The organism is Pseudomonas sp. P106(2024) (genome assembly GCF_057480815.1).
In genome coordinates, this window is record NZ_JBLIYU010000019.1 from 57,672 (window position 1) to 99,641 (window position 41,970).

The 41,970-nt window shown below is 67.4% G+C and carries 28 protein-coding genes (1 of these 28 cut by a window edge); 11 read left to right on the top strand and 17 right to left on the bottom strand.

Translation table 11 applies throughout. The features are described 5' to 3' along the window. From AC25M7_RS22870 to mqo, 3 genes are all read right to left on the bottom strand, one after another. Window positions 1–10,928: the 5' portion of a filamentous haemagglutinin family protein gene (locus AC25M7_RS22870; protein WP_486971499.1), read on the bottom strand. 1,558 nt of this gene lie to the left of the window's left edge; the window shows 10,928 of its 12,486 coding nt (coding positions 1–10,928); it begins with the start codon at window positions 10,926–10,928; its stop codon lies beyond the left edge, outside the window. Window positions 10,929–11,134: 206 nt separating this feature from the next. Next, window positions 11,135–12,283, bottom strand: coding sequence for a substrate-binding domain-containing protein (locus tag AC25M7_RS22875; protein WP_186597509.1), 1,149 nt, complete (start codon window positions 12,281–12,283; stop codon window positions 11,135–11,137). Between the two features lie 350 nt (window positions 12,284–12,633). Further along, window positions 12,634–14,208, bottom strand: a complete 1,575-nt coding sequence (mqo, locus tag AC25M7_RS22880; RefSeq protein ID WP_028688752.1) for a malate dehydrogenase (quinone) — start codon at window positions 14,206–14,208, stop codon at window positions 12,634–12,636. 213 nt (window positions 14,209–14,421) lie between these two features. Here mqo and aroQ point away from each other — a divergent pair, with 213 nt between their 5' ends. Next, complete coding sequence (gene aroQ, locus AC25M7_RS22885; protein WP_486971500.1) at window positions 14,422–14,871, top strand: type II 3-dehydroquinate dehydratase; 450 nt, start codon at window positions 14,422–14,424, stop codon at window positions 14,869–14,871. After that, window positions 14,868–15,713, top strand: a complete 846-nt coding sequence (locus AC25M7_RS22890; RefSeq protein ID WP_028688750.1) for a shikimate dehydrogenase — start codon at window positions 14,868–14,870, stop codon at window positions 15,711–15,713. Before aroQ ends, AC25M7_RS22890 begins: the two co-directional genes overlap by 4 nt. 52 nt (window positions 15,714–15,765) lie before the next feature. Here the strand turns inward: AC25M7_RS22890 and AC25M7_RS22895 are convergent, their stop codons facing one another. From AC25M7_RS22895 to AC25M7_RS22910, 4 genes are read right to left on the bottom strand one after another with little or no spacing between them, the layout of a single operon-like run. Beyond that, a complete protein-coding gene (locus AC25M7_RS22895; RefSeq protein ID WP_028688749.1) occupies window positions 15,766–16,500 on the bottom strand; it encodes an amino acid ABC transporter ATP-binding protein in 735 nt (244 codons plus the stop codon). Continuing rightward, on the bottom strand, window positions 16,487–17,134 hold the full coding sequence (locus AC25M7_RS22900; RefSeq protein WP_028688748.1) for an amino acid ABC transporter permease: 648 nt from the start codon (window positions 17,132–17,134) through the stop codon (window positions 16,487–16,489). Before AC25M7_RS22900 ends, AC25M7_RS22895 begins: the two co-directional genes overlap by 14 nt. Further along, the gene (locus AC25M7_RS22905; RefSeq protein WP_028688747.1) at window positions 17,135–17,800 is read right to left on the bottom strand and encodes an amino acid ABC transporter permease; all 666 of its coding nucleotides are present in this window, start codon (window positions 17,798–17,800) and stop codon (window positions 17,135–17,137) included. Between the two features lie 11 nt (window positions 17,801–17,811). Then, on the bottom strand, window positions 17,812–18,597 hold the full coding sequence (locus AC25M7_RS22910; protein ID WP_028688746.1) for a transporter substrate-binding domain-containing protein: 786 nt from the start codon (window positions 18,595–18,597) through the stop codon (window positions 17,812–17,814). A 261-nt stretch (window positions 18,598–18,858) separates the two neighbouring features. Between AC25M7_RS22910 and AC25M7_RS22915 the strand changes: the two genes are divergently transcribed. Then, entirely contained in the window at window positions 18,859–19,557 is a 699-nt protein-coding gene (locus AC25M7_RS22915; RefSeq protein ID WP_028688745.1) for a FadR/GntR family transcriptional regulator, read from the top strand. 6 nt (window positions 19,558–19,563) lie between these two features. Here the strand turns inward: AC25M7_RS22915 and AC25M7_RS22920 are convergent, their stop codons facing one another. Continuing rightward, on the bottom strand, window positions 19,564–20,226 hold the full coding sequence (locus AC25M7_RS22920) for a TetR/AcrR family transcriptional regulator (protein WP_028688744.1): 663 nt from the start codon (window positions 20,224–20,226) through the stop codon (window positions 19,564–19,566). 105 nt (window positions 20,227–20,331) lie between these two features. Beyond that, complete coding sequence (gene quiC / locus AC25M7_RS22925) at window positions 20,332–22,239, bottom strand: 3-dehydroshikimate dehydratase QuiC (protein WP_486971501.1); 1,908 nt, start codon at window positions 22,237–22,239, stop codon at window positions 20,332–20,334. 409 nt (window positions 22,240–22,648) lie between these two features. Between quiC and AC25M7_RS22930 the strand changes: the two genes are divergently transcribed. After that, complete coding sequence (locus AC25M7_RS22930) at window positions 22,649–24,022, top strand: MFS transporter (protein ID WP_207852411.1); 1,374 nt, start codon at window positions 22,649–22,651, stop codon at window positions 24,020–24,022. Window positions 24,023–24,146: 124 nt separating this feature from the next. On the opposite strand, the gene AC25M7_RS22935 is transcribed toward AC25M7_RS22930, so the two are convergent. Then, complete coding sequence (locus tag AC25M7_RS22935; protein ID WP_247283220.1) at window positions 24,147–25,490, bottom strand: OprD family porin; 1,344 nt, start codon at window positions 25,488–25,490, stop codon at window positions 24,147–24,149. Window positions 25,491–25,770: 280 nt separating this feature from the next. On the opposite strand from AC25M7_RS22935, the gene AC25M7_RS22940 reads away from it, so the two are divergent. Then, on the top strand, window positions 25,771–26,094 hold the full coding sequence (locus tag AC25M7_RS22940; RefSeq protein ID WP_028688740.1) for a DUF2790 domain-containing protein: 324 nt from the start codon (window positions 25,771–25,773) through the stop codon (window positions 26,092–26,094). 1 nt (window position 26,095) lies between these two features. Here AC25M7_RS22940 and AC25M7_RS22945 read toward each other — a convergent pair whose 3' ends face one another. Next, complete coding sequence (locus tag AC25M7_RS22945; RefSeq protein WP_486971502.1) at window positions 26,096–27,250, bottom strand: GGDEF domain-containing protein; 1,155 nt, start codon at window positions 27,248–27,250, stop codon at window positions 26,096–26,098. Between the two features lie 120 nt (window positions 27,251–27,370). Then, a complete protein-coding gene (locus AC25M7_RS22950) occupies window positions 27,371–28,255 on the bottom strand; it encodes a LysR substrate-binding domain-containing protein (protein ID WP_069015812.1) in 885 nt (294 codons plus the stop codon). A gap of 104 nt (window positions 28,256–28,359) precedes the next feature. On the opposite strand from AC25M7_RS22950, the gene AC25M7_RS22955 reads away from it, so the two are divergent. The 5 genes from AC25M7_RS22955 to AC25M7_RS22975 all read left to right on the top strand — a co-directional run bounded on the left by AC25M7_RS22955 (window position 28,360) and on the right by AC25M7_RS22975 (window position 33,951). Continuing rightward, window positions 28,360–29,316, top strand: coding sequence for a DMT family transporter (locus AC25M7_RS22955; RefSeq protein ID WP_486971503.1), 957 nt, complete (start codon window positions 28,360–28,362; stop codon window positions 29,314–29,316). 124 nt (window positions 29,317–29,440) lie between these two features. Then, complete coding sequence (yghU, locus tag AC25M7_RS22960) at window positions 29,441–30,277, top strand: glutathione-dependent disulfide-bond oxidoreductase (protein ID WP_062363434.1); 837 nt, start codon at window positions 29,441–29,443, stop codon at window positions 30,275–30,277. A gap of 203 nt (window positions 30,278–30,480) precedes the next feature. Further along, a complete protein-coding gene (locus tag AC25M7_RS22965; RefSeq protein ID WP_028688735.1) occupies window positions 30,481–32,184 on the top strand; it encodes an amidase in 1,704 nt (567 codons plus the stop codon). 141 nt (window positions 32,185–32,325) lie between these two features. Beyond that, on the top strand, window positions 32,326–33,021 hold the full coding sequence (locus AC25M7_RS22970; RefSeq protein WP_062363432.1) for a helix-turn-helix transcriptional regulator: 696 nt from the start codon (window positions 32,326–32,328) through the stop codon (window positions 33,019–33,021). 15 nt (window positions 33,022–33,036) lie between these two features. Next, a complete protein-coding gene (locus AC25M7_RS22975) occupies window positions 33,037–33,951 on the top strand; it encodes a pyridoxal-phosphate dependent enzyme (protein WP_486971504.1) in 915 nt (304 codons plus the stop codon). Window positions 33,952–34,174: 223 nt separating this feature from the next. On the opposite strand, the gene AC25M7_RS22980 is transcribed toward AC25M7_RS22975, so the two are convergent. From AC25M7_RS22980 to AC25M7_RS23000, 5 genes are all read right to left on the bottom strand, one after another. Next, entirely contained in the window at window positions 34,175–35,587 is a 1,413-nt protein-coding gene (locus tag AC25M7_RS22980; protein ID WP_062363426.1) for a DOPA decarboxylase, read from the bottom strand. An 81-nt stretch (window positions 35,588–35,668) separates the two neighbouring features. After that, the gene (locus AC25M7_RS22985; protein WP_028688731.1) at window positions 35,669–36,613 is read right to left on the bottom strand and encodes a LysR family transcriptional regulator; all 945 of its coding nucleotides are present in this window, start codon (window positions 36,611–36,613) and stop codon (window positions 35,669–35,671) included. A gap of 87 nt (window positions 36,614–36,700) precedes the next feature. Further along, window positions 36,701–37,411: a YebC/PmpR family DNA-binding transcriptional regulator gene (locus AC25M7_RS22990; RefSeq protein WP_028688730.1), complete on the bottom strand. Its 711-nt coding sequence runs from the start codon at window positions 37,409–37,411 to the stop codon at window positions 36,701–36,703. 105 nt (window positions 37,412–37,516) lie between these two features. Beyond that, window positions 37,517–38,908 carry an FAD-dependent oxidoreductase gene (locus AC25M7_RS22995; RefSeq protein ID WP_486971505.1) on the bottom strand — a complete coding sequence of 464 codons (1,392 nt, stop codon included), beginning with the start codon at window positions 38,906–38,908 and terminating at the stop codon, window positions 37,517–37,519. 14 nt (window positions 38,909–38,922) lie between these two features. Beyond that, entirely contained in the window at window positions 38,923–40,239 is a 1,317-nt protein-coding gene (locus AC25M7_RS23000; protein WP_028688728.1) for an MFS transporter, read from the bottom strand. A gap of 245 nt (window positions 40,240–40,484) precedes the next feature. On the opposite strand from AC25M7_RS23000, the gene AC25M7_RS23005 reads away from it, so the two are divergent. Continuing rightward, window positions 40,485–41,354 carry a LysR substrate-binding domain-containing protein gene (locus AC25M7_RS23005; protein WP_062363416.1) on the top strand — a complete coding sequence of 290 codons (870 nt, stop codon included), beginning with the start codon at window positions 40,485–40,487 and terminating at the stop codon, window positions 41,352–41,354. Window positions 41,355–41,970 lie beyond the last annotated feature (616 nt).

The following is a 41,970-nucleotide window of genomic DNA, read 5'->3' on the forward strand; positions in this document are numbered from 1 at the left end:
CCCTGGTACAGCTTGAGCCCGGTCTGCTGGTATTCAATGATTTCGCCGGTGTTCAAGCCGAGGATGTCGCCCGCCAGGGCATAGAAACGCGCAGGCGCCTGCGGCCGCTGCCCGGCCCTGTAGGTGTTGAGCCCATAGGTGAACAACGGCGCCGTATCCAGGCTGACGGCAACGTCCCCGCTCAGGTTGCCGGCCCGGTACACGAACGCGAAGTCCTGGCCCAGCATGGCAGGTCGCTGCGGCGTGGCGATGGCTGAGGTGTCGGTGCCGGCCTGGCTGATCACATAGCCACCGGCATAGATCGACTCGCCCGCGATCAGTTGCAGGGCGCTGCGCGCAGACGGCGCGGTCATCAGCGAGTACGCCGACGTCGCGACGCCCCGCTCGCTGGCCGAACTGCCGTAGTACAAGCTGCCGTTGGCCGCCAACACGCGCAGGGCCGTCGGGTAGAACAGCCGCCCACCGTAGAGCGGCAGGTTGCGCCCGGGTCGGGTGTCGTCGAGGTTGACCGGCGTGACATTGCCGCCCAGGGCCAGCAAGTCAACGGCGGTGGTCTCGCGCCACAGCGAGAACCAGCTGCTGCCCTGCCCGGCATAGCGCATACCGTTGTCGCCGAGGAAGCCGGTCATGTTGAACTGCGGCACCCGACCTGGGTCGCCCACGCCTTGCACGACCAGGTCGCCGCGGCTGTCCAGGCGCACGGCGGCATCGCCCGGCATCAGCGTCAGGCCACCCAGCGCCGCCGCCTTGGTCGAGGTGAAAGGGTCGTAGGCACGCGACTCGCTGCTGTCGTTGAAGGCGAAGCTGCTGCCATAGACCTGCCTGACCACGCCGATACTGCCCGCCTGCACATTCAGGGCGCCGCGCAGGTTGACCAGCGTGCCGCCCAGGTCGGGGGTGACGCGCGCCATTTCCAGGGCACTGGAATCTGGGTTGATGGCGCCGGCCACACGCAGGTTCAGGTCGCCGCCTCCGGTCTGCACCAGGCGGCCGTCCTCGGTCATCCGGCCACTGCCGCCGACCACCAGGTTCAGGCCCTGGCTGCGCTCGGCCTCGACGCCCGCGGTGTTGCTGCTCTGCAGCAGGCCCGCCGAACCGTCCACGCCGACATCCAGGTTGCCGCCGCCCAGGGTGCCGATGCCGGTGAAGCCCACCAGCCAGGGCTCGGCCACCGTGGCCTGGGGCTGCTGGGCGAAGGTGCCGAAGTTGACCCACCAGGCCGCCGGGGTATCGGCGCTGGGCTGTCCCTGGCGCCACAACCAGTTGCCCACCGCGGCCGACGCCACTTGAGGCCTGGCGAGGGCACTGCCGGTCCTGGTCGCCACCAGGTTGCCCGTCAGGTCGCCGCCGGCGGCGATGCGCAGGTTGCCGCCCTGCTCCGGATACCAGGCGCGGTACAGGCTGTCGGTCAACGCTTCATAGGCCGTGCCGGCGCCGCCCAGCACGCTGCCGTCGGCCAGCCGGCCACGGGCGACCTGGTGCGGATCACTGCCGTCGCGCCATAGCGACGGCGCCTGGGTGCCGGCGGTGTAGACGCCGAACAGCGAGTCCATGCGCCAGTCGCCGGCGCTGAGCAGGTCCAGATCGCCGGTGCCTGTACGCAGCACGCTGAACATCAGGGTCTGCGGCGTGACCTCGATACGCTCGGGCTCGCTCGGCGCATCAACCTCCACGCACCAGCCGGGGATTGAGCACAGGTCCATGTCGGCTTCCGCCACCGGGGTGCCGGGCTCCATGCCATAGGTGTTGTCCGGCCCCCAGACCCAGATCTTCTTGCCGCCCACTGTCTGGTCCACGCACCAGCCGGCGATGTCGCACAGCACCAAGTCCTCGGGCGCCACCGGGGTACCCGGCTCCATGCCATAGGTGTTGTCGGGGCCCCAGACCTTGATGGTCTTCACTGCCGGCTCGCACCAGCCGGCGATCTCGCACAGCGCCAGGTCCTCGGGCGCCACCGGAGTACCTGGCTCCATACCGTAGGTGTTGTCCGGCCCCCAGACCATGCCGGTGCCGGTATCCCCGCCGCCGCTGCGTTTCTGCTGCGCCATGTAGTGCAGGTCGGCCAGGCGCAACACGCCGGCCTCGGTGTCGGGGCGGGTGATGCGGCTGTCGGCGGCATCCAGGTCGGCGCCGGCCACCAGGCGCATCGACCAGGACTGCGAACCTTGCGCCAGCATCTGCGCCAGCGCCCAGTTGCGCCCCTGCTGGCCATTGACCGCGGGCCGCAACTCGATCAGGTCGACGCCCTCGGCCAGCTTGACGTCGGTGCCGGCCGGCAGCCGCGAGCCCACGGCCAGGCCCAGCACGCCGCGCAGGGTCAGACCGCTGCTGGGCAGGGCAACGCCCTTGCTCCAGGTGCCGCCCTGCACCGCCACGCTGACCGGCAGGCGGCTGCCCGCATCCAGACGCGTGCCAACGGCCAGGGTGACCGGCTCGCGCAACAAGGTGCCGGCGGCATACAACAGGTTGCCGCCGGCATCGCGCACCGGGGCCTCGAGCACCGTGCCCGCAGGCAGGGTCAAGGGCGCCGACAGGCTCAAGGCACTGGGCAGGCGCTGGTTGGCCGGCAAGGTGGTGGCGGCGAACGGCAGGTCGAAGTTGAGCAGGCTGCCTTCGGGGAACCGCGTGCCCTCGGCCAGTTCGACGCCGCTGCGCGGGATCACCAGGTCGCTGTCGAAGGGCTGCTTGCCGGGCACCAGCAACCAGCCCTTGCCGTCCGTGCGTGTGTCGTCGGTGGCCAGGTCCACCGGCATGAAGCCGTCGCTGATGCTGCCGTACACCTCCAGGTTGCCCCCGGCGCGCAGCACCAGGTTGCCCACCTCGCCTGAACCGTAGACCGAGGTCTGCGCGGTCAGCGGATTGAGGCTGGCGTAGCGATGGCCGGACAGGTCCAGGTCGCCCTGCACCACCAGGTCGGTGCGGGCATCGGCCGTGGCGATCTCCACGCCCGGCCGCAGGTGCAGGGCCTGGACGTAGCGGGTGTTGTTGAGCCCGGCCAGACGCACCTCGAGCAGATCGCGATTGCCCAGCAGGTGGTTGATGAACTGCACGCTCAGGTCGTGCTTGCGGTTCAGGTAATCCTGGTCGATGACCTGGACCGGCCGACCACTGACCGAAGTGCCGCCCGGCGCCGCGTCGGTATAACGCTGGTTGCCGACCACCGCGATGGAACGGGCACCGAGAATGTCCACAGGGCCGCGCACGTCGATGGCGATATCACCCGCGGTATCGCTGCCCTGGCGCGGGGCGATCAGCTCCAGGGTGCCCCGTGGGCGGCCATCGCCCTGCCCGGCGGCGGTGCCGTGGCGCAGGTCGATGCGCGCGCCGCTGGCCAGGGTCAGCTGGCCCTGGCCACTGTTGAGTTCGACCACGGCGCGGTTCGGCGCGTCGATGATCGCGCCGTAGCTGTCGACCCGCAGCCCACTGCCGTGGGCATCGAGCAGCGCCCCAGCGCCGAGGGCAAGGCCACGTCCGGCGGCCAGGCGGATGCTGCCGACTTGCTCGCCGCTGGCATCGACATGGCCCTCGATCCTGAGCTGGCCATTGTCCAGCGACACGTTGATCTGCCGTGCCTTGAGCTCATCGCCGATCACCAGGTCGCCCTGCTTGATCTGGAAGCTGCGCGCGCCGAACACTTCGTCGCGGTTCAGGCGCTGGTTGAGGCCGGCGAAATCGTCTAGGTGCCGGGCACGGATATCGACCGCGCCACCCGCGTAGGGGACCCGCGTGCCGGCGGCATCATACTGGCCGCTGGCAGCCCCAAGAATCCGGCCGAGCAGCTCGATGCCCCCGCCCTGCTCACCCAGGGCGATGGCGCTCAGGCGACCGGCGCGGTTGTTGCGGGCACTGAGGTCGATCAACGCGCCGGCGGCCTGGTGAATGTTGCCGAACTGACTGCCGAGCACCAGCTCGCCACCCCAGCTGTACTGGGTCACATCATTGAAGGTCAGGGTGCGCCCGGCCAGGTCCACCCGCGCGGCGTCGCCCAGGCGCAGGTCGTCCACGGCCTGCAGGGTCAGGCGGCCACTGGGCAGGCTGAAGGTGCCGTCGACCAGCAGTTGCCGCGCCTTGAGGCTCAACTCGGCCCCCAGTGCCTCGCGGCCGCTGGCCAGCGTACCCGTAGCGCCTTGCACACGCAGGGTGCCGCCGGCCTCGATGCGGTTGAGCGAACCCGCGGTGCCGGTCCACAACGGCGTGTCCACCAGCAGGTCGCCACCGCTATAGGCGAAGCCGCCGTCGGCCTGGTAGTCGCCACGGCGGTGATGAACCAGCAGGCTGCCCTTGTGGTTGGCCGTCACCTGGTGGCTGGCGTGCAGTTCCACACGGCTGAAGCCCAAGGTCTGGCGCGCCATGTCGGCGCTGCCGTCGGGCTGGCTGTTGGCACCATAGCCGAATTCCAGGTCCTTGACGCGGATGGCCAGCACGCCATCGCCACTGCCGGCCCCACCCGCGATCGGCGCACCCGCGACGTTACGGGCACCGCTCCAGATCAAGCGTTCGGTGCGGATGGTCGCCTGGTCGCCGGCCAAGCCACTGCCATGGATGGCCGGCACGCCGAGGACCAAGGCCTGCAGACGGTTCTTGCCGGTGACCGGGTCGTAGGTGTCGAGCGCGGTGGTACCGAAGAAATTCAGCGAGTCGGACGCCGCCAGCGTCAGGGTCTGCAGAGCAGGCACGCCATCGGCCGGGCTGCCCTGCAGCAGGCGGTCGAGCACCTGCTGGTAGAGGGTCAGGCCCTGACCCAGGACACCATTGGCCAGGGCCTGGGCCAGCGCCTCGGCGCTGCCGACGTTGATCCGACCGACCGACAGGCCCAGGTGACGGGTGCCGAAGGCCACGCCATCATCGAGGCTGAAGGTCTTGTCGGTGGCGGCGAACAACGAGCCTTCCGAGTACAGCCGGGTGCTGCCCTGGCAATCGCCGGCGCTGCAGCCGCCAATGAGAATGGAACCCGGCGCCCCGCTGGTGGTGAGTGGCGAAGACAGCACCTCCAGCCGACCATTGGACACCGCCAGCAAGGCGCGGCCATTGCTGTTGATGAAGTAGCCGTCATCGGCACCGAAGGGCACCGCGCCACGGCCAAGGGTGACGAGACCGGCCCCCTGCTCGACGACGATACCGCCGTGCGGATCGTTGCTGGTCAGGAACACTTCGCCGGCCCGCAGCTCGGCCCCCGAACGCACCCAGATATCGCGGGTGCCTTCGAGGAAGGTCATCTGGTTGCCGCCCTGGCCGTAGAGCACATTGGCCCGCCCGCCCAGGGTCAGCCGGGGTGCCTGCAAGGCATTGAGCTCGCGTGCCGACAGCACCGCGATGTTGTCGCCGATGGCCTGGCCGCTGCCGCCATCGGCGACGATCTCCAGGCCCCGGGCGCCGAACACCGCCGCGCTGCCGGCATGACCGCCCTGGGCGGCGGCGAAGTTCACCCGCCCGGCGACACGCAAGGTACTGGCGGCGTCATTGTTGGTCTGCACCCGCAGGTTCAGCCACTTGCCATCGGCCTCGATCGCCGCGCGCGGCACGCCCTTGGCCACGGCATCGGCGCGCACGAAGTCGGCGTAGGCCATTTCGTTGTACTGCGAATAGCGTCGCAGCACGTCAGCTGCGGTCAGGATCACCTGGCTCGGCAGCGCCTGGCGGATACCGGTGTTGGCCACCGACAGGCTGCCCGTGGTGGTCCATGAACCGTTGCGCATCGCCTGGCTGCCAGAGCGTCCCACGGCCGTGGCCAGGCCATTGAGCTCGACCCTGAACGCGCCCGGCAGCAGGGCGTAGCTGGCCGGCAGCAAGGTGTAGGTGCCGGCCGCCAGGCCTGGAATGCTGCCATCCAGGGTAATCTGCTGGCCGATCCCCGGCGCCGTCACGCCGGCCTCGCCGGTAACCGGTGCATAGGGGCCGGAGAAGCTTGGCACGATGGCATAGACCGGGTTGCTGTCCAGGGTGGGCAGGACCAGACGCCCCTCGCCATCGAACTGCATCAGCGGGTGGTAGCGGGCATCGGTGGAGCCGCCACGTCCGGAGACGAATCCGGCCCCGGTCAACATGCCGCCCCCGGCCAGGTCGATCAGGGCGTCCTGGCGAACATCGATCGATTTGCCGTTGAGCGACACCCCATAAAGGCTGTCGCCTGCCGCCCCCACCAGCTTCACCGCCTCGCCACCGAACAGGTAGCTCAAGCCGTCCACCGTTGCGCCATAGGGCATGACCAGCCCGGCCGCGCTGACCGAGGTGATGCTGCCCGGCAGCAGGGTCACGGACTGGGTGCCCCCCGTTTCCTGCCCCAGCGACAACCCGCCCAGCGGCGCCCGCAGCACGCCGCCCTGCTCCACCTTGCCGGCGATCAGCGCCAGTCGGCCGAATACCGAGAACGGTTGCTCGGGCGTGCCCTGGCCGGCCCTGCCAATGCGCAGGGTGGCGTTGGCGCCCGTCTCGATCTGGCCGAAGGCACCGGTGGTCGGGTAGATCTGCGCGGCGAGCAGCTCCAGGTCGGCATTGCCGCGCAGCAAGGTGCGGTCGGTGCCCTCGCCGACCTTGCCCAGCACGCGCAGGTCGCCCTGGCTGCGCAGGCTGCCCAGGGCAAAGCCACGCCGATCGAAATCCAACGTGCCGCCCGTAGCCAAGGCCAGGCTGCCATGGGCGCCCAGGGTCAGCGCATCGCGCAGGTCCAGCAGCTGCGCGTCGACCTGCAACAGCGCCGCGCTGTCCTGGGTTGACAGGCCGCCCTTGAGGGTCGGTCGGGTCGCCTGCTCAGCGCTGCGGTGGTTGCTGCCCGCGAGCCGCACATAGGGCGCCTGCAGGTGAACACGGGCGTCGCCTGCGCTCCTCTGGGCCAGCACCAGCGAACCGGTGTACAGCTGCAGGCTGCGGGCCATCTGCAGATCAATGTCGCCATCGAACGCCACCACGCCGTCGCTGAGCAGCGACAGGCTGTCGAAGCCCCCAGCAGCGATCCTGGCGACGTCGAGGCGCCCCTGGCCATAGCGCAACGGTCCGCTCTCAAGGCCAGCAGCGCCCTGGGCAAGGGTCAGCTCGCGGGGTGCCTTGACCCCGTCGACCAAGCTGGCATTGAGGTACAGACCGGTGTCCAACGCCACCTCCAGGCTGCCGCCCGCAGCGCCACGACCACCGGAAGCGGCACTGAAGCTGCCGTTCAGGCGCAACCCATGGCTCGACGCCAGGCTGATGCGCCCGCCGTTGCTGGCCACGGCCACCGGCCCCTGGCCACGGATATCCAGCGTGGCCTGGGCGCCATCGGCGCGCAGGCGGGCGCCTTCGGCCATGTCCAGGAACAGGTAGGCGCCGTTGCTGGTGCCCAGGTTGTGGTCGATCTGCCCGCCGATGACGATGCTGCCGCCGTCATCGACCCGGCCATAGCGGCGCCCCTGCAGGTCAACGGCCGTGACCGCCCGACCGGACACATCGATCAGGGCCTGGTCGCCGAGGCGGATGGAGCGCTGGTGCGCGCCTTCGGATACACCGGAATCCATGGCCGGCAGCCACGGCTGCAGCAGACTGACACTGCCGCCCCAGGCATTGAGGGTGCCGTTCAGGGTCAATTGCGCGGTGCTGCCCAGGCTGATGGACTGCAACGGGTCGACACTGATCGTCGCGCCGCGCCCGACCTCGAGCAACGCTGCTTCGCGCACGGTCTGGGCGAAACGGGTATCGCCCGCCGCCAGGGCCAGGCTGGCGCCGGCACGCGACTCCAGGGTGCCGGCCACGGCGTTCTGCACGAGCGGCGGCGCCAGCCAGACCTGCGCCTGACCACTGACCGGCTGGCTGGCGTCAAGCCGCTCCACAGGCCGGGTGACATCGATACGACTGCCGGCGGCCACGCTCAGGCTGTGATTGCCGGTGATGGCGTAGTGGGCGAAGCCGCGGCTGAAGAAATCCTCGGCCAGATGCACGCTGGCCTTGCCATCGGCGGCGGCGCCAATGCTCACCCGGTCGGCGGCCACGGTCAGGGTGCCCGCACCACTGCTGCCGTAACCGCGCAGCTCACCATCGAGGCGCATCCGGCCGATCCCGGCGCTGTTCAGCACGCTGCTCTGCAAGGTCAGGTTGCCGCCACTGCCGCCGAGCAGGCGGTTGGCTTCGCGGCGCACCACCCCACCGGATACGTCCAGCACGCTGCCGCTGTCCAACAGCACATCACCGCTGCTACGCAGGCTCAGACTGCCGCCGTTGCGCCAGGCCCGCTCGCCGGGACTCACACCTTCACTGCGCAAGCCGCTGACATCCAAGCGTACGCCGGCGGCCACGCCGACCTGCGCGCGCAGCCCTGTCGGGGTAACAAGCGGCAGGTCCTGCAGGCTGGCGAGGACCCGCTGCCTGAGCACATCGCCCAGGACCATCTGCCCGCCTCTGGCGGTCAAGTCGGCATTGACCTGCACCTGCGGGGCATAGAGCGTCAGGCTGCCACCGTCGGCCAGACGCAGGGCATCATCGACCTGGATACGCTGCTGAGCGGCGACCGTAAGGCCGCCCAGGGCCGAGCCGTTGAGCCAGTCGCTGTCGAGCAGCAGTTGCCCGCGACGCTTGTCGTCCAGCGGTGCCTGCAGGCCGATATCGGCGCTCTGCCCGCCCGCCCCTTGCCGCACCAGCACCTGCTGCATGACCGGGGTCAGGCTCATGCCCAGCGCCTTGGCATCGGAGAGATAGCCGGGCACCTGCTGGCCGATCACCAGCTGCGCGCCCTGGGCTCGGGCGCTGTGGACCTGGCTATAGCCGTCGCCTCCGCGCACCGGCGCCTGGACCTGGCGCTCGTCCTGCCAGGTCTGGCCGACCAGCTGGCCATCGAGCACCGCGCTGTGGGTCGCCACCACCAGGCTGCCGGCATCGCGCCCCACGGTGTAGCCCTGCTCGAAGCGCTGCCCAGGGGCGATCAGCGGATTGTAGAAGGTGCGGGTCTGGTCCCAGCGTGCGCTGTGCGCCTGGTAGCCTTTGTACAGGCCGGTGTAGAGCAGGTCGCCCGGGGCCCGCGACAGTTCGTACAGGCGTCCGTCCTCACCACGCAACCAGCTCTGGCGGACGTAGCCGTCCTGCACCGCCAGGGTGCCACCGGACAGGTTGATCTCGGCGCCGGCACGGGTCACCAGGTCCTGGCCGGTGAAGGTCACCGTGCCGCCCTGGGCCATCCACTCGCCGACACTGTGGTTGCGGGTGCCGAGGTAGCCGCCGACCTCAAGCAGGCCACCGGCGGTGTACCAACGATCGCTGGCGTAGCCGTTGACGCCCTTCTCGACATGCACCAGTTCCCGTACATCCACCCACACATCGCTGTTGATCAGGCCGCCCTTGTCACGGTTGCCGGCCGCGTCGCGCTGCTCGTTACCTTGCACGTTGATCTTGATCACGTTGCTTTCCATCGCCACCTTGACCCCGAGGGCCCCGGCCACATCGATGCGCGCGCCCTCGTCCACCAGGCTGCGCAGCCCGGCGCTGACCGCCACCTGGCCGCCGGTGGCCAGGGTCAGGGCGCCTTCCTGGAAATGCACGGTGCCGCCACTGACCACCTCCACCCGCGACTGCTCGGGGCGGTCGATGACCTTGCTCAAGTTGTCGAAGCGGCCCGTGGCATTGTTGCCGCTGACACCATCCACCACCTGCCGCGAGGCCTCCCGCTGGCTGTCGAGGGCCTGGCTGTCGTCGAGCAGCACGGCGGTGACGCTGCCCTTGCCGAAGCTGACCGTGCCGTTGGCGTCACTGGCCGAATTGAGCAGGTGTATGCTGCCCCGCCGGTCCACCGCGGTGCTGGCCAGGGCCACGCCGTCCTGGCGCACGGCATGGCCGGTCAAGGTGATGTCGCCGCCCGCGGCCTGGATCAAGCCAGCGTTGGCCACGCTGCCGGCACTGCTGCCGGCCTTCAGGCTGCTGGCGACCTCGTTGCCACGGGTGGTGGAGAAGGCGTTGGCCTGGGTGCCCTTGCCCCGGCGGATATAGAAGGCGTCACCGGCGGCCAGGGTGGCCTGGCCCTGGGGCGTGATGATCTGGCCTTCGTTGCTCACCTCGCTGCCCAGCAACAGCACGTAGCCGCCCCCTTCGGTGGAGCTGGCCGGCGCGCGGGTTTGCAGCTGCGCGCCGCGCTCGACCTGGAGCTTGCCGGCGGCCTCGGTGAAGGTGGCCTGGCTGGCGTTGTTGTCGACATAAAGCCCACGCTCGCGGAACTGCTCGTCGCTGACCTGCGCTGCCGCCGCCACCAGGTTGCGCACGTTGACCTGGCTGCTGCCGTTGAACACCACGCCATTGCGGTTGACCAGCATCACCGTGCCCTGGGCCTCGATCTGGCCCTGGATCTGGCTCGGCCGGGCATTGGGGTCGTTGACCCGGTTGAGCACCGCCCACTGCGCCTGCTGATCGAACTTGACCGTGGTGTCGCGGCCGACGTTGAAGGTCTCCCAGTTGAGGATCGCCTTGTCGGCGGTCTGCTCGATCAGCACCTGCGTCCTGCCGCCCACCTGGCTCTGCTGCGGCGCCTTGGCATTCTGCCAGCCCTTGGTCAACGGGTTCTCGTCGACCTTCAGGCCGCCCTCGCCCAGGCCGTTGGGCACGGTCTGCGGCTGCACCTGCGCGAGGGTACGCCCGGCGGCCTGGGCGGCCTGCTGCGCGGCGATGGCGGCCACGGTGTTGTTGAGGTTGCCCACCGACCGCTGGAACTGCTGGTTCAGGCGCTGCTGCTGTGCCAGCGGCGGTGGCGCGCCGGGCAGTTGCACGGTGCCGCCGACGCCGCCCCCGCTGGCGGGCGCAGCGCCCTTGGCCGCAAACCAGGCCGAGCTGAACGGCTGCGCGGCGTGGGCCGTGCCCGCCAGCATCAGCAGCGCGATGGCCTGGGCCAGGGGCTTGAGCAGCATGGGCTCATGGCCGACAGGCTGGCCACGGCGCTGGACGACGGTGGCTGGAGAGTCTGGCTGGTGCTGGCCGCGCGACATCGCAGGGTTCCTTGTGCTGGGTCATGGAAGGCAGTTCGGTGCGGCCGTGATGCCGCTTTGCCATAAGGCAGTCGGCCCGGGCCCGGACCGAAGTTTTGTCATGCAAAGTTCATCTGCCTGGGTTACGCGCACACGCGAAAACCGACGGTGCCGTACCGGCCACCGTCGGTTGTCCGCCCGTTGCGGGCTTGGGCTTTCGCGTGCGCTTACAGTCGGCCGATGCCGTTGCAGACCGAAGCGTTGGCGATGTCGGTGCCTTCGTTGTAGCCGTTGTCCAGGAACACCTTCTTGATCTCGGCGGCGTAGGCGGCCGGCAGGCTGACGAAGGAGTGCTGGGCGATGGTGGCGGCCTTGGTGCCGGAGTACAGGTCGTTCAGGAAGCTGCGCACGGCGGTGGCGTCAGCCGCGGTCTGGTAGCACTGGCCGACCAGCAGGTTGGTGTAGCCGACGATCGGATAGCCCGAGGTCGGAACGATGCCACCGGCGTTGAAGATCGGCACCCACTTGCTTGGGTCGGCGCGATCGGCCGCGGAGCTAGGGGCGACGGCGGTGCCCAGGGCGGTACGGGCGTTGGCGGCGGTCGGCAGCGGCGCGGTGCCGGCGGCCATGGCGTTCTTGCTGACACGGGCGACCACGGCGTTGTTGCCGGTGGCGACATAGTCAGGGCTGACGTAGCCGATGGTGCCATCGGTGGCGTTGACCGCGTTGACCACATCGGCGCTGCCGGCAACGGCTTGCCAGGTGGCCGGCTCGCTGCCGACGTTGGCGGTGGTGAAGGTGCTGCTGACCACGAAGGACGATGGGCAGGAGTCAGCCAGGAAGCGCGACAGCAACTCGGTGGTGCCGCTGCTGCCGGAACGGTAGATCACCTTGATCGGGGTGGTGTCGGCGCTGCCCAGCAGCTGGCCCCAGGTGGTGGTGGTGCCGGAGAACACGGCGCACAGCTGGGCGCCGGTCAGTTGCAGGTTGGTCACGCCCGACTTCTTGTAAGGGATGGCGACAGAAGTGCCCACGGACGGGATCTGTACCAGTTTGCCCCAGGTGGCGGCCTTGGCGCTGTTGTAGGTCGACAGCTCCGAGGCGCTCAGCACCGAATCGCTGCCGGCGAAGTCGACGTTGGTGCCGGCCGGCTGGTTGATCGAGGCCGGTGCGTTGGTCAGGAACGCCGTCTTGCCACCGCCGCTGCCCACGCCGGTGTAGCTGAAGTCGGCCGGCAGCAGGCGTGGCAGGGTCGAGGTGCCGTTGTAGAGGTTTTCCGGCAGGGTGGCGCCGCCACCGACAACAGCAGCCATGGATTGGGCCGAAGCCAGGGTAGCAGCCACCAGGGAGGCGGCGATCACAGTACGCTTAAACATGAAGCAATCTCCTATCGTCGTGTTCGTACGTTGAGTGGGTCGCGCATTGCTGTGGCCACAGGCCGCATCCCCTGATCCAGAGGGGTTGGAGGCTGGGCCACGAAGGCAACATTCGCAGCTTGTGGTGACAGGCAAAGGAAAAAACATCGGGAGTTCGGCAGGGAAAAGCTCGGGTGTCGGCGGGCGGTTTCCGGGCCTGCGGCAGGCTGGCCAGGAGCCGGGGCAGGCAGTACGGGAGGGATCGAACCGGAGGATGGCAGCTCAGGTACTCGGGAGCTTGGCCGGGGGAGAAAAAAACATTGCGCCAGTGCCGGCCACTTCACAGTGGCCGGCTGGTCATGGGCGGGTCTTCAGGGCGCGGCGACCTCGCTGGGCGTCGCCAGTTGCAGAACCTCGCTGGTGTAGGCCCACGCTTGCTGGACCTTGTCCGGGTGCTCGTTCAGGCGGATGCCGTAGGACGGGATGATCTGCTTGATCTTCGCCTGCCACTCGGGCGTGGCCACCTTGTCCTTGAACACCTTGCTCAGCAGGTCGAGCATGATCGGCGGCGCGGTCGAGGCGCCCGGCGAGGCGCCGAGCAGCCCGGCAATGCTGCCATCCTTGGACGTCACCACTTCGGTGCCCAGCTTCAGCACTCCGCCCTGGTTCTGGTCTTTCTTGATGATCTGCACCCGCTGGCCGGCCTGCCACAGGCGCCAGTCTGCCTTCTTGGCCTCGGGGAAGTAGGTCTGCAGCGCAGCGAAACGGTCATCGTCGGACTGCATCAGCTGGCCGATCAGGTACTGCACCAGGTCGAACTCGCGCACCCCGACCCGCACCATCGGCCAGGTGTTGTGCAGCGACATGCTGGCGAACAGATCAAGCAGCGAACCTTCCTTGAGGAACTTGGTGGAGAAGGTGGCGAACGGCCCGAACAGGATCATGCGCTTGCCGTCGAGCACACGGGTGTCCAGGTGCGGCACCGACATCGGCGGCGCACCGGTGGCGGCGATGCCGTAGGCCTTGGCCATGTGGCGCTGGGCGATGGCAGGGTTGTCGGTGACCAGGAACGAGCCGCCCACCGGGAAGCCGGCATAGTCCTTGGCCTCGTCGATGCCGGACTTCTGCAGCAGCGGCAGCGCCGCGCCGCCGGCGCCGATGAACAGGAACTTGGCATCGGTGGCCGAGGTGCTGCCGTCCTTTAGGTTCTTGTACTCGACGTGCCAGCTGCCGTCGTCGTTGCGGGTGATGTTCTCCACTTCGCTGGACAGCTTGAGGTCGAAGTTGGGCCGGGTCTGCAGGTAGCCCACGTACTGGCGGGTGATCTCGCCGAAGTTGACGTCGGTGCCGATGGGCGTCCAGGTGACGGCGAGCTTCTGGTTGGGGTCGCGCCCCTCCATCATCAGCGGCACCCACTTGGCGATCTGCGCGTGGTCCTCGGAGTACTGCATGGGCTTGAACAGCGGGCTGGCCTGCAGCGCTTCGTAGCGTTTCTTGAGGAAGCGGATGTTGTCGTCCCCCCAGACGAAGCTCATGTGCGGCGTGGTGTTGATGAATGAGCGCGGGTTCTTCAGCACACCCTGCTTGACCTGCCAGGCGAGGAACTGACGGGTGACCTGGAACGACTCGTTGATCTCCACCGCCTTGCTGATGTCGATCTTGCCGTCCTTCTCCGGCGTGTAGTTGAGCTCGGCCAGCGCCGAGTGGCCGGTGCCGGCGTTGTTCCAGCCGTTGGAGCTTTCCTCGGCGACCTTGTCCAGGCGCTCGACCATCTCCATCGACCAGCCCGGCTCCAGCTCGTTGAGCCAGACCGCCAGCGTGGAACTCATGATGCCGCCGCCCACCAGCAGCACATCGACCCGCTTGCTGTCGGCGGCGTGGGCGTGGAGGCCCAGGGCCAGGACCAGTGTCGCGACTGCCCACCTGGGCGTTTTGCTGATGTTCATGTGCGCTCCCTTGTTGGTCATTGCGTGCACCTGCGCGATCAAGCTTAGCCGACTGGATTGCTCGGGCATGGCCGCGGTGTTTTTAATGCCTTTGGCGGATCTGTCGCGGGCCAGGTCCGATAATCGCCCGCTTTCAATCGATGATGATTTGACGAAACTAACCAGGTAGTACAATTATCGAGACATCCAAAAACAACAAAGTGATACCCCGTCATGACACCCCGAATCCTCGTGCTCAACGGCCCCAACCTCAATCTGCTGGGCACCAGCGAACCCACCCAGTACGGACATGAAACCCTTGCCGACCTGGCCCGGCTCTGCGCCGCCAGCGCCGCTGAACTGGGCCTGGAACTGGAGTTTCGCCAGACCAACCACGAAGGCGAGCTACTCGACTGGATCCATACCGCCCGTGGCCGTTGCCACGGCATCCTGATCAACCCTGCCGCCTGGACCCACACCTCGGTGGCCATCCGCGACGCCCTGGTGGCCAGCGAGCTTCCGGTGATCGAGGTGCACCTGTCCAACGTGCACAAGCGCGAGCCGTTCCGTCACCTGTCGTTCGTCTCCAGCATCGCCGTGGGGGTGATCTGCGGCCTCGGCAGCCAGGGCTACCGCATGGCCCTGGGCTACTTCGGCGAACACCTGCGCGAGCACGCGGCATGAGCGGCACAGGCATCCTTGCCGGCCTCATTGGCCGTGGCATCCAGGCCTCGCGCACACCGGCGCTGCACGAGCGTGAAGGCGACGCCCAGGCGCTGCGCTACCTGTACCGGCTGATCGACGCCGACCAGCTGGGCCTGGACGACAGCGCCCTGCCCGCCCTGCTCGATGCCGCCGAGCGCACCGGGTTCACCGGGCTCAATATCACCTTCCCGTTCAAGCAGGCGATCCTGCCGCTGCTCGACGCGCTGTCGGACGAAGCGCGTGGCATTGGCGCGGTGAACACCGTGGTGCTGCGCGAGGGCCGGCGGGTTGGCCACAACACCGACTGCCTGGGCTTCGCCGAAGGCTTGCGGCGCGGCCTGCCCGGCGTCGCGCGGCGTCAGGTGGTACAGCTGGGCGCGGGCGGCGCGGGCGCGGCGGTGGCCCATGCGCTGTTGGCCGAAGGCGTCGAGCGCTTGCAGCTGTTCGAGGTCGACCAGGCCCGCGCCCGGGCACTGGTGGACAATCTCACCCAGCGTTTCGGCGTCGGTCGCGCCGTGCTCGGCGAGGACTTGGCCAGCGCGGTGGCCGACGCCGATGGCCTGGTCAACACCACACCCGTGGGCATGGCCAAGCTGCCCGGCACCCCCTTGCCTCCCGCGCTGCTGCACCCACGGCTGTGGGTGGCGGAGATCATCTACTTCCCCCTGGAGACCGAACTGCTGCGCCATGCCCGGGCCCTGGGCTGCCGCACCCTGGACGGTGGCACCATGGCAGTGTTCCAGGCGGTCAAGGCGTTCGAGCTGTTCAGCGGGCGCCCGGCCGATGCCGAGCGCATGCAGGCACACTTCGCCAGCTTCTAGCAAGCCCGCGCGTGCGCAATCCGGGCTGCCGCGCGACGAAGCGATGCAGCCCTCAGGCCCCCGCCACCGCACCGATGAAGTTGGCCAATTCCGCCGTGCGCGGTGCGGCAAACACGTCGCGCGGGTGGCCGGTCTCGTGCACCTTGCCCTGGTGCATGAACACCAGCTTGTCGCCCACCTCGCGGGCGAAGCGCATCTCGTGGGTGACCATGACCAAGGTCATGCCCTCCTTCGCCAGCTGGCGCACCACGCCCAGCACCTCGTTGACCAGTTCCGGGTCCAGTGCCGAGGTGATCTCGTCGCACAGCAGCACCTTGGGTGACATGGCCAGCGCCCGGGCGATGGCCACCCGCTGCTGCTGCCCACCGGAAAGGCGGTCAGGGTAGGCGTCGATCTTGTCGCCCAGCCCTACCCGCTCGAGCATCCGCTCGGCCAACTGGCGTGCCTCGGCCCTGCCGGTCTTCTTCACCACCTGGGGCGCGAGCATCACGTTCTCGCCCACGGTCAGGTGCGGGAACAGGTTGAACTGCTGGAACACCATGCCGACCTTCTGGCGCAGCGCGCGCAGGTCGGCACGGCCGGCATCGAGGTATTCGCCATCCACCTCGATCACCCCGTCGCTGATCGACTCCAGGCCATTGAGGGTGCGCAGGAAGGTGCTCTTGCCCGATCCGCTGCGGCCGATGATGGCCACCACCTCACCCTCCTCGATGCTCAGGTCGACCCCCTTGAGCACGTGGTTGTCGCCGTAGTACTTGTGCAGCGCGGACACTCTAAGCAGGGGCATGCAGCCTCCTTTCCAGGTAGCGGGCGCTCAGTGAGAGCGGGTAGCAGAGGATGAAGTAGCCCACGGCCACCAGGCCGTAGATCAGGAATGGCTCGAAAGTGGCGTTGGCCAGCATGCCGCCGGTCTTGGTCAGCTCGGTGAAACCGATGATCGAGGTGACCGCCGTGCCCTTGACCACCTGCACCGAGAAGCCCACGGTGGGGGCTATGGCGATGCGCAACGCCTGGGGCAGGACCACATGGCGCAACTGCTCCAGGCGGCCCATGGCCAGGCTGGCGGAGGCCTCCCACTGGCCCCGCGGGATCGCCTCCACGCAGCCGCGCCAGATCTCGGCGAGAAAGGCGCTGGTGAACAAGGTCAGGGCGATGGCCGCGGCCATCCACGCCGACACGTCGATGCCGAACAAGGCGATGCCGAAGAACACCATGAACAGCTGCATCAACAGCGGCGTGCCCTGGAACAGCTCGATGAACGCACGGGCGGCGCCGCGCAGCAGTGGCCGGTCACTGATCCGCGCCACCAGCAGCAATAGCCCACCGACGCTGCCGCAAGCGAACGCCACCAACGACAGCAGCAAAGTCCACTGCAACCCGGTCATGAGGTTGCGCACGATATCCCACAAGGTGAAGTCCATTCAGCGTCTCCCCATCAGCAGGCGCTGGCCGATCCAGGCCAGCAGCTGGCGCACGACGATGGCCATCAGCAGGTACAGCAGCGTGGTCAACAGGTAGGTCTCGAAGGCGCGAAAATTGCGCGACTGGATGAAATTGGCGGCGAACGACAGCTCTTCGGTGGCGATCTGCGAACACACCGCCGAGCCGAGCATGACGATCACGATCTGGCTCGTCAGCGCCGGCCACACCTTGGCCAGGGCCGGTTGCAACACCACGTGGCGAAACGCCTCGAAACGGCTCAGGGCCAGCGCGGCCGCGGCTTCGAGCTGGCCCTTGGGGATCGCCTGGATACCGGCGCGGATGATCTCGGTCGAGTAGGCGCCCAGGTTGATCACCATCGCCAGCACCGCTGCCTGCCATTCGCTCAGGCGCACGCCCAGCGCCGGCAGGCCGAAGAAGATGAAGAACAGCTGGACGATGAACGGCGTGTTGCGGATCAGCTCCACGTACAGCCCGAACAGCGCGTCGAACGGCCGCAGGCGCCAGGCCCGGGTCACCGCGCCGAGCACGCCGATGGCGACCCCGAGCACGGTGCCGACCAGGGTCAGCTCCAGGGTGAACAGCATGCCCCGCAGCAACAGGTCGCCCTGCGCCAGCACCGGGGCGAAGTCGAATTGATAGGCCATCGCTCAAGCGCTCAGAGATCGGCCGGCAGCGGCTGCTTGAGCCACTTCTCGGCGTTGCGGTTCAGGCTGCCGTCGGTCCTGGCGGCGTCGAGGGTGGCATTGACCTTCTGCAACAGCGCCGGCTCGTTCTTGGCCAGGCCCACGTAGACCGGCGAGTCCTTGAGCTTGACCTTGAGCACCGGCACCTTGGCCGGGTTCTTTGCGGCGATGGCGGCCATCACCACGCTGCCGCTGGCGATCAGCTCGACCTGCCCGGACAGGTAGGCGGCGATGGTCGAGTTGTTGTCCTCGAAACGCTTGATGATCGCGCCCTTGGGCGCCACGGCGCTCAGTTCCATGTCCTCGATGGCGCCGCGGGTGACGCTGATGGTCTTGCCGGCCAGGGCTTCGATCGCGTCGACCGGTGCCTCGGCCGGGCCGAACACCGCCAGGTAGAACGGCGCATAGGGGCGCGAGAAGTCGATCACCGCGGCGCGCTCAGGGTTCTTGCCCAGGCTCGAGATCACCAGGTCGACCTTGCCGGTGGTGAGGAACGGGATGCGGTTGGTGCTGTTGACCGGGGTCAGGGCCAGCTTGACGCCAAGCTTGTCGGCCAGCAGTTGCGCGGTGTCGATGTCCAGGCCGCGAGGCTTGAGGTCCGGGCCGACCGAACCGAACGGCGGGAAGTCCTGGGGCACGGCCACCTTGAGCACGCCGCGGGCGGTGATGTCAGCCAGCGCGTCGGCCTGGGCCAGGGGCATTGCCAGAGGGGTGGCGCAGAACAGGGTGGCCAGGAACAGGGAGCGGAACGTCTTCATCGAAAGGCCTCGCAGGAGTCCGGAAAGGGGCTGCGGTGCCAGTGCACGGGCCATGCCAGTCTTGGGCAAAACACCTGCGAGCGGCGTGGCGCAAGGCGCCGATCAGGTCTTACTGGTCTGAACAGTTGCGACCTCGAAGCATCCCGTGCCCCGCTTTCGCGCAACGGCCGCAGGGCCTGCGCCAGGACGAGGCAAGGCTTGCCACGCCGTGCCGATTGCCCGTAAAAGGGAGGCCATCGCCCTCAGACCGGTCTGAACAGCATGCTCGCCACCGCCACGCGCCCCGTCCCGGAAATCGCCCTGCAGGCCATCCGCCAACTGATCGAGCAGGACGGCTACCAGCCTGGCGACGCCCTGCCTTCGCAGCGCGACCTGGCCGAACGCCTGGGCGTGAGCCGGGCGTCGCTGCGCGAGGCCTTGTCGTCGCTCAGCGCCCTGGGACTGGTCAGCGTGCAACCGGGCAAGGGGGTGTTCGTCCTGGCTCCGGCCACTGGCCAGCCATCGCCAGGCAGCTTCGCCTGGCCCTATGCCGAACAGGTCTCGGCCGCCGACACCTTCCAGCTGCGTTACGCCCTGGAAGGCTTCGCTGCCGGCCAGGCGGCCCTGGCGTTGACCGCCGATGACCTGGACGCGTTGCAGGCCAACGTCGAGGCAATGGCCGTGGAGTTGCGCGCCGGGCGCTTCGAGGCCGCCGCACGCCTGGACTTCGCCTTCCACCAGCAACTGCTGCAGGCCAGCGGCAACCGCGCGATGCTGCAGGTGATCACCGCCAGCCAGGATATTTTCCTGGAAAGCCAGAAACTGCCGTTCATCCGCCCCGAGCGGGCCATGGAAACCTGGCAGGAGCACCGCAAGATCCTCCGCGCCCTCGCCCGCCGCTCCCAGGCCGGCGCGCAACGGGCAATGCAGGAGCACATCCGCAACGCCGCGGCGCGCACCGGGGTGGTGTTCGCCGGTTGAGCGGGCTCAGGCCTTGATGTAGCGCATTACCGCCTCGCAGATCACCTGCTTTTGACGCTGCTTGACCTGCTCGTCGGCCAGGTCGATCTGGAAGATGTCGCCGAAGGTGTGGCGGTTCGACACCCGATAGAAGCAGAACGAGCTCATCAGCATGTGCAGGTCGATCACCTCGATCCCCGGGCGGAACACGCCCTGCTCCACGCCACGGGCGAGAATCTTGCCCAGTGCGTCGAGCACCATGCTGCTCATTTCGCGGATCACCGGCGACTGCTTGACGTACTCGCCATAGTGGATGTTCTCGGTGCAGACGATGCGCACGAAGTCGACGTTGTCGGCGTGGTGGTCGAAGGTGAATTCCACCAGGCGCTGGATCGCCTGTTCAGGCGACAGCGAGTCGAGGTCCAGGCTGTGCTCGGTCTTGCGGATGTCGCCGTAGAGCTTGACCAGGCATTCGACGTAGAGCTGCTCCTTGCTGCCGAAGTAGTAGTAGATCATGCGCTTGGAGGTGGCGGTACGCTCGGCGATGGCGTCGACCCGGGCACCGGCCAGGCCCTGCTGGACAAACTCGGTGATGGCGGCCTGGAGAATGTTCTCGCGGGTCTTTTCCGGGTTGTTCTTGCGCGATCTGCGCAGCCCTTCGACTTCAGGCTTTGCTACCGAATCACTCATACCGACTCACAGGCTCGTTATAGGAATCCGGACGATTATCCGTGAGCCGGGCGGTGCAGGGAAGCGTGGTGTTGTGAGCGGCTTGCCCCGCGATGGGACCCTGATTTACAACACCGCCGTGCGCGCCGCCCCGCTGCGCGCTTTGGCCATCGCCGCCAGGCGCACCGCGACGTTGGCCGCGCCATAGCCGGCGTAACCGCCCTTGCGCTGCAGGACCTCGAAGAAAAAGCGCCCTTCGAACGGCTCGGTGTACACATGGAACAGCTCGCCGCCCTGGGCATCGCGGTCGTACAGCACGTTGTAGTACGCCAGCTCGCTGAGGAACTCGTCATCGAACTCGAAGCGCGCCGCCAGGTCGTCGTAGTAGTTCAGCGGGATCTCCAGCAACGGCACGCCGGCCTCCTTGGCCCGGGCCACCTCAGCGAAGATGTCCTCGCAGTCAAAGGCGACATGGTGCACGCCCGAGCCGCGATAGCTGTCCAGGGCATGGGCGATGGCGGTGTTGCGGTTCTCCGAGATGTTCAACGGCAGCCGCAGGCTGGCGCAGTGACTGCGCAGGGCACGGCTCTTGACCAGGCCATAGGGGTCAGGCAGTACCACCTCGTCGTCGGCGGTGAAATCGAACACGCTCTTGTAGAACAGCACCCAGCTGTCCAGCGCCTCGGCCGGCAGCGCCAGGGCCATGTGGTCGATGCGCTTGAGCCCGCCGCTGGCCCGGGCGTTCTGATCCAGGTGGAAATCGATGTCGTAAAGGCTCGGGCCGTCGGCGTCCGGTTCCACCAGGTACAGCAGGCTGCCGTCGGGCGCGCGCACCGCCGGGATCTCGCGCTCGTTGGGGCCGACCAGGCCACGGAACGGCTGGCCACGGTAGGCGGTGGCGCGCCGCAGCGCGGCCTGGCCGTCATTCACCCGCAGCGCCGTGGCGCACAACGACGGGCCATGGGCCTCGAAAAAGTTGTGGGCGAACGAGTAAGGTTCGGCGTTGAGCACGATGTTGATATCGCCCTGGCGCAGCAGGCGAACCGCCTTGCTGCGATGTTCGCCGGCCTCGGCGAAGCCCAGGCGTTTGAGCCACCCACCCAGGCGCGCGCCGACCGCCTCGTCGACGGCGAACTCGATGAACTCCACGCCGTCGTAACGGCTTGCGCCAGGCGGCGCGAACAGCACGCCGGGCTCGACGGCGCGTGCCTCACGCTCCAGCTCAACGCGGGTCTTTTCTTCGAGGTACAGCAGCGAGCGCAAGCCGTCGGCGGCGTTCTGCCGGGTCGGTGCCGCGCGGAAACCGTCGTTGAAGACCTCCAGCGACAGCGGACCGCGGTAGCCGGTGGCCAGGATCGGCGCGAGAAAACCCGCCAGGTCCATCTCGCCCTGCCCCGGGAAGCAACGGAAATGCCGGCTCCACTCCAGCACGTCCATTGCCAGGATCGGCGCGTCGGCCATTTGCACGAAGAAGATCTTCTCGCCGGGGATATCGCGAATGCCGCTGGGTTCGCCCTTGATCGACAGGGTATGGAAGCTGTCGAGGATCACCCCCAGCGCCGGGTGGTCCGCCTGGCGCACCAGGTTCCATACCTGCTGCCAGGTGTTGACGTGGCGGCCCCAGGCCAGGGCCTCGTAGCCGATGCGCAGGCCGCGGGCGCCGGCATGCTCGGCGAGCAGGCGCAGGTCGTCCACCAGCAGTTGTTCGTCGCCCAGCGCGTCAGGCTGGACGTTGCTGCACACCAGCACCAGGTCGGTGCCCAGCTCCTGCATCAGGTCGAACTTGCGCTCGGCGCGGTCGAGGTTCTTGTGCAGACGGTCACGAGGACAGCCCTCGAAGTCGCGAAACGGCTGGAACAAGGTGATCGCCAACCCCAGGTCCGTGCACAGCTGGCGGATCTCGCGGGGGCTGCCGGCGTAGTACAGCAGGTCGTTCTCGAAGATCTCGACGCCGTCGAACCCTGCGGCGGCGATGGCTTCAAGTTTTTCCGGCAAAGTGCCGCTCAAGGAAACGGTGGCGATCGAACGGTGCATGGCGGGTGTTCCTTGTTATTGAGAGAGGCGGCTGGTCAGGCCCTGGCACGATCGATTATTCGCAGGTAAAGTCGCCCCGGCAATGAACTTTGTACGAAACAGTTAGTTTTTGTTCGATTACCGAACAAAACCCGTTCCGGCGAATTGATTCACCCACCCCCGTGAACAACCATGAACACCAGTCGCAGGCCCGCCGGCCCTTCTCGCTGCCACGCCGGTCGTTCGGCGGGCCCTGCGCTGCAACGCCCAACGTCACCACATAATAAGTTCAAGAAAACGGGTACCGACCTATGCACACCTTGCTCGCCCTGCGATCCACACCGCCGCGTTCGTCTTCTCCCTACAGCCCCGTTGCCGTGCCCTGCGCGCGCTGACCATACGGCCCCCTGACAAGAACAACGGAGACAACATGGCCCACTCAAGCTCCCAAGCCAAGAAAGCCACCGCCAGCGGATGGATCGGCTCTGCCCTCGAGTACTACGATTTCTTTATCTACGCCCAGGCCGCGGCGCTGATCTTCCCGCAGATCTTCTTCCCCTCCAGCGACCCGAAGATGGCCATCATCGCCTCGCTGGCCACCTACGGCGTGGGTTACCTGGCGCGCCCGATCGGCGCCTGCGTGCTCGGCCACTGGGGCGACACCCGCGGACGCAAGAACGTGCTACTGCTGTGCATGTTCCTGATGGGCCTGTCGACCATGGCCGTGGGCCTGCTGCCCACCTACCACGACATCGGCCTGCTGGCCCCGGCGCTGCTGGTGCTGCTGCGCTTGGTCCAGGGCTTCGCCGTGGCCGGCGAGATCTCCGGGGCCAGCTCGATGATCATGGAGCACGCGCCGTTCGGCCGCCGCGGCTACTACGCCAGCTACACCCTGCAAGGCGTGCAGGCCGGCCAGGTGATGGCGGCGGCGGTGTTCCTGCCGCTGGCCTACTTCATGCCCAGCGAGGCCTTCAACGAGTGGGGCTGGCGCATCCCGTTCCTGATGAGCGCAGTGGTGCTGATTGCCGGCTTCATCATCCGCAAGGAGGTGCACGAGACCCCGGCCTTCGTCCAGGAGGAGAAACAGGACAAGGTCGCCAAGTCGCCGATCGGCGAAGCCTTCCGTCACAGCTGGAAGCACATGGTGCTGGTGATGTTCATGGCGCTGATGAACGTGATTCCGGTGGTTGCCACCATCTTCGGCGCGGCCTACGCGGTGCAGCCGGCCTACGGCATCGGTTTCGACAAGAGCGTGTACCTGTGGATCCCGGTGGTGGGCAATATCGTCGCGGTGCTGGTGATCCCCTTCGTCGGCAACCTGTCCGACCGCATCGGCCGCCGCCCGACCATGATCGCCGGCTGCCTGGGCTCGGGCCTGCTGGCCTTCGTCTACCTGTACGCGATCAGCATCCAGAATGTGCCGCTGGCCTTCGCCGCCTCGATCCTCATGTGGGGCATGGTCTACCAGGGCTACAACGCGGTGTTCCCAAGCTTCTACCCGGAGCTGTTCCACACCCGCTACCGCGTCTCGGCCATGGCCATCGCGCAGAACATCGGCACCATGATCACCGCCATGCTGCCGGCGCTGTTCGCCGCCGTGGCGCCTCCGGGCTCGGAGCATATCTGGCTGGTGGTCGGCGGCCTGGCGTTCCTGGTCACCTGCGTATGCGCATTCGCCGCCTACCTGGCGCCGGAGACCCATCGCCTGGCCATGGAAGACCTGGGCAACCCGCAGGCACGGCCAATGGAGCGGGAGGCTTATGAAGCCAGTCGCAAAGGCAGCCTGAAAGCGTTCGGTCATTGAGGCCAACGCCCCAAGACTTTCGGTTTAAGCCCGCGGCAAAAAAAAGACGCCTCGTTCGAGGCGTCAATACATTCACCTGTAACCAAAGGAGCACAGGGGCTTCTCAAGGTGAATAGGGGGTTGATCAGAGAATCGACAGCGGGTACTCGACGATCACCCGCACCTCGTCCAGGTCCGACTCAAAGGCCGTGGCCCGGGTGGTGGCCTGGCGCACGCGCAGCGACAGGTCCTTGGCCGCGCCGGTCTGCACCACGTACTTGACCTCAATGTCACGCTCCCAGCGCTTCTGGTCGGTAAGCGGATCGCCGTTGTCGTCGCGGCGCATGTAGTAGGCGTTGGCGTTGCTGTAGTCGGCGTCGCTGCCCCGGCCGTAGCGGGTCATGAACGACAACCCCGGCACGCCGTAGGCGGCCATGTTCAGGTCGTAGCGCAGCATCCACGAGCGCTCCTTCGGCGAGTTGAAGTCGCTGTACTGGATGGAGTTGTCGAGGAAGATCGAGTCGGACTGGCGCAGGTAGTCGAAATCGTCGTCGCCGTTGTTGCGCTGGTGGGTGAGCGCGAGGGTGTGAGCGCCGTAGCGCACGCCAAGCTTGGCGCTCCAGATGTCGTTGTCGAACTGCCCCAGGCGCTGACGCCCTTCGTCCTTGGCGTTGTAGAAATTGAACCCGCCGATCAGCGCCAATTCGTCCGACAACGGCCAGGTCACGCTGGTGCCGGCGTAGTACTGGTTCCACACATCCTTCAGGCGGCTGCCGAACAGGCTCACGCTGACGTTTTCATTGATCGCGTAGTCGCCACCGCCATAGGCGATCCACGGCGAATCCACCGGGCCGCCGTAGAAGGTCACGAAGTTCTCGCGCAGGTCGCTGGACACCGGCTGGCTCATGGCGTGCAGGCGCCCGGCCTGCAGCGTCAGGCCTTGCAGGCTGGTGTTCTCCAGGGTCACCCCGCGAAAGCTTTCCGGCAGCAGCCGTGAGTCACCGGCCGCCACCACCGGGTTGACCGGGAACACATCGCCCACCCGCAGCACGGTGTCGAACAGGCGCACCTTGGCCGCGCCGCCGACCTTGCTGTATTCGTCGCGGGCCTGGCCATCACGGTCCACCGGCAGCACGTCGAACGAGCTGCGCCCGCCGTTGCGCCCGCCACCGGTGTCGAGCTTGAGACCGAGCATGGCGAAGGCATCCACGCCGACGCCCACCGTGCCCTGGGTGAAGCCGGATTCGAAGCGAGTGATGATGGCGTGGGCCCAGGCTTCGGAGTAACCGTTGTCACTGGCGTTGCCAGGGTTGTAGGTAGGGGCGTAACCGTCGCGATGGTCACGATTGAAGTAGTAATTGCGGTTGAGCACGCTCAGCCGGCTGCCCTCGATGAACCCTGCCTGCTGCGCTTGCGCGGCCGAGGCCACCGGGCCAACGCCGGCCAGGGCCAGCAGGGCGGCCAGGGAAAGTGTTGGATTGCTTGTCATCCGTTGCTCCTTCGATTGCGGCTGTTCTTGTTCTCGGGCCTTGGCGCTGGAGCGTCCCTGGTCTGGCCAGGTGCATGCGCGCCCAGCCCCGTTGGCCAAGCCTGATGCTCGCCGCCGGCGGATAACGGGAAGGTGATGGGAGGATTACAATCGTGTCATTCACGGCCGCGGGATCGGCATCCCCCGGCCACCTTTCATATCTGTAACCCGGGCGTCATGCCGCTGTCGGCTGCCCGTCGCTAGCGTGGACTGCGAAACGAACCTTTCGGAGACACGCACCATGCTACGACCGACCCTGATCGCCGCCCTGCTGGCGCTTTCCCTTTCGGCCCAGGCCACGGGTTTTTCCAGGCAAGACAGCGAGCAGTTGATTGAGGACCACCAGCAGGCCGTGGCGGCCTACGCGGCGCAACGCGCCAAGCCGATGCCGGAGATCGTCGACTATCGCTATGGCATGAAGCTCGACGTCGCCCGCCTCGTGCGCCAGTCGGGCGACCCGCGCACCTGCGAGGTGGTGCCTCGGCTGATGACCTTCGAGGACAGCCAGGGCACCCTGCGCACCGTGCGCTACTCGGTGCAGTCGCAATGCATCAACAACAAGTAGCTCAGCCGCGCAGCCCGTCCACCAGCTGCAGGCTGTTGCGCCCGCCGCGCTTGGAGGCGTACAGCAGCACATCGCCCTGCTCGATCAGGGCCGCCAGGCTGGCCGGTGGCCGGTCGAACAGGTTGGCGCCGATGCTCAGGGTCACCGCCTCCGGGGTGCGGAACGACTGTTCGGCCATGGCCTGGAACTGCCGACGCAAGGCATCGGCCAACTGCTCGATGGCCTGGCGCGAGGCATCGCCCAGCAGGATGACGAACTCGTCGCCCCCCAGGCGCGCTGCGATCGACCGCTCTGGGAGCAATGCCCGGATCATCTCGCTCAAGGCCACCAGCAGGCGGTCGCCGGCGGCGTGCCCGTGCAGGTCGTTGACCAACTTGAAGTGGTCGATGTCGATCAGCAGCAAGGCGCCCGGACGTTGCGCCGAGACCTCCTTGAGCAGGTTCGCCGCCCGTACCTCCAGGGCGCGACGGTTGTACAGCGCGGTCAACGGATCACGCGCGGCCAGGCGCTCGATGCGCTCTTCGCGGCGGTAGCGCACGGTGCCGGTCATCGACAGGGCGATCAGCATGATCGCCATGGCGCCCTCCAGCAGCGACGCCTGGATGATCTGCCCACGGAACGCCGTGAGGTCGATCAGTGTCCCTGGCAGCAGCGCCGGCAAGGTCTTGGCCAGGTAGAACAGGCCGTGCAGCAGCAGGATGTAGCGCAACTGGACCGCCCCCACGCTGAGGGACTTGCCGTGCGGGCGCAGCAACGCGCTGGCGTACAGGGTAAAGCCGGCGACCAGCAGCGAGTTGAGCACCAGGAAAGTCTTCGACCACAGCGGCCATTGCGGCAGCAGCAGCAGGCTCGCCCAAAGCAGCGGCGCCAGGTAGCAGGCCCGCGACAGGCGCGTCTCGGTGAAGCGCGAAACCCCCAGCAAAAACAACCAGTGGGCGGCGACCAGCATGCCATTGGCGAACCAGATGCCGATGAACAGATAGCCGCTGCCGCGCAGCAATGCAAGCGAGGAGCCGACGCTGATGGTGGCGAAGCTGGCGCTCCAGCACAGCAAGGAAGACTCACGTACGCTGATCCACTCCACCGCCAGGTACAAGGCGGCGACTGCGGCCAGGGCGATGGAGAGGGTCAGCAGGGTGCAAGCGTCGAACGCCATGGGTGGGTGTGGCCTGTGAATTACCGTTCAGAGCGCTGATTGTATGCGTTCGAAGGCTTTTGCACAGGCACATTTGATATCCAAATGATGGCATTCTGACGAGCAACCCATTCGCTCGCGTTATTGCTCGGAAAGAAAGCTCACCAGTTGCCGCCCATGGGAGCTCAGCGTCTCCCAACCACGCAAGCAAATGCGCAGTTCCAGGGTCGCCCAGCGCTCCTCCAGAGCCACCCGGCGCACCGCCAGTTCCTGCTCGGCGCGCACCGCGGCGGTCTCGGGCATCAGGGCGATGCCGGCGTGCTGGGCCACCAGCTGGGCGATGGCTTCGAAGCTGGGGGCACGCACCCGTACCTTCAGCGGCATGGCCAGGTTCATCGCCAGCTCCTCGACGAAACGCTGCATGGCGCGCTCGGCCGGCAGGCAGACGAAAGCAAACCCCAGCGCATCCGCCAGTCGCAGCTGGCCGCGCCCGGCCAACGGGTGATCGACCGGCACCAGCAACACCAGGCGTTCGGTGCGAAACGGCAGCGACACCAGGCCGTCATTGACCAGGTTGCCGTCGTACACGCCGATCTCGCACTCCCCGGCCAGCACCACGCGCAGCACATCGATGCTCTTGTGCTCGACCAGTTGCAGGTCCACCTCCGGGTAGTCGGCCAGGAACGGCCCGAGCACCGCCGGCAGCAAGGTGCTGTTGGTCACCGTGGAGGCCGCCAGGTGCAGGGTGATGCGCCGCTGGCCGGCAAGTTCGTCGAGGGTGTCGTGCAGCTTCTGCGCCTCGCCCAACACGCCGCGCGCCGACTCCAGCACCAGGCGCCCGGCAGGCGTCAGTTGCATGCCGTCGGCCTTGCGCAGGAACAGGGTCAAGCCACAGCGCGCCTCGAACAGGCGCAGCCGGGTGCTGGCGGCCGATACCGCCACCGGGAAGGTCGCCGCCGCCTTGCTCAGGCTGCCGGTCGCGGCAATGGCCGCGAGCAGGCGCAGGTCCGCGAGGTCGAAGTGCATCAGGGCTTCTCCAAATCAGAACGCCATGTTCGAGAAAAAGCGATTCTAGCCTGCCTGCGTTCTGCGCAGAATAAGCCACGCCCCCTAGCCGTCACGGACCTGTCATGACCCGCCTGCCCGCCCCGCTCCACCGCGCCCTCGCCAACGGCAGCCTGTATGCCGTCCTCGCGGCCCTGGGTTTCAGCTTCAAGGCCATCTTCGTCAAGCTCGCCTATGCCGCAGGCCCGGTGGACGCCATCAGCCTGCTGGCGCTGCGCATGGCCTTGTCGCTGCCGCTGTTCGCCTGGCTGGTGTGGGCCAGTCGTGGCCAGGGCGGTGCGCCGCTGAGCGCCGGCGATGGCCTGCGGGTTGCCCTGCTTGGCCTGTTCGGCTACTACCTGGCCAGCCTGTTCGACTTCTATGGGTTGCAGTTCATCAGCGCCGGCCTGGAGCGCCTGATCCTGTTCACCTACCCGACCCTGGTGCTGGTGATCCAGGCCGTCGTCCAACGCGAACGCCCCACCCTGCGCACGCTGGCGGCCATGGGCCTGTGCTACCTGGGGCTGGGCATCGCCTTCGTGCATGACATCGCCAGCGCGGGCAGCGGCAACCAGGTGCTGGTCGGCTCGCTGTGGGTGTTCGCCAGCGCGGTGACCTATGCCCTGTACTATTCCGGCACCGGGATGATGCTCAAGCGCATGAACTCGATGCGCCTGGCCGGCCTGTGCGGCAGCGCCTCGTCGCTGATGGTGCTGGCCCATTACCTGCTGGTGGCGGATGTCGCGCCGTTGCTGCAACTGCCCAGCGCGGTGTGGCTCAACGCGGCGCTGATGGCGTTGTTCTCCACGGTGCTGCCGATCTACTGGGTGGCCCTGGCGATCCAGCGCATGGGGCCTACGCACACGGCCGCGGTGGGCAACCTGGGGCCGGTGCTGACCATGCTGGCCTCGTGGCTGATCCTCAGCGAGGCGGTTTCGCTGTACCAAGTGGCCGGGCTGGTGCTGGTGCTGTTCGGCGTGTCGCGGCTCAAGCCTGCGAAGAAACCCGAGGCCCAGGCCGCAGCCCCTGCACGGTCCGCGTAGGAGCGGCCTTGCGTCGCGAAAGGGCTGGGCGACCTCCTACAAAGCGCATGTCGCGCTTGTGACCATTGGCGAATCCATGGCATAGAAGCAGTCAACCCGCATTGCGCCACCCTGGAGATTCCCCATGAGCAAGCCCTACGTTCCGCCCAAGGTCTGGACCTTCGAGGCGCCCTCCGGCGGCCAGTTCGCCAGCATCAACCGTCCGGTGGCCGGCCCCACCCACGACAAGCCGCTGCCCACCGGCAAGCACCCGCTGCAGCTGTACTCCCTGGCCACGCCCAACGGGGTCAAGGTCACCATTCTCCTGGAAGAACTGCTGGCCCTCGGCCACAGCGATGCCGAATACGACGCCTGGCTGATCCGCATCGGCGAGGGCGACCAGTTCGGCAGCGGCTTCGTGCAGGTCAATCCCAACTCGAAGATCCCCGCCCTGCTCGACCGCAGCGTCGAACCGCCGGTGCGAGTGTTCGAGTCCGGTTCGATCCTGCTGTACCTGGCGGAAAAGTTCGGCGCCTTCCTGCCCAAGGACCTGGCCGCGCGCACCGAAAGCCTCAACTGGCTGTTCTGGCAGATGGGCTCGGCGCCTTACCTGGGCGGCGGTTTCGGCCACTTCTACGTCTACGCGCCGGAAAAGTTCGAGTACGCCATCAACCGCTTCACCATGGAAGCCAAGCGCCAGCTCGATGTGCTCGACCGTCGCCTGGGCGAAAGCGCCTACCTGGGCGGCGACGCCTACAGCATCGCCGACATCGCCGTGTGGCCCTGGTACGGCCAGCTGGTGCGCGGCAACCTGTACGGCGCGGCCGAGTTCCTCGCGGTGCACGAGTACCCGAACGTGCAGCGTTGGGCCGAAGCCATCGCCCAACGCCCGGCGGTGCAGCGCGGCACCCGCGTCAACCGCACCTGGGGCGAGGAAGCCAGCCAGGTGGCGGAGCGCCACGCGGCCAGCGACCTGGAGTGATCCTGCCACCCCACACACCGCGACGCGAGCACCTCATCCGTGTTGTCTATGCCTCGAGGGGCATAGGCAACCGCGCACACCGCCCCGCCGTTCGATTGCCTGGCTGCAACCAACCATTTCCCCGCTGCATGCCTGCGCCCAGCAGGACCTTCTTGCTACACTCGCCGCCATGATTTTTCCACCTGCACAACTGTGGTGACAGCATGATCGAGGTAACCGAGGTTTCCATTGCCGAGCTGCGCGACGCGCTCGAGTCCGGCCGCACGACCGCCGTCGAGTTGGTCAAGGCCTACCTGGCGCGCATCGACGCCTACGATGGCAAGGACACCGCCACCGCACTCAATGCCGTGGTCGTGCGCAACCCTGACGCGCTCAAGGAGGCCGAAGCCTCCGACGCCCGCCGTGCCCGCGGCGAGACCCTCGGCCCACTGGACGGCATTCCCTACACCGCCAAGGACAGCTACCTGGTCAAGGGCCTGACCGCCGCCTCCGGCAGCCCGGCGTTCAAGGACCTGGTCGCCCAGCGCGATGCCTTCACCGTCGAGCGCCTGCGCGCCGGCGGCGCCATCTGCCTGGGCAAGACCAACATGCCGCCGATGGCCAACGGCGGCATGCAGCGCGGCGTCTATGGCCGCGCCGAAAGCCCGTACAACGCCGCCTACCTGACCGCGCCCTTCGCCTCCGGCTCGTCCAACGGCGCCGGCACCGCCACCGCCGCCAGCTACAGCGCCTTCGGCCTGGCCGAGGAAACCTGGTCCAGTGGCCGTGGCCCGGCCTCGAACAACGGTCTGTGCGCCTACACCCCGTCACGCGGGGTGATCTCGGTGCGCGGCAACTGGCCGCTGACACCGACCATGGACGTGGTCGTGCCCTATGCCAGGACCATGGCCGACCTGCTGGAAATCCTCGACGTGGTGGTGGCCGACGACAGCGACACCCGCGGCGACCTGTGGCGCCTGCAGCCATGGGTGCCGATTCCGGCCGCCTCGAGCGTGCGCCCCCGCTCGTACCTGGACCTGGCCGTAGGCGCCGAGTCGCTCAAAGGCAAGCGCTTCGCCGTGCCACGCATGTACATCAACGCCGACCCCGACGCAGGCACCTCGGAAAAACCCGGCATCGGCGGCCCGACCGGACAGCGCATCAACACCCGCGCCAGCGTGATCGAACTGTGGCAGCAGGCGCGCCAGGCCCTGGAAGCGGCCGGCGCCGAAGTGGTGGAGACCGACTTCCCGCTGGTGTCCAACTGCGAGGGCGATCGCCCGGGCGCGCCGACCGTGTTCACCCGCGGCATCGTCAGCAAGGAGTTCCTCCATGACGAACTGTGGGAACTGTCCGGCTGGGCCTTCGACGATTTCCTGCGCGCCAACGACGATCCCAAGCTCAACCGCCTGGCCGATGTCGACGGCCCGCAGATCTTCCCCCACGACCCGGGCACCCTGCCCAACCGTGAGGACGACCTGGCCGCCGGCATGGACGAATACGTCAACATGGCCAAGCGCGGCCTGAAGACCTGGGACCAGATCGCCACCGTGCCCGATGGCCTGCGCGGCCTGGAAGCCACCCGCAAGCTCGACCTGGAAGACTGGATGGACGCCCAGGGCCTGGACGCGGTGCTGTTCCCCACCGTGGCCGACGTCGGCCCGGCGGACGCCGATGTGAACCCGGAGTCGGCGGACATCGCCTGGAGCAACGGCATCTGGGTGGCCAACGGCAACCTGGCGATCCGTCACCTGGGCGTACCGACCGTGACCGTGCCGATGGGCGTGATGGCCGATATCGGCATGCCGGTGGGGCTGACCTTCGCCGGCAAGGCGTACAGTGACAACAATCTGTTGAAATTCGCTGCTGCCTTCGAGTCGACCGGCTCGCGCCGCATGATCCCGCCGCGTACGCCAAAGCTGGGCTGATTCGCCTGACAACGGGGCCAACTTGCTCCTGCAGCCCGCAGGAGCGGGTTGGCCCCGTTTTCATGTGGGCCAAACAACTGCACTCACCAGATTCAACTTTTTGTGTAAAATTCAACACATTATTGAATCAGGCCCCTTCCCATGCCCTCTCCCACCACCCAGCAAGAACGCCAGCTCACCCTGACTGTTCTCCAGGCCACCCTGCAGGCCTTGGGCAGTGTCGTCCCACGCAACGTCGAGATCCTCCTGCACGACCTCGAACACCCGGAGCACTCGGTGGTGGCGATCGTCAACGGCCATCTTTCCGGTCGCCGGGTCGGCAGCCCGATTCTCGCCGCCCCCGAGCAGGACCAGGGCTTCAAGGCGTTGATGCAGGCTTCGGCCGACCAGCAGGGCTGCGCGCCGGTGGTGCTGCCCGACTACCCCACCACCCTCAAGGGCCGCAGCCTGCGCAGCGCCACGGCGATCTTCCGCGACCGCGACGGCCTGCCCTTCGCCAGCCTGTGCGTGAACACCGACGTCACCGGCCTGGAGGCCGCCATGGCCTTTCTCCAGCACTTCCAGCCACTGGGCGCGACACCGGCGCCGGCCGACGAGGCGGCCGACATGACCGCGCTGATGGCCGGGATCATCCAGGATGCGCTGCAACGCAGCGGCCAGGGGCGGATGAACAAACAGGCCAAGGTCGAGGCCGTGCGCCTCATGCAGGAGCGCGGCCTGTTCATCGTCAAGGGTGGCGTGGAGAAAGCCGCCGAAGCCCTCGGCGTGACCCGCTACACCGTCTACAACTACCTGGAGCAGCTGCGCGGCGAGCCCGCCACGGCTGCCCGCGACTGAACCCCGGAGCCCATCATGCCGCTGCACATTCCTACCCCGCTGATCGAATCCCGCCCATTGTCCCTGAGCGCCGACCGCCCGGTGTGGCTCAAGCTCGAAGCCCTGCAACCGTGCGGCTCGTTCAAGCTGCGCGGCGTCGGCCATGCCTGCGAGGTCCACCATGCCCGGGGTGCCCGGCATTTCGTCTCGTCGTCCGGCGGCAATGCCGGCCTGGCGGTGGCCTATGCCGGCCGCAAGCTCGGTGTACCGGTCACCGTGGTGGTGCCCGAGACCACTACCGAACGGGCCAGGGAACTGCTGCGTCTGGAAGACGCCCGCGTGATCGTGCGCGGCAGTTCCTGGCAGGAAGCCAATGAGCACGCCCAGACCCTGGTCGGCGCGGACGACGCCTTCATCCACCCGTTCGACGATCCGCTGCTGTGGACAGGCCACGCCAGCATGATCGACGAGGTCGCCGCCGCCGGCTTCAAGCCTGACGCGGTGGTGCTTTCGGTCGGCGGCGGCGGCCTGCTCCGCGGCGTGGTTGAAGGCTTGCAGCGCAACGGCTGGCAGGATGTACCGGTGCTGGCGGTGGAGACCGATGGCGCGGCGTCGCTGCACGCCGCCATCGCCGCCGGGCACACCGTGGAACTGCCGCGCATCGCCTCGGTGGCCACTTCGCTGGGCGCCAAACGGGTCGCCGAGCAGGCGCTGGCCTGCACCCGCCAGCACCCGGTGCGCAGCCACCTGATCAGTGACCGCGAAGCCCTCGACGCCTGCGAGCGCCTGCTGCGTGATCATCGCCTGCTGGTGGAACCGGCCTGCGGCGCCGCGCTGGCCCTGCTCGAACAACCCGAGGCCGTGGCCGCCTACGGCAATGTGCTGGTGATCGTCTGCGGCGGCGCCACCGCCACGCTGGAACAGATCCGCGCCTGGCGAGCGGCCTGCTGATTCAGCTGGCATAGCTGAAACCGCGCAGCTGTCGGCAAACACGCTATCGCTATCTTCCGCTTCGGCATGGCGCCCGGCAGCTCGGGGCAGGTCAGGCCCACCCGCGCCTCCACCCAGGCCCAGGCCGACCTGCTGCTACGCAGCCTGCGCCCGGCGCCGTGGCCACTGGGCAGGACCGCCTGATCGCTATATCAATAAAGATACAGCGAGACCTGAATGGTGTTTATTCCGCCACCACCGCCTGCAAACGCGCCCACAACTGCTGCACATGTTCACGCTCGGTCGGCAACGCCCCCACCGACACCCGCACCATCCAGCGCCCGTCCAGGGTCGCCGGGGTCACGTAGGCGTCACCCGAGGCGTTGAGGCGCTCGGCCCAGCCGCGGGTGTGGGCATCCAGCGCCTCGCCCTCGAGGCCCGCCGGGCGATGGCGGATGCACAGGGTCTGCAACTGCACCGGCGCCAGCACTTCCCACTGCGGTGCCGACTCGATTTGTGCGGCCAGCCAGCGGGCGTTTTCCAGGTCGCGGCGCAGGCGTTGCTGCAGGGCCTCGACCCCTTCGCTGCGCAGCATGAACCACAGTTTCAGTGCCCGGAACCGACGCCCCAGCGGGATGCCCCAGTCGCGCAGATTCTTCACCTCGCCATCGACCGCCGACTGCAGGTAGCTGGGGTTGGTGCTCATCACCCGGATCAGGTGCTGCGGATCGCGCACGTAGTAGATCGAGCAGTCGAAGGCCACGCCCAGCCACTTGTGGGCGTTGACCACCACCGAATCGGCTAGCTCGATGCCGTCCCACATCCAGCGGCACTCCGGGAGGATCATCGCCGAACCGGCCATGGCCGAGTCCACGTGCAGCCACAGCTGGTTGGCCTGGGCGATCTCGCCGATCGGGCGCAGCGGGTCCAGCGCGGTGGTGGTGGTGGTGCCGGTGGTGGCGACCACGGCACAGGGCTGGTTGCCGGCGGCCAGGTCCTGCTCGATGGCCTCGCGCAGCGCTTCAGGACGCATGGCGTAGCGGGCGTCGGTGGGGATCAGGCGGATGTTGTCGCGGCCAAAGCCGGCCAACAGCGCGGCCTTGTCCACCGAGCTGTGGGCATGGGCGCTGACGTAGACGATCAACGGTTTGGCCTGGGCCTGCAGGCCGCCATGCACCTGGGCGTGGTCGGTGGCACGCTCGCGGGCACTGATCAGCGCCACCAGGGTGCTGGTCGAGGCGGTGTCCTGAATCACCCCGCTCCATTGCCCGCTCAGACCCAGCAGCTGACGCAGCCAGTCGAGGGTGGTTTCCTCCAGCTCGCTCAGGGCCGGGCTGGACTGCCACGACAGGCCGAGCACGCCCAGGCCGGTGCTGAGGAAGTCGCCGAGCACCGACGACAGGGTGCCGTTGGAGGGGAAGTAACCGTAGAAGTCCGGGTGCTGCCAGTGGGACAGGCCGGGCATCACCAGCTTGTCGACGTCGGCGAGGATGGCTTCAAACGGCTCGCCCTTCTGCGGCGCGCCCTCGGGCAAGGCGGCCTTGAGGTAGCCCGGCTGGACCTGGGCCATGACCGGGCGCTCGCCGACGGTCTGGCGGTAGTCGGCGATCAGGTCGATCAGTTGGTGGCCGTACTGGCGGAATTGTTCGGGTGTCATGCGCGCGCTCCTGGGCGGTGTCCATTGCCCGCAGTCTAGGCGCCTGCCGGTTTGCGAATAACCCCGCTTCGCGCATAGCTGCTATAGCGAAGGCGCATGCCCGCCCTGCACGCCGAACTGCGACTGACGCCACACCTCGAACACCCGGTTGCGCAACCAGCGGTGCTCGGCCGAGGCCTGCAGGCGCTGGTGCCAGACCACCCAATAGCGCTGGGTGTGGTCGATGAAGCCCATCGGCCGCCAGCTCAGGCCATGCAGCCGCGCCAGCTGCCGGGCAATGTGCTCGGGCACCGTGGCCAGGGCCTGGCCATTGCCGAGCACCTGGACCATCGCGCTGAAGAACGGCACCTCCAGGCTGATGCGCCGCTGCAGCCCCTGGGCGCGCAGATGACGGTCGATGAAGCTGTCCTTGTCGCCGCCCCCGGACACCCTTACGTGCTTGAAGGCCAGGTAGTCGTCCTGGCTCAACTCGGCGCGGGCGCTCAGTGGATGGTCGTGACGCATCAGGCATACCGCCCGGTCCTCGCCCAGCAACCGACCGTGCAGGTTGGGCGGTGACTCGTCGAACAGCGTGGTGGCCAGGTCGATCTCGCCACTGGCAAGCAAGGCATACTGCCCGGCCTGCCAGGTGCGGTACTCCAGCGACACCCCCGGTGCCTCCTGCTCCAGTACCTTGACCAGCTGCGGCAGCATGTGCTCGGCCACGTAGTCGGAGGCCGCCAGGCAGAAGCGCCGCTCGCAGCGCGCCGGGTCGAACGCCGCGGGCTGGCGCAAGGCGTTGAGCTCCTCCAGTACCTGGCGCAGCGGTTCGACCAGCGCCTCAGCGTGTTCGCTGAGCACGTAGCCACGGCCCTGGCGCACCAGCAGCGGGTCGTCGAAGGCCTCGCGCAGGCTGGCCAGCTGGCGGCTCAGCGCCGATTGGCTGCAGCCCAGGCGCTCGGCGGCGTGGCTGAGGTTCTTCAGCTGCAGGAGGCAGTCGAGGGTGCGCAGGTGGGCGAGGCTGAGGGAGGCGAAGGTGGGGTGCATGGCACAGGTCCGGAAATGATCGCGGGGCAAGCCCGCTCCCACAGAACGTGCTGGGAGTGGGCTTGCCCCGCGAGGATGACGCGCGGATCAGTCGGTCAGGCCGACATAGACGTTCTGCACGTCTTCGTTCTCGTCGATCGCCTCGAGGAAGGCCTCGACCTCGGCCAGCGCTTCGGCGCTCAGGCCGGCGGCGCTCACCGGGTTCTTAGGGGTGTAGCCGATCTTCGCCGAGGTGACGGTGAAACCATGCTCCGGCAGGGCCTTCTGCACGGCGTCCAGGTCGGTGGTGTCGGTGATGAACAGGGTCGAGCCCTCTTCCTCGCCGTCCTCGAAGTCCTGGGCACCGGCTTCGATGGCCGCCATTTCCGGATCGGCGTCACCTTCCGGGGTGGCCTCGATCAGGCCAACATGGTTGAAGTCCCAGGCCACCGAGCCGCTGGCGCCGAGCTGGCCCTTGCGGAACAGCACGCGGATCTGGGCCACGGTGCGGTTGATGTTGTCGGTCAGGCACTCGACGATCAGCGGCACCTGGTGCGGGGCGAAACCTTCATAGCTGACGGCATGGTACTGCACGGCCTCGCCGTCCAGGCCCGCGCCTTTCTTGATCGCGCGCTCCAGGGTCTCACGGGTCATCGAGGCTTTTTTGGCCTGGACGATGGCCAGGCGCAGGCGCGGGTTCATGTCCGGGTCGGCACCGGACTTGGCAGCGATCTGGATCTCCTTGGCCAGCTTGCCCATGATCTTGCCTTTGGCATTGGCCGCTGTTTCTCTATGTTTGGCTTTCCACTGTGCGCCCATATCGACTCTCTTTGTTTCCGCGGCCGGTTCAGGAAGCGACCGGCCTAAAAGTGGGGAGAGTTTATACGCCCTGCGCGCCGGGTTCGACAAGAAATCGCGTCGGCTTCAGCCTTTGTCCGCCTTCCCCGCCGCCGCCGCGAACTTCGCCAGGCGCACGTCCAGCCGGCGCGGGCGCACGCCGCGGTCCTCGGCGCGTTCCTTGCGGCGGATGGCGTTGCGCACCAACAACGACCCCAGGTAGCGCACCGGCTCCGGCGGAAACTGCCCCAACGGCCCCTTGACCAGCGGCGAACGGGTCCAGGTGTTGTCCAGCCCCAGTGCCAACGACGACAGGATCTGCCCGCCCATGTGACACGGCCCGACCCCGCTGCCGGAGTAGCCGAAGCCGTAGAACACGTTGCCCTGCCCATCGAGCCGACCGAAGAACGGCAGCCCGGTCACCGAACGGTCCGATGGCCCGTTCCAGCTCGCCGCCAGCGGCACCTCGGCCAGCGCCGGGAAGAACTCGGCCAGGCTTTCGCGCAGCAGCGGCTGGTACGGCGACGGCTGGTCGAACACCGGCAGCATGCGCCCGCCATAAGCAAAGGTGTTGCCGCCCTTGCCGAGCATCAGCCGGCCATCGGAAGTGTTGTGGTAGTAGTGCACGAAGATCCGCGAGTCGAGCACGCTGACGCCGCTGTCCAGGCCGATCCGGCGCAGCAGCTCGGGGCATGGCTCGGTGATCACCATGTCGCTGGAGACGATGGCCACGCTGCGCTCGAACTGCGGGAAGGCCCGCGCCATCCAGGCATTGAGGCCCAGCACCACGCGGTCGGCGCGGACAGTGCCGGCGCGGGTGCGCACCTGCACCGGCGCGCCATGCTCCAGGCCGGTCATCGCCGTGCCCTCGTGGATGCGCACGCCACGTTGCAAGGCCACCCGGCGCAGGCCGCGCACCAGCCGCCCCGGCTGCACCGTGGCCGCGGCCGGCGAATACCAGCCCTCCAGGTGCCGTTCGGAACCGGCCAGGCGCTGCACCTGTTCCAGCGCCAGGCGCTGGAACGAGTTGATGCCCTGCTGTTCCAGCGCAGCGATCACCGCATCGGTGCCGCCGAGCTGGGCCTGGTTGGTGGCGGTGTAGAGGGTGCCGTCCATGCGGTAGTCGCAGCGGATGCCGTTGGCCGCGCAGAACTCGCCGATGGCGCCGATGCTGCGCTCGGACTCGCGCACCAGACGCACCGCCTCGGCCACCCCGAACAACCGCTCGAGGGTGAAGTACTTGGCCGACCAGGACAGCGCGCAACCACCATTGCGCCCACTGGCCCCGGCGCCGCAGATATCCGCCTCGATCAGCAGCACCTCCAGCTGCGGCGCCTGTTCCTTGATCATCAGTGCGGTCCACAGGCCGGTGTAGCCGCCGCCGACGATGCACACGTCGCAACGCACGTCACCGGCGAGCGGCGGGCACAGCGCTTCGTCTTCCTGGTCCAGGGCCTGTTGCAGCCAGAAGGGTCTCATCTACTCGCTTTCCTTTAGGTACGCAGTGGCTTGATCGCCATGCTGGTATTGGGTGCCACGTCATTGGCCTGCAGGGCAGTCGCCGGGCGGCTGTTCCAGTGCGGCAGCAGCACCAGGGCGGAGAACAGCGCGGTGCCGGCGAAGACGATGAACACCGTGACGCTGTCGAAGTAACCGGGCAGCAGGCCGCCGAGCACCGCGCCCACCGAGCCGCAGCCGTTGACGAAGCCGGCCGCGGTGGCACCGGCCTTGGCCGTGCCAAAGTCGATGGCCGCGGCGCCGCTGATCATCGAATCCGGGCCGTACAGGGTCAGGCCCATGACGAACAGCAGGGCCACCACCAGCAGCACGCTGCCGCTGTGCATCGCCGCCATGAAGCCGGCCAGGGTCAGGGTCAGCAGTACCAGGCTGATCACGCAGGCCGGCATGCGTCGGGCACCGAACAGCTTGTCCGAGGCCAGGCCGATGAGGATCGGGCCGAGCAGCCCGGCCAGCTCGAAGGCGGTGGGGATGATCGCCGCGCCGACCTTGCCCACCGACGGCATCTGCTCGAAGACGATCACCGGGCCCCACAGCAGGATGGCGTAGCGGGCCGGTTTGAGCATGAAGTAGGCCAGGCCCAGGGTCAGCACCGTGCGGTTGCGCAGGATCTCGCGCAGCGGCGACCACACGCTGCAAAGGTTCGCCCCCGGGGCCATGCTCTGCGGCTCGGGCTCCACCGCCGGCAGGCCGACATCCTCGGGCTTGTTGCGCTGGAAAATGAAGAACAATACCGCCACCGCGGCCACCACCACGGCGCTGGAGAAGAACGCCGCGTGCCAGGTGCCGACCAGGGTGTAGGCCCACCAGCCGGCGAACGGCGAGGCCACCAGGCCGCCAAAGGCGTAGCACGAACTCCACAGCCCCAGCACCCGGCCGCGCTGGGAGGCCGGGAAGAAACTGCCGATGTTCTTGCACAGTCCCGCCCAGCCGGTGGACTGCGCCAGCCCCTGGATCAGCATGCAGGTGGCGAAGATCGGGAAGGTCGCGTAGCTGCCCATCACCACCGCGGCCGCCGCGGAGATCAGCAGCCCGCCGAGCACCACTACGCGGGGGCCGAATCGGTCGGCGAGCATCCCCCAGGTGAACTGGCCCACGGCGTAGGCGGCCAGGTAGATCGCGTCGAGGTTGGCCATGGCGGCCTTGTCGAGCATGAAATTCGGATCCTCGCCGATGCCGAGCTTGGCCACCGAGAAGGCCTTGCGGGTGAAGTAGAAGGCGGCGTAGGCCAGCCAGGTGATCGCGAAGATCTGCACGCGCCAACGCTTGATGGCGCCCAGGGATTGATTCATTGACTCTGACCTCTTGTTTGAGTGTGCCGGCAGAATGTGAAGAAACGCCTGTCTTGTTGTTGTGTTGCGCACTGCGTGACGGAGGGACGTCACCTGGTCAGATGGCGGTGGTGCCGCCATGGCCGACATGCCGCCGCTCGTGGCAGCGTGGTCGGGTTGAAACACATGGAAACAGCTGCTGACTGATAAATAAAATCGATTTATCGTATTTCACACATAAGCCCAGCTTTTAAGTGGAGTGTTCGATGTCGGTCTCCCATGCTCAACTCAAGGCCTTTCATGCGGTCGCCGAACAGGGCAGCTTTACCCGTGCGGCGCAGAAGCTGTTTCTGACCCAGCCGGCGGTGTCCGACCAGGTGCGCAAGCTCGAGGAGCGCTTCGGCGTGCTGCTGTTCCAGCGCAACAAGCGTTCTGTACAACTGACCGACCTGGGCGAGCGCCTGCTGGGCGTGACCCAACGCCTGTTCGCCTGCGAGGCCGAGGCCGTGGAGCTGCTGCAGGACTCCCGCGCCCTGCACACCGGCAGCCTGACCCTGGCGGTGGACGCGCCGGTGCACGTGCTGCCGCAGATCGCCCGGTTCTGTCAGCGCTATCCGGGGATCCAGGTGAAGATCGAGACCGGCAATACCGACGAGTCGCTGGCCCGGCTGTTCAGTTACCAGGCGGACCTGGCCCTGCTCGGGCGCGATGTCGATGATGAGCGGTTGTTCTGCGTGCCGATGCGGCGTGACCCGATGGTGGCGTTTGTCTCGCACAACCACCCGTGGGCCAGCCGGGGGCAGATCAGCCTGGCGGATCTGGACGACACGCCGCTGGTGCTGCGTGAGCCGGGGTCGGTGACGCGGCAGACGCTGGAGGAAGAAATGCAGCGGGCCGGGTTGCGGATTCGGCCGGCGATCCAGGTCGAGGGGCGCGAGGCGGCGCGCGAGGCGGTGGTGGTGGGGATTGGGGTTGGGGTTGTTTCGGCGGCGGAGTTTGGGGCTGATGCGAGGGTTTGTGCTTTGCCGATTGTGGATTGTCGGCGGCATTTGACTGAGACGTTGGTTTGTTTGAGTGAGCAGAGGACGCGGCGGGTGGTGGCTACGTTTTTGGAGATGGTTTTGGAGGGGGTTTAGGGCTGGAGCTGGTTACTTGGTGATTTTTTTGATTTTTGTATGCACATTCGTAGACAATATCGACATTTAGTCACCTTTTCGCCTTTACGGCGACCTACTTTTCTCTAGGGAAAAGTAGGCAAAACCGTTCCGCTCCGTTCATCCGGCCCCTACGCTTCGCTCCGGGGTTCCCTCGCTCCGTTCTGGCTCCCGGGAGGACCGCGCTGAACGCCCCATCCTGGGGCGCAGCGCTTGACGGCCATCCATGGCCGTCACCTCCCTTCGCAAGAACTCCGCTCGGCCTCCTGAAGTCGCAATTGGCGGCGCCTGGACTACCGCGCGCTTAGAAGCAAGAGCAAGAGCAAGAGCAAGAGCAAGAGCAAGAGCAAGAGCAAGAGCAAGAGCAAGAGCAAGAGCAAGAGCAAGAGCAAGAAGCGCGAAGTTAGTTGTTTGGCCATTAGTTATGTATTGGCTGTTCCGGCCCTTTTCGCGGGGCAATCGAGAGATTAATTAAGCTCTAACTAGCGACAGCTGCGCCAGTTCAGGCGCCGCCCGTAACTTGCGCGACTTCAGGAGGCCGAACGCAGGACTTGCGGAGGGAGGTGACGGGCATGGATGCCCGTCAAGCGCTGGGGCC

Coding starts and splice junctions, on each gene's coding strand:
- AC25M7_RS22875 (WP_186597509.1), bottom strand. CDS start 12,283: ATGTTTAAGCGTACTGTGATCGCCGCCTCCCTGGTGGCTGCTACCCTG.
- mqo (WP_028688752.1), bottom strand. CDS start 14,208: ATGAACATCAGCAAAACGCCCAGGTGGGCAGTCGCGACACTGGTCCTG.
- aroQ (WP_486971500.1), top strand. CDS start 14,422: ATGACACCCCGAATCCTCGTGCTCAACGGCCCCAACCTCAATCTGCTG.
- AC25M7_RS22890 (WP_028688750.1), top strand. CDS start 14,868: ATGAGCGGCACAGGCATCCTTGCCGGCCTCATTGGCCGTGGCATCCAG.
- AC25M7_RS22895 (WP_028688749.1), bottom strand. CDS start 16,500: ATGCCCCTGCTTAGAGTGTCCGCGCTGCACAAGTACTACGGCGACAAC.
- AC25M7_RS22900 (WP_028688748.1), bottom strand. CDS start 17,134: ATGGACTTCACCTTGTGGGATATCGTGCGCAACCTCATGACCGGGTTG.
- AC25M7_RS22905 (WP_028688747.1), bottom strand. CDS start 17,800: ATGGCCTATCAATTCGACTTCGCCCCGGTGCTGGCGCAGGGCGACCTG.
- AC25M7_RS22910 (WP_028688746.1), bottom strand. CDS start 18,597: ATGAAGACGTTCCGCTCCCTGTTCCTGGCCACCCTGTTCTGCGCCACC.
- AC25M7_RS22915 (WP_028688745.1), top strand. CDS start 18,859: ATGCTCGCCACCGCCACGCGCCCCGTCCCGGAAATCGCCCTGCAGGCC.
- AC25M7_RS22920 (WP_028688744.1), bottom strand. CDS start 20,226: ATGAGTGATTCGGTAGCAAAGCCTGAAGTCGAAGGGCTGCGCAGATCG.
- quiC (WP_486971501.1), bottom strand. CDS start 22,239: ATGCACCGTTCGATCGCCACCGTTTCCTTGAGCGGCACTTTGCCGGAA.
- AC25M7_RS22930 (WP_207852411.1), top strand. CDS start 22,649: ATGGCCCACTCAAGCTCCCAAGCCAAGAAAGCCACCGCCAGCGGATGG.
- AC25M7_RS22935 (WP_247283220.1), bottom strand. CDS start 25,490: ATGACAAGCAATCCAACACTTTCCCTGGCCGCCCTGCTGGCCCTGGCC.
- AC25M7_RS22940 (WP_028688740.1), top strand. CDS start 25,771: ATGCTACGACCGACCCTGATCGCCGCCCTGCTGGCGCTTTCCCTTTCG.
- AC25M7_RS22945 (WP_486971502.1), bottom strand. CDS start 27,250: ATGGCGTTCGACGCTTGCACCCTGCTGACCCTCTCCATCGCCCTGGCC.
- AC25M7_RS22950 (WP_069015812.1), bottom strand. CDS start 28,255: ATGCACTTCGACCTCGCGGACCTGCGCCTGCTCGCGGCCATTGCCGCG.
- AC25M7_RS22955 (WP_486971503.1), top strand. CDS start 28,360: ATGACCCGCCTGCCCGCCCCGCTCCACCGCGCCCTCGCCAACGGCAGC.
- yghU (WP_062363434.1), top strand. CDS start 29,441: ATGAGCAAGCCCTACGTTCCGCCCAAGGTCTGGACCTTCGAGGCGCCC.
- AC25M7_RS22965 (WP_028688735.1), top strand. CDS start 30,481: ATGATCGAGGTAACCGAGGTTTCCATTGCCGAGCTGCGCGACGCGCTC.
- AC25M7_RS22970 (WP_062363432.1), top strand. CDS start 32,326: ATGCCCTCTCCCACCACCCAGCAAGAACGCCAGCTCACCCTGACTGTT.
- AC25M7_RS22975 (WP_486971504.1), top strand. CDS start 33,037: ATGCCGCTGCACATTCCTACCCCGCTGATCGAATCCCGCCCATTGTCC.
- AC25M7_RS22980 (WP_062363426.1), bottom strand. CDS start 35,587: ATGACACCCGAACAATTCCGCCAGTACGGCCACCAACTGATCGACCTG.
- AC25M7_RS22985 (WP_028688731.1), bottom strand. CDS start 36,613: ATGCACCCCACCTTCGCCTCCCTCAGCCTCGCCCACCTGCGCACCCTC.
- AC25M7_RS22990 (WP_028688730.1), bottom strand. CDS start 37,411: ATGGGCGCACAGTGGAAAGCCAAACATAGAGAAACAGCGGCCAATGCC.
- AC25M7_RS22995 (WP_486971505.1), bottom strand. CDS start 38,908: ATGAGACCCTTCTGGCTGCAACAGGCCCTGGACCAGGAAGACGAAGCG.
- AC25M7_RS23000 (WP_028688728.1), bottom strand. CDS start 40,239: ATGAATCAATCCCTGGGCGCCATCAAGCGTTGGCGCGTGCAGATCTTC.
- AC25M7_RS23005 (WP_062363416.1), top strand. CDS start 40,485: ATGTCGGTCTCCCATGCTCAACTCAAGGCCTTTCATGCGGTCGCCGAA.